This window comes from Aureimonas jatrophae (assembly GCF_900104035.1).
Taxonomy (GTDB): domain Bacteria; phylum Pseudomonadota; class Alphaproteobacteria; order Rhizobiales; family Rhizobiaceae; genus Aureimonas; species Aureimonas jatrophae.
In genome coordinates this window covers 1-49,555 of sequence record NZ_FNIT01000018.1, presented here as the reverse complement: position 1 = coordinate 49,555, position 49,555 = coordinate 1, and the positions used below count along the sequence as shown (strand labels likewise).

45 protein-coding genes are annotated in these 49,555 nt (G+C 69.8%); 26 read left to right on the top strand and 19 right to left on the bottom strand.

The window, feature by feature from the left end; translation table 11 throughout:
- The 8 genes from BLQ76_RS21060 to BLQ76_RS21025 all read left to right on the top strand — a co-directional run.
- On the top strand, nucleotides 1-359 hold a 359-nt coding region (locus BLQ76_RS21060), incomplete at its 5' end, for a sugar transferase (RefSeq protein WP_139184091.1).
- Between the two features lie 151 nt (nucleotides 360-510).
- On the top strand, nucleotides 511-1,047 hold the full coding sequence (locus BLQ76_RS21055) for a gamma carbonic anhydrase family protein (RefSeq protein WP_090677200.1): 537 nt from the start codon (nucleotides 511-513) through the stop codon (nucleotides 1,045-1,047).
- 69 nt (nucleotides 1,048-1,116) lie between these two features.
- Nucleotides 1,117-2,145: an SIS domain-containing protein gene (locus BLQ76_RS21050; protein ID WP_090677198.1), complete on the top strand. Its 1,029-nt coding sequence runs from the start codon at nucleotides 1,117-1,119 to the stop codon at nucleotides 2,143-2,145.
- Nucleotides 2,146-2,239: 94 nt separating this feature from the next.
- Nucleotides 2,240-3,433 (top strand): fumarylacetoacetate hydrolase family protein, encoded by a 1,194-nt coding sequence (locus BLQ76_RS21045; RefSeq protein ID WP_090677197.1) that lies wholly within the window; start codon nucleotides 2,240-2,242, stop codon nucleotides 3,431-3,433.
- A 338-nt stretch (nucleotides 3,434-3,771) separates the two neighbouring features.
- Complete coding sequence (locus BLQ76_RS21040; RefSeq protein ID WP_090677206.1) at nucleotides 3,772-4,242, top strand: hypothetical protein; 471 nt, start codon at nucleotides 3,772-3,774, stop codon at nucleotides 4,240-4,242.
- Nucleotides 4,233-4,637 (top strand): hypothetical protein, encoded by a 405-nt coding sequence (locus tag BLQ76_RS21035; protein ID WP_210285907.1) that lies wholly within the window; start codon nucleotides 4,233-4,235, stop codon nucleotides 4,635-4,637. Before BLQ76_RS21040 ends, BLQ76_RS21035 begins: the two co-directional genes overlap by 10 nt.
- Entirely contained in the window at nucleotides 4,604-5,143 is a 540-nt protein-coding gene (locus tag BLQ76_RS21030) for a hypothetical protein (protein ID WP_244519766.1), read from the top strand. The genes BLQ76_RS21035 and BLQ76_RS21030 overlap by 34 nt, the downstream gene beginning before the upstream one ends.
- A 19-nt stretch (nucleotides 5,144-5,162) precedes the next feature.
- Complete coding sequence (locus BLQ76_RS21025; RefSeq protein ID WP_139184090.1) at nucleotides 5,163-5,648, top strand: hypothetical protein; 486 nt, start codon at nucleotides 5,163-5,165, stop codon at nucleotides 5,646-5,648.
- A gap of 23 nt (nucleotides 5,649-5,671) precedes the next feature.
- Here BLQ76_RS21025 and BLQ76_RS21020 read toward each other — a convergent pair whose 3' ends face one another.
- The 8 genes from BLQ76_RS21020 to BLQ76_RS20985 are packed head-to-tail and all read right to left on the bottom strand — an operon-like array spanning nucleotide 5,672 to nucleotide 16,193.
- Nucleotides 5,672-7,465 carry a gamma-glutamyltransferase family protein gene (locus BLQ76_RS21020; protein WP_090677193.1) on the bottom strand — a complete coding sequence of 598 codons (1,794 nt, stop codon included), beginning with the start codon at nucleotides 7,463-7,465 and terminating at the stop codon, nucleotides 5,672-5,674.
- A 54-nt stretch (nucleotides 7,466-7,519) separates the two neighbouring features.
- Entirely contained in the window at nucleotides 7,520-8,368 is an 849-nt protein-coding gene (locus BLQ76_RS21015) for an ABC transporter permease (protein ID WP_244519767.1), read from the bottom strand.
- A 32-nt stretch (nucleotides 8,369-8,400) separates the two neighbouring features.
- Nucleotides 8,401-9,348 (bottom strand): ABC transporter permease, encoded by a 948-nt coding sequence (locus BLQ76_RS21010; RefSeq protein ID WP_090677190.1) that lies wholly within the window; start codon nucleotides 9,346-9,348, stop codon nucleotides 8,401-8,403.
- Nucleotides 9,349-9,377: 29 nt separating this feature from the next.
- On the bottom strand, nucleotides 9,378-10,889 hold the full coding sequence (locus BLQ76_RS21005; protein ID WP_090677188.1) for an ABC transporter substrate-binding protein: 1,512 nt from the start codon (nucleotides 10,887-10,889) through the stop codon (nucleotides 9,378-9,380).
- Nucleotides 10,890-10,948: 59 nt separating this feature from the next.
- Nucleotides 10,949-12,460 carry an ABC transporter substrate-binding protein gene (locus BLQ76_RS21000; RefSeq protein WP_090677186.1) on the bottom strand — a complete coding sequence of 504 codons (1,512 nt, stop codon included), beginning with the start codon at nucleotides 12,458-12,460 and terminating at the stop codon, nucleotides 10,949-10,951.
- A 34-nt stretch (nucleotides 12,461-12,494) separates the two neighbouring features.
- Nucleotides 12,495-13,991 (bottom strand): ABC transporter substrate-binding protein, encoded by a 1,497-nt coding sequence (locus BLQ76_RS20995; RefSeq protein WP_090677184.1) that lies wholly within the window; start codon nucleotides 13,989-13,991, stop codon nucleotides 12,495-12,497.
- Nucleotides 13,992-14,028: 37 nt separating this feature from the next.
- The gene (locus BLQ76_RS20990) at nucleotides 14,029-15,141 is read right to left on the bottom strand and encodes an ABC transporter ATP-binding protein (RefSeq protein ID WP_090677182.1); all 1,113 of its coding nucleotides are present in this window, start codon (nucleotides 15,139-15,141) and stop codon (nucleotides 14,029-14,031) included.
- A complete protein-coding gene (locus BLQ76_RS20985) occupies nucleotides 15,138-16,193 on the bottom strand; it encodes an ABC transporter ATP-binding protein (RefSeq protein WP_090677181.1) in 1,056 nt (351 codons plus the stop codon). The genes BLQ76_RS20990 and BLQ76_RS20985 overlap by 4 nt, the downstream gene beginning before the upstream one ends.
- A 344-nt stretch (nucleotides 16,194-16,537) precedes the next feature.
- On the opposite strand from BLQ76_RS20985, the gene BLQ76_RS20980 reads away from it, so the two are divergent.
- Entirely contained in the window at nucleotides 16,538-17,329 is a 792-nt protein-coding gene (locus BLQ76_RS20980; RefSeq protein WP_139184089.1) for a FadR/GntR family transcriptional regulator, read from the top strand.
- 8 nt (nucleotides 17,330-17,337) lie between these two features.
- Here the strand turns inward: BLQ76_RS20980 and BLQ76_RS20975 are convergent, their stop codons facing one another.
- Nucleotides 17,338-17,736: a response regulator gene (locus tag BLQ76_RS20975; protein WP_170842712.1), complete on the bottom strand. Its 399-nt coding sequence runs from the start codon at nucleotides 17,734-17,736 to the stop codon at nucleotides 17,338-17,340.
- A gap of 194 nt (nucleotides 17,737-17,930) precedes the next feature.
- On the opposite strand from BLQ76_RS20975, the gene BLQ76_RS20970 reads away from it, so the two are divergent.
- From BLQ76_RS20970 to BLQ76_RS20960, 3 genes are all read left to right on the top strand, one after another.
- Nucleotides 17,931-20,600, top strand: a complete 2,670-nt coding sequence (locus BLQ76_RS20970; protein WP_090677175.1) for a response regulator — start codon at nucleotides 17,931-17,933, stop codon at nucleotides 20,598-20,600.
- Nucleotides 20,601-20,812: 212 nt separating this feature from the next.
- The gene (locus BLQ76_RS20965; RefSeq protein ID WP_090677172.1) at nucleotides 20,813-21,109 is read left to right on the top strand and encodes a hypothetical protein; all 297 of its coding nucleotides are present in this window, start codon (nucleotides 20,813-20,815) and stop codon (nucleotides 21,107-21,109) included.
- A 240-nt stretch (nucleotides 21,110-21,349) separates the two neighbouring features.
- On the top strand, nucleotides 21,350-21,967 hold the full coding sequence (locus tag BLQ76_RS20960) for a hypothetical protein (protein WP_244519765.1): 618 nt from the start codon (nucleotides 21,350-21,352) through the stop codon (nucleotides 21,965-21,967).
- A gap of 666 nt (nucleotides 21,968-22,633) precedes the next feature.
- Here the strand turns inward: BLQ76_RS20960 and BLQ76_RS20950 are convergent.
- Nucleotides 22,634-23,431 carry a hypothetical protein gene (locus BLQ76_RS20950; RefSeq protein ID WP_139184088.1) on the bottom strand — a complete coding sequence of 266 codons (798 nt, stop codon included), beginning with the start codon at nucleotides 23,429-23,431 and terminating at the stop codon, nucleotides 22,634-22,636.
- Nucleotides 23,432-23,617: 186 nt separating this feature from the next.
- Here BLQ76_RS20950 and argB point away from each other — a divergent pair, with 186 nt between their 5' ends.
- The 3 genes from argB to BLQ76_RS20935 all read left to right on the top strand — a co-directional run bounded on the left by argB (nucleotide 23,618) and on the right by BLQ76_RS20935 (nucleotide 26,679).
- The gene (gene argB / locus BLQ76_RS20945) at nucleotides 23,618-24,502 is read left to right on the top strand and encodes an acetylglutamate kinase (protein WP_090677166.1); all 885 of its coding nucleotides are present in this window, start codon (nucleotides 23,618-23,620) and stop codon (nucleotides 24,500-24,502) included.
- 128 nt (nucleotides 24,503-24,630) lie between these two features.
- The gene (locus BLQ76_RS20940; protein ID WP_170842711.1) at nucleotides 24,631-25,845 is read left to right on the top strand and encodes an OprO/OprP family phosphate-selective porin; all 1,215 of its coding nucleotides are present in this window, start codon (nucleotides 24,631-24,633) and stop codon (nucleotides 25,843-25,845) included.
- A gap of 90 nt (nucleotides 25,846-25,935) precedes the next feature.
- Nucleotides 25,936-26,679 carry a pyrimidine 5'-nucleotidase gene (locus BLQ76_RS20935; protein WP_090677164.1) on the top strand — a complete coding sequence of 248 codons (744 nt, stop codon included), beginning with the start codon at nucleotides 25,936-25,938 and terminating at the stop codon, nucleotides 26,677-26,679.
- 21 nt (nucleotides 26,680-26,700) lie between these two features.
- Here BLQ76_RS20935 and BLQ76_RS20930 read toward each other — a convergent pair whose 3' ends face one another.
- A complete protein-coding gene (locus BLQ76_RS20930) occupies nucleotides 26,701-27,000 on the bottom strand; it encodes a hypothetical protein (protein ID WP_090677163.1) in 300 nt (99 codons plus the stop codon).
- A gap of 75 nt (nucleotides 27,001-27,075) precedes the next feature.
- Nucleotides 27,076-27,963, bottom strand: a complete 888-nt coding sequence (locus BLQ76_RS20925) for an LOG family protein (RefSeq protein WP_090677162.1) — start codon at nucleotides 27,961-27,963, stop codon at nucleotides 27,076-27,078.
- Between the two features lie 81 nt (nucleotides 27,964-28,044).
- Between BLQ76_RS20925 and dapD the strand changes: the two genes are divergently transcribed.
- Nucleotides 28,045-28,893, top strand: coding sequence for a 2,3,4,5-tetrahydropyridine-2,6-dicarboxylate N-succinyltransferase (gene dapD / locus BLQ76_RS20920; protein WP_210285906.1), 849 nt, complete (start codon nucleotides 28,045-28,047; stop codon nucleotides 28,891-28,893).
- Between the two features lie 180 nt (nucleotides 28,894-29,073).
- Here dapD and BLQ76_RS20915 read toward each other — a convergent pair whose 3' ends face one another.
- The gene (locus BLQ76_RS20915) at nucleotides 29,074-30,372 is read right to left on the bottom strand and encodes a lytic transglycosylase domain-containing protein (protein WP_170842710.1); all 1,299 of its coding nucleotides are present in this window, start codon (nucleotides 30,370-30,372) and stop codon (nucleotides 29,074-29,076) included.
- A 268-nt stretch (nucleotides 30,373-30,640) separates the two neighbouring features.
- Here BLQ76_RS20915 and dapE point away from each other — a divergent pair, with 268 nt between their 5' ends.
- Together dapE and BLQ76_RS20905 are read left to right on the top strand one after the other, a co-directional pair.
- Nucleotides 30,641-31,828 (top strand): succinyl-diaminopimelate desuccinylase, encoded by a 1,188-nt coding sequence (dapE, locus tag BLQ76_RS20910; RefSeq protein ID WP_090677159.1) that lies wholly within the window; start codon nucleotides 30,641-30,643, stop codon nucleotides 31,826-31,828.
- Nucleotides 31,800-32,417, top strand: coding sequence for a hypothetical protein (locus BLQ76_RS20905; RefSeq protein WP_244519764.1), 618 nt, complete (start codon nucleotides 31,800-31,802; stop codon nucleotides 32,415-32,417). Before dapE ends, BLQ76_RS20905 begins: the two co-directional genes overlap by 29 nt.
- A gap of 38 nt (nucleotides 32,418-32,455) precedes the next feature.
- Here the strand turns inward: BLQ76_RS20905 and BLQ76_RS20900 are convergent, their stop codons facing one another.
- A complete protein-coding gene (locus BLQ76_RS20900) occupies nucleotides 32,456-33,184 on the bottom strand; it encodes a helix-turn-helix transcriptional regulator (protein WP_090677158.1) in 729 nt (242 codons plus the stop codon).
- 84 nt (nucleotides 33,185-33,268) lie between these two features.
- On the opposite strand from BLQ76_RS20900, the gene BLQ76_RS20895 reads away from it, so the two are divergent.
- Nucleotides 33,269-33,694: a VOC family protein gene (locus BLQ76_RS20895; protein ID WP_090677157.1), complete on the top strand. Its 426-nt coding sequence runs from the start codon at nucleotides 33,269-33,271 to the stop codon at nucleotides 33,692-33,694.
- Nucleotides 33,695-33,774: 80 nt separating this feature from the next.
- Here BLQ76_RS20895 and truA read toward each other — a convergent pair whose 3' ends face one another.
- Genes truA through def form a run of 3 tightly spaced genes read right to left on the bottom strand, consistent with a single transcriptional unit; the run spans nucleotide 33,775 to nucleotide 36,047 of the window.
- Entirely contained in the window at nucleotides 33,775-34,521 is a 747-nt protein-coding gene (gene truA, locus BLQ76_RS20890; protein WP_090677156.1) for a tRNA pseudouridine(38-40) synthase TruA, read from the bottom strand.
- 5 nt (nucleotides 34,522-34,526) lie between these two features.
- Nucleotides 34,527-35,474 carry a methionyl-tRNA formyltransferase gene (gene fmt / locus BLQ76_RS20885; protein ID WP_090677155.1) on the bottom strand — a complete coding sequence of 316 codons (948 nt, stop codon included), beginning with the start codon at nucleotides 35,472-35,474 and terminating at the stop codon, nucleotides 34,527-34,529.
- Between the two features lie 57 nt (nucleotides 35,475-35,531).
- Nucleotides 35,532-36,047: a peptide deformylase gene (gene def / locus BLQ76_RS20880; RefSeq protein WP_090677154.1), complete on the bottom strand. Its 516-nt coding sequence runs from the start codon at nucleotides 36,045-36,047 to the stop codon at nucleotides 35,532-35,534.
- Nucleotides 36,048-36,147: 100 nt separating this feature from the next.
- Here def and BLQ76_RS20875 point away from each other — a divergent pair, with 100 nt between their 5' ends.
- Nucleotides 36,148-37,236, top strand: a complete 1,089-nt coding sequence (locus tag BLQ76_RS20875; RefSeq protein WP_090677153.1) for a DNA recombination protein RmuC — start codon at nucleotides 36,148-36,150, stop codon at nucleotides 37,234-37,236.
- A 180-nt stretch (nucleotides 37,237-37,416) separates the two neighbouring features.
- Nucleotides 37,417-38,889, top strand: a complete 1,473-nt coding sequence (locus BLQ76_RS20870; protein ID WP_244519763.1) for a serine protease — start codon at nucleotides 37,417-37,419, stop codon at nucleotides 38,887-38,889.
- Between the two features lie 84 nt (nucleotides 38,890-38,973).
- Here BLQ76_RS20870 and BLQ76_RS20865 read toward each other — a convergent pair whose 3' ends face one another.
- Complete coding sequence (locus tag BLQ76_RS20865) at nucleotides 38,974-39,333, bottom strand: hypothetical protein (protein ID WP_090677152.1); 360 nt, start codon at nucleotides 39,331-39,333, stop codon at nucleotides 38,974-38,976.
- A 267-nt stretch (nucleotides 39,334-39,600) separates the two neighbouring features.
- On the opposite strand from BLQ76_RS20865, the gene BLQ76_RS20860 reads away from it, so the two are divergent.
- A complete protein-coding gene (locus tag BLQ76_RS20860) occupies nucleotides 39,601-41,634 on the top strand; it encodes a PhoX family protein (protein ID WP_090677151.1) in 2,034 nt (677 codons plus the stop codon).
- Nucleotides 41,635-41,886: 252 nt separating this feature from the next.
- On the opposite strand, the gene BLQ76_RS20855 is transcribed toward BLQ76_RS20860, so the two are convergent.
- Nucleotides 41,887-43,125 carry a lytic murein transglycosylase gene (locus BLQ76_RS20855; protein ID WP_090677150.1) on the bottom strand — a complete coding sequence of 413 codons (1,239 nt, stop codon included), beginning with the start codon at nucleotides 43,123-43,125 and terminating at the stop codon, nucleotides 41,887-41,889.
- Between the two features lie 193 nt (nucleotides 43,126-43,318).
- Between BLQ76_RS20855 and BLQ76_RS20850 the strand changes: the two genes are divergently transcribed.
- The 4 genes from BLQ76_RS20850 to BLQ76_RS20835 all read left to right on the top strand — a co-directional run bounded on the left by BLQ76_RS20850 (nucleotide 43,319) and on the right by BLQ76_RS20835 (nucleotide 49,081).
- On the top strand, nucleotides 43,319-44,494 hold the full coding sequence (locus BLQ76_RS20850) for a PAS domain-containing sensor histidine kinase (RefSeq protein ID WP_244519762.1): 1,176 nt from the start codon (nucleotides 43,319-43,321) through the stop codon (nucleotides 44,492-44,494).
- 133 nt (nucleotides 44,495-44,627) lie between these two features.
- The gene (locus tag BLQ76_RS20845) at nucleotides 44,628-45,377 is read left to right on the top strand and encodes an ABC transporter ATP-binding protein (RefSeq protein ID WP_244519761.1); all 750 of its coding nucleotides are present in this window, start codon (nucleotides 44,628-44,630) and stop codon (nucleotides 45,375-45,377) included.
- Entirely contained in the window at nucleotides 45,367-47,892 is a 2,526-nt protein-coding gene (locus BLQ76_RS20840) for an ABC transporter permease (protein WP_090677148.1), read from the top strand. Before BLQ76_RS20845 ends, BLQ76_RS20840 begins: the two co-directional genes overlap by 11 nt.
- Nucleotides 47,893-47,968: 76 nt before the next feature.
- Nucleotides 47,969-49,081, top strand: coding sequence for a lipocalin-like domain-containing protein (locus tag BLQ76_RS20835; RefSeq protein ID WP_244519760.1), 1,113 nt, complete (start codon nucleotides 47,969-47,971; stop codon nucleotides 49,079-49,081).
- The last annotated feature ends 474 nt before the right edge of the window (nucleotides 49,082-49,555 follow it).

Genomic DNA, 49,555 nt, shown 5'->3' with positions numbered 1-49,555 from the left:
AGGCCAACCACAAGCTGCGCAACGACCCGCGCGTCACGCGCCTTGGACGTTTCCTGCGCGAAACCAGCCTCGACGAGCTGCCCCAGCTCTTCAACGTCCTGCGCGGCGAGATGAGCCTGGTCGGCCCGCGGCCCATCGTCGACGAGGAAGCGCACCGCTACGCCCACCGCTTCTCGACCTACAAGCGCGCCCGGCCGGGCCTCACCGGCATGTGGCAGGTCAACGGTCGCTCCGACACCAGCTACGCCACGCGCGTCAAGTACGACAGCTACTACGTGCGCAACGCCTCCACCCTCCTCGACCTGCGCATCATGGCTAAAACCGTCAAGGTCGTCGTCGCACGCGACGGAAGCTGCTGATAGGGGCAAGCCTTAGGCTTGTTGGGACGGCCCGTCTGTTCGGCGGGCCGTTTTCGTGTTCGGGGGCCGTAGCTCCTTGCCTTGCGGTCCCGCTTCAGCCTCCATGGCCAGATCGAGGTGCCGCCCGGCGCGGTTCGAGGAGGCCTGCCGCATGCCCCGCTACGCTCTGGATGGCGTCCAGCCCGCCCTGGCGGCCGACGATCCGGCCTTTATCGCCCCCGGCGCCCATGTCATCGGCGCAGTCGAGCTCGGCGCGGGATCGAGCGTCTGGTTCGGAGCCGTGATCCGGGGCGACAACGAGCCGGTCCGCATCGGCGCTGGAACCAACGTGCAGGACGGCGCGGTGCTGCATTCCGATCCCGGCTCGCCGCTCGCGATCGGCGAGAACTGCACGATCGGGCACCGCGCCGTCGTGCACGGATGCACGGTGGGCGACAACACGCTGATCGGCATGGGCGCGGTGGTGCTGAACGGGGCCCGGATCGGCCGCAACTCATTGGTCGGGGCCGGCGCGCTCGTCACCGAGAACAAGGTCTTCCCCGACAACTCGCTGATCGTCGGCTCGCCCGCCAAGGCCGTGCGCACCCTGGACGAGGCGGCCGTCGAGGGTCTCAGGCGCTCGGCGGAAACCTATCGGCGCCATGCCCGGCGCTTTCGCGTCGGGCTCGAGCCGCTGGCCAAGGGCTGAGCCCCTTCGCATCCGTCTCGCCGGCTGCTAGGCGAGTCATGAGCCATCCTTGCAACCGGATCCGCCCGCATGACCGCCGAACCCACCTTGATGAGCCTGGAACTGCGCCAGACGCCGGCCGTGGTCGCCGAGATGCTCCAGCGCGAGGCCGGGGCCCTGGCTGCGCTCGGCCGCTCCCTGCGCGAGCGCGGCCCGGCCTTCGTGGTCACCTCGGCGCGCGGCTCGTCCGACAACGCGGTCGGCTTCTTCAAGTATCTGGTGGAGATCCTGGTCGGCCTGCCGGTCGCCTCCATGGGGCCCTCGGTCGCCTCGATCTACGAGGCGAACCTGCGCGTGCGCGGGGCGCTCGTCCTGTCGGTCTCCCAGTCGGGCGGCAGCCCGGACATCGTGGCGCTTCAGCGTGCGGCGCGCGACGGCGGTGCGCTGGCGGTCGCCGTCGTCAACGATGCCGCCTCGCCGCTGGCGCGCGAGGCCGACACGGTCCTGCCGATCGGAGCGGGCGAGGAGCGCAGCGTCGCCGCGACCAAGACCTGCCTCGCCTCCGCCGTGATGCTGGCGGCGCTTGCCGCCGAATGGGCCGACGACGAGGGCCTGCGCCAGGGTCTGAAGCGGCTGCCCGACGCCTTCTCGCGGGCGCTCGAGACGAACTGGGACGCGGCGCTGGACCTCCTGGTTCCGGCGCGCTCCTGCTACCTCGTGGGTCGCGGTCCCGCCTTTCCGGTGGCGGTCGAGGCGGCGCTGAAGCTCAAGGAAACCGCGGTGCTTCATGCCGAGGCCTTCTCGGCGGCCGAGGTCATGCATGGACCGTTGCAGCTCCTGACGCCGGACTTTCCGGTGATCGCCTTCCGACCGCGCGATGCCGCCTTCGGTGCGACGGGCCAGGCGGTGGAGCGCCTGCGCCAGGCCGGCGGCCGCGTGCTGGTGGCCGAGGGCGGCGAGGGGCGCGACACGCTGCCGGTCGCCAGCAGCGCCCACCCCCTTCTCGATCCGCTCGTCATGCTGCTCAGCTTCTACGATCTGGCCGAGCGCGTTTCGCGTGCGCGCGGACACGACCCCGATCGGCCGGCGCATCTGGCCAAGGTGACGCGAACCGTCTGACGCGGCTTTCGCGCTGCAGCACAGGAAGCGCTTGCGACACGGCGCGATCCGGGAAAGGGATGCTCCGTCATCTCGCCTGATCGATGGAGCCGCCATGTCCCCCTCTCTATCCGCCGCGTGGAACGAGGGCGGCCCGCTGCCCGAGGATGCGAGCGAGGCGCGCCTCGTCGGCCGGGTCTTCGATCCGGCGCTCGGCGGCCCGGTGCTGGTGGAACTGCGTGGCGACCGCCTGGTGGATGTGTCGAGCCGCGAGGCACCGACGCTCAGCGCCCTTCTGGAGCTTGCGGATCCGATCTCCCATCTCGACCGGCAGGGCGGCGAGCGTTCCTACGCGCTGGCCGACGTCCTGGCCGCGGGCGAGACCGCCGGCGCGGCGCGCGACGAGGCCCCGACCCTCCTCGCCCCGTGCGACCTCCAGGCCGTGAAGGCCTGCGGCGTCACCTTCGCCCGCTCCATGGTGGAACGCGTCATCGAGGAGCGCGCCAAGGGCGACTTCGCGCGAGCGGCCGCGATCCGCGAGGAGATCGGCCAGGCGATCGGCGCGACGCTGCAGGATATCGAGGCCGGCTCGCCGGCAGCCGCCGAGGCCAAGCGCATCCTGCAGGAGCGGGGCTACTGGTCGCAGTATCTCGAGGTCGGCATCGGGCCGGATGCCGAGGTCTTCACCAAGGCGCCCGTCCTGTCCTCGGTCGGATACGGCGCCGAGATCGGCATCCTGCCCTCGTCGGAGTGGAACAATCCGGAGCCCGAAGTGGTGCTGGCCGTCAACTCGCGCGGCGAGATCCGCGGCGCCACGCTCGGCAACGACGTCAATCTGCGCGACGTCGAGGGCCGCTCGGCCCTTCTCCTCGGCAAGGCGAAGGACAACAACGCGTCCTCCGCGATCGGCCCCTTCGTGCGCCTCTTCGACGCTCGGTTCACGCTGGACGACGTGCGGCAGGCCGAGCTGACGCTGACAGTCGAGGGCACCGATGGCTACCGGCTCGACGGCCGGTCCTCGATGCACGAGATCAGCCGCGATCCGGCCGAGCTCGCGCGCCAGGCCTCGGGCGAGCATCATCAGTATCCCGACGGCTTCATGCTCTATCTCGGCACGTTGTTTGCGCCCACCGAGGACCGCGACGTGAAGGACAAGGGCTTCACCCACAAGCTCGGCGACGTCGTCAGCGTGCGCTCGCCGCGCCTCGGCGGCCTGCGCAACACCGTGACCCACACGAACCGCGCCGCCCCTTGGCGCTTCGGCATCGGCGCCTTGATGCGGAACCTGGCGGCGCGCGGCCTTCTCTGAGGCAAGCGGCGACCACGGTCGGGCGGCCGAGCGTCGGGCCGCCCGACCGCTCTGTTGAAACGCCGCGTCGAGCGCGAACGCGCGCGACGGATGCCGGCTTGCCGTCGCCGGCATCCCGTTCCGCACAACCGACGGTCTCGACCCTTCGACCGGCTGACGCCGCAGGTTGGCGCGCCAGACCGAGCACGACGGCCGGATCCCATTGATCGGAAAACCGTCTTTCGGGACCGACTAGGTAGAAGTACGATATCCTCCACCCTTCATCCTCCAGTTTTGCACACGCCCTGCGCGTGACACTTGTCTCGTAGACACACTTCACGAGCGAACAGATGTCACGCATGAGACAGGCCTTCTGGCTGACCACGGCCCTTGCCGGCGGATCGTTCCCGGCCAGCGCCCAGGCGGTCACCAACACGGTGACCTTCAACGGCACGGTCACGACGAACTGCACCATCGCCGTCGTCAACGGCACCGGCGTGATGACCACCAACGGCACGCTCAGCAATCTCAGTTCCAAGAACGCCGGCGGCTCTCCCGCCAAGGTCACCGTCACCACGACAGGCGGCGTGCGCGTCAGCCTCGACGCCGTCAGCGCGGCCACCGCCCCGGTCGCCGACACGGGACCGACGACCTGGACGCCGGTCTATTCCCTGAGCGGCGCCCAGAGCGTTGCCGAGACCGGGTCGTCGACGCTGATGACCGGCTCGGGCACGAGCAACATGGATATCAACCTGACCGGCACGAAACCTAGCACGGATTCGTTCCGGGGCGGCAACTACTCGGCGACGGTGACGGTGCGATGCGAGTGAAGCCCGCCGCCGTCCCCCTGATCATCGCGCTCGCGGTGGCGCTGGGAACGGGCGCGTCTCGCGCGCAGTCCCTGACCCCGATGCGCGGCGAGGTCCGCAGCGTCAGCGACGCCTTCGCGGTCCGGGTCTTTCCCTCCAATCCCTACGACCGTCCGATCCGCGTCGAGGTCCATGTCTACGATCAGGACTTCGCGCCGGTCCCCGGAGCCCGCGTCTCGGCCAGTCCGCTGATGCTCGCGCCGGAGGGCTCGCGTCCCGTGATCGTCACGATCCCGTTTGCGGGAGAAGCCGTTCGCAAGGTGCGCGTCTGCGCCGAAAGCATTCCGTTTCCCAACTCGCAAACCCAGGTGAGGGCTCAGATATGCGGCAAGTTCCTCGGCAAGCGCTTGTCCTGACGGGGGCCGGGCTGGCGGCGCTCGCGCTTGCGGCCGCCCTTCCCACGCCGTTGCGGGCGGAAGACCGGTACTACCTCAGTCAGAGTCAGAGCGGCTTCAACCTGCCGGGCGTCTCGCTGCCGCAGGGCCAGGACGAGGTGCGCGCGGCCGACGGGACGACCTGCCGCTCGGCGGTGGGCGGATCGGGCGCCTATCTCGATGTCGGCGCCATCAACGGCAGCGGCAACGGCAACAGCTACGACAACGGCAACATCGCGACCTATGGCCGTGTGGTGATCCCGCTGAGCCAAGGCGGCAAGCGCCTCAACTGCACGGAACTCTATGATCTGGAGATCGCGCGCCTGCGCGCCGAGCTGAAGCTCCTGCAGATGGGACTGACCTCCGGCCCTGGCGACGTCGCAGCCTCGACGAACGGTCGTGCGCCCGCCGACGATCCGAACAGCAAGGAAGCCAACTGGGCGAACACGGGTTGGAGCGATGGCACGTCCAAGCCCAAGCGCAAGTAGCCGCTGGCTGGGGGGCGCGTTGAAGCGTCTGGCATGCGCGGCGATGCTGACGGCCGCCATGGTCGGTCCCGCAATCGCCCTAGTAGATGCCACGATCGGCACGTGCACGATCGTCGTGGTCTCGCCGGGAACCCTCACGGCCTCCACGGACCTCAGGTCGCTGTCCTCGACCAACGCCGGCGGCCAAGCGGCCCGCGTCAGCGTCACCACGCTTCTGAACGGCGGCGTGCCGCAAGCGACCTGCAGCCTCGCCGTTCAGGTCAACTGCTTCCGCGTGACGTTCGTTCCGCCGACGAGTTTCGCGTTCGCCCCCGCGGGCGCCGATGCGAGCGTCCAGTTCGCCGGGCGCATACAGCCCCAGGGCGGCACGGCGCTTCTCGACCTCCTGTCGGCCGTGGTCCTGATGGGAACGCAGACCATCGACCTCAGCCTCAGCGCCACCAAGACGGCGGGCGTCTTCACGGCCGGAACCTACCAGGCCCAGCCGACGATCCGCTGCGAGTAGGCGACGCGAGACGAAGCGATGCGTCAGCGGGCGATGGCGTAGGCCTGCATCAGGCGGGGCGTCGCGGCGGCATGGAGCAGGCCGTCGGCATCGCGCGCAGCCGCCACGAGGCGCCCGACCGTCCAGGCCGGGGCGCGCTCGACGTCATGGCCGCGCCGAGCCAGGTCGGCCAGCACCTCCTCGCCGAAGCTCTCCTCGATCGTGAGGTTCCCCGGCCGGCGCTCGCGTGGGTAGAACGAGCTCGGGAAGTGCCCGGTATGCGACATCGGGTGGTCGATCGCCTCCTGCAGGTTCAGGCCGTGATGGGCGTGACGCAGGAAGAGAAGGAGCTGCCACTGCTCCTGCTGGTCGCCGCCCGGCGAGCCGAACACCATGTACGGCTTTCCGTCCTTCTCGGCGAGCGTCGGGGTGAGCGTCGTGCGCGGGCGCTTGCCGGGCGCGAGCGAGGTCGGCAGCCCCTCCTCCAGCCAGAACATCTGGGCGCGAGAATTCAGCTGGAAGCCGAGCTCCGGGATCACCGGCGAGGACTGGAACCAGCCGCCGGACGGCATCGCCGCCATCATGTTGCCGTGCCGGTCGACCGCGTCGATATGCACGGTGTCGCCGCGCCGGGCCGAGCGCATCTCGGCGGTGGTCGGCTCGTTGGCGGCGGATGCCGCGCCGATACGCGAAAGGCGATCCAGCGCCGCCATCTGGCGCGCCACCTGCGCCTCGAAGCCCGGCACCGTGCCGGGGCGCAGCTCGCGCGAGGCCTCCGCGCCGATCAAACGGCGCCGCTCGGCATTGTAGCCCTCCGACAGGAGGTGCTCGACCGGCACGTCCACGAAGCGCGGGTCGCCGTAGTAGACCTCGCGGTCGGCGAAGGCGAGCTTCATCGCCTCGGTGAGCGTGTGGACGAAGTCGGCCGAGGCAGGGCCCATCGCGCCGAGGTCGAAGCCCTTCAGCAGCGCCAGCGTCTGGAGGAAGACCGGCCCCTGCCCCCAGGGCCCGATCTTGTGGACGCGAAAGTCGCCGTAGTCGTAGGCGAGGCTCGGCTCGTAGTCGGCGCGCCAGTTCGCCATGTCGTCGGCGGTGATCACGCCGCGATGGCGCCTGCCGCTCTGGTCCATGGCTTCCGTGTTTCGGGCGAAGCGCTCGACGCTTTCTGCCACGAAGCCGCGATAGAACGTGTCGCGCGCGCGCTCGATCTGCGCCTGGCGGTCGGCGCCTGCGCTCTCGGCCTCGCGCAGGACACGCTCCCAGGTGTCGGCGAGCGGTGTGTTGCGAAAAAGCTTGCGCGCCTGCGGCACCGCGCCGTTCGGAAGATACAGCGCGGCCGAGGTCGGCCATTCCCGTTGAAAGAACTCGGCGAGCCCGCCGATCGTGTCGGACACGCGCGGCAGGAGCGGATGGCCGTGGCGCGCATAGTGGATCGCGGGCTCGAGCACGGTGCGCAGCTGGAGCTCGCCATGGTCGCGCAGGAGCAGCATCCAGGCGTCGAACGAGCCGGGAATGACGGTGGCGAGCAACCCGTTGCCGGGGATGAGCTCCAGGCCCTCGCGCTTGTAATGCTCGATCGTCGCGCCCGCCGGCGCAGGCGCCTGGCCGCAGATCACCTCGGTGCGGCCGGTCCGGGCCGAATGGAAGACGATCGGCACGTCGCCGCCGGGCCCGACGAGATGCGGCTCCACGACCTGCAGCACGAAGGCCGAGGCCGCGCCCGCGTCGAAGGCGTTGCCGCCGAGCTCCATCATGCGCATGCCGGCGGCCGACGCCAGCCAGTGCGTGGTGGCGACGGCGCCGAACGTGCCGAGAAGCTCGGGGCGGGTGGTGAACATGGATGGCACTCCCAATGCGTTTTTCGACGGCCGCGCCGTGTGGCGCGGGCCGCGTCAGTGTTCGCGCGGATCCAGCGCGTCGCGCAGGCCGTCGCCGAGCAGGTTGAAGCCGAGCACGACCAGGAAGATCGCGGCCCCCGGAAAGACCGACATCCAGGGCGCCTGGCTCATGAAGTTCTTGGCCGTGTTCAGCATCGAGCCCCAGGACGGGTTGGGCGGCTGCTGGCCGAGGCCGAGGAAGGAGAGCGAGGCTTCCGCGATGATCGCCGCGGCGATCGTCAACGTCGCCTGGACGATGATCGGCGGCAGCGTGTTGGGGAAGATGTAGCGGGCAAGGATCCAGCGGTGGGGCAGGCCGATGGCCCGCGCCCCTTCCACGTAGTCCTCGGCCGAGACGGTGAGGGTCTGGGCGCGCGCCAGGCGGATGAAGACCGGCACGGCCGACAGGCCGATCGCGATCATCGCGTTCTGAAGCGAGGGGCCGAGAAAGGCGGCGAGCGCGATCGCGAGGATCAGGAAGGGGATGGCGAGCAGCGCCTCGGTGACGCGCGAGATCGCCGCGTCGATCCAGCCGCCGAAGTAGCCCGCGAGCAACCCGAAGGGCACGCCGACCACCACCGCGATCGCGACCGACACGACGCCCGCCATGAGCGAGGCGCGCGCGCCATAGGCGAGGCGCGTGAAGACGTCGCGACCGAGCTCGTCCGTGCCGAGCCAGTTCAGCGCGGAGGGCGCCTTGCGGATCGCGCGGAAGCTGGTCGCGGCCGGATCGAACGAGGTGACGAGCGGGGCGAAGATCGCCAAGAGCGCGAAGAAGAGGACGATCACGCCGCCGACGATCGCGGCGCGGTTGCGCAGGAACTTGCGGAGCGCGCGGCTGGGCGCGCGCCGGGGCGTGCCCACGACGGCTCCGGGGTTGGCTTGAACGACGGTGCTCACGAGGCATGCCTCAGGCGCGGGTTGATCAGGACGTAGAGGACGTCGGCGAGAAGGTTCATCGCGATGAAGCCGATCGCGGTGCACAGCACCACGCCCTGCACCACGGCGTAGTCGCGGGTGAAGACCGCATCCACCATCAGCTTGCCGAAGCCAGGAATCGTGAAGATCTGCTCGGTCAGGACCGCGCCCGCGATCAGCTCGCCGAAGAGCAGCGTGAGCAGCGTGACGATCGGAACCAGCGCGTTGCGCAGCGCGTGCTTGAGCACCACGACCTTCGGCAAAAGGCCCTTGGCGCGGGCCGTGCGCACGTAGTCGGCGCGCAGGACGCCCAGCATGGCCGAGCGGGTGTGGCGCATCAGCGAGCCGGCGAGCCCCGTGCCGAGCACGAAGGCGGGCATCAGCATGGTGCGCAGCGACTGCCAGAGATCCTCCGTGGGCGGCACGTAGCCTGATGCCGGCAGCCATTGCAGCTGCACCGAGACGAGGAAGATCAGAAGGATGCCGAGCCAGAAGTTCGGGATCGACAGGCCCGACAGGGCGAAGACGTTGGCGGCGTAGTCCATCCAGGTGCCCTTGCGCACCGCCGCCAGGATGCCCGCCGGAATGCCGATCAGGACCGCGAAGACCATGGCCATGGCGGCGAGCTGCAACGTGACGGGCAGCTTCTGGAGGACGAGCGTGGCGACCGGCACGTCGGTGCGCAGCGAGACTCCGAAGTCGCCCTGCAGCACCTGCCCGACCCAGGCGAAGTACTGGACGTAGATGGGATCGTCGAGCCGGTACTGCTCGCGCAGGAAGGCCAGAACGGCCGGATCGCGCTCCTCGCCCGCCAGCGTCAGGACCGGATCGCCCGGCAGGATCTTCTGCAGCGCGAAGACGAGCAGCGAGACGATCACCAGCGTCGGGATCGCGACCAGCGCGCGGCGGGCGATGATGGAGAGCATGGGCGTTGCCTCTCAGCCTTGCGTTCGCCTCAGTTCGCCAGCGCCACGTCGCGCAGGCGGATGATCCCGTCGGGATAGGGCACGAAGCCCGTCAGGCGGGCGGAATGGGCGAAGGGGTAGGACTGGTAGTAGGTGTAGACGATCGGCAGCTCGTCCTGAAGGATCGCCTGCGCCTGGTCGTAGAGTGCGAGGCGGGCGGCCGGGTCGGTCGCGCGACGCGCCTCGTTCAGGAGCCGGTCGACCTCCTTGTTGCAGTAGCGCATGTCGTTGAGGCCGCCCTCGCAGGATACGTACTGGTGGATGTTGCCGTCGGGATCGACGCGGCCCGACCAGCCCACCTGCGAGACCTGGAAGTTGCCGGCCGGCATCTCCTGTTGCATGGCGGCGAACTCGATCGGCCGGAGCGTCACGTCGAAGCCCGCCTCCGCCGCCATGGCCTGGATCAGCTCGCCGACCTGCTGACCGGTGCTGGAGCTGGCGACCAGCATCTCGAAGGCGACGCGCTCCTGCCCGGCCTCGGCCAGAAGCGCCTTGGCGCGCTCGACGTCGCGCGCCGGCGCGGGGAAGCGCGGGCTATGGTAGGGGCTGGAGGGCGGAAAGGGCTGTCCCGCCGGCGCCCAGATGCCGCCGCCGACCACCTCGTTGATGACGTCGCGATCGAGCGCGAGGTTGAGCGCCTGGCGGATGCGCTTGTCCTCGCCCAACGGCGTCTTCGCCCGCTCGCCGTTGGCGACGTTGACAGTGAGGCTCTGGTAGCCGAGCCCCGCTCCCACGGCGAGCTTCAGCGTGCCGCTCGCCTCCACCGCCGGTGCGTCCGAGGGCGCCATGCGCTCGATCAGGTCGAGATCGCCCGACTGGAGGTTGGCAAGGCGCACCGTCGTGTCGGGGATCGGCAGGAAGACGACCTGGTCGAACCGGTAGCGCGCGGCGTCGTAGTGGTCCGGAAACTTCGCGAGGACGATGCGGTCGTTCTGCGTGCGACTTTCGAAACGGTAGGGACCCGAGCACACGGGCTCGCGGCTCAAGGTGTCGTTCTCGCCGAAGGCGGCGGGCGAAAGCATCATGCCGGCGCGGTCGGAAAGCTGGGCGAGGATCGTGGCGTTGGGCTCCGACAGCGTCAGTCGCACCGTGAACTCGTCCACGACGTCGACGCTCGAGACGGACGAGATCTCGCTCTTGCGCAGGGAGTCGGGCAGCGTGCGGGCGCGATCGAGGTTCGCCTTCACGGCGGCCGCGTCGACGCGCGTCCCGTCGTGGAACTTGGCGTCGCGTCGCAGCTCCAGCGTGAGCTGGGTCGAGTCGGCGTTCCAGCTCCACGTCGTCGCCAGCGCGGGCGTGAACTCGAGCGTCGGCGTGATGTCGACCAGCTTGTCGCACAACGAGCCGAACACGATGCGGCCGACAAAGGAGCGCGACCGGTGCGGGTCGAGGACGTCGGGGTCCTCGTTCAAACCGATGCGGAGCACGCCTTGCGCATGGCTCGGCACGGCGATGCCGCACAGGAGAAGCGCGCCGAGAACGAGAAGGCCGGTGGATCGCATGGGGCTGGAATTCCCTTGGAGGAGCCGGGCGGCGCGAGCGCCGCCCGGGACTGGAGGCATCAGGGCTTGAGCGTCACGCCCCGGAGGCGGATCATGCCGTCGGGATGGGCGGTGAAGCCCTCGATCGAGGCGCGCAGCGCAAAAGCGCGCGGCTGGTAGTAGATGTCCATCGAGGGCATCTCGTCCTGCGTGATGGCCTGCACCTGGTCGTAGAGCGCCTTGCGAGCGGTCTGGTCGGTGACCGTGCGCGCCTCGTTGAGGAGGCGGTCCACCTCGGGGTTGCAGTACTTGCCGTCGTTCAGCGAGCCCTTGCAGGTCACGAACTGGTGGATGTTGCCGTCCGGGTCGATGCGGCCCGACCAGCCGATCTGCGCCATCTGGAAGTTGCCGCTCTGCATCTCCTGCTGCATGGCGGCGAACTCGGTCGGGCGGAGCGTCACGTCGAAGCCGGCCTCGGCCGCCATGGCCTGGACCAGCTCGGCGATCTGCTGCGAGGTGGTGGAGTTGCCGAAGGCCATCTCCACCGACACGCGCTCGTGGCCGGCCTCCTTCAGGAGCGCCTTGGCCTTTTCGACGTCGCGCTGCACGACCGGAATGGCCTGGTTGTAGTAGGGGCTCGCCGGCGGGAAGGGCTGCTGGGCGGGCTCGAACGTGCCGAAGCCCACGACCTCGTTGATGACGTTGCGGTCGATGCTCAGCTGGAACGCCTGGCGGATGCGCTTGTCGGAGCCGAAGGGCTCCTTGGCCCGCTCACCGTTGGCGACGTTGAAGCGGAACTCCACGAAGCCCGTGCCCGCCGCCTGGAGGAACCGGAGGTTCGAGTCGCCCTCGACCGCCGCGATGTCGTTGGGCGCGAGGCGCTCCAGCATGTCGATGTCGCCCGACTGGAGGTTGGCGAGGCGCACCGTCGTGTCGGGGATGGGCAGGAAGACGAGTTCGTCGAAGTGGTAGTTCGCCGCGTCGTAGTGCGCCGGGTTCTTCCGAAGGACGATGCGGTCGTTCTGCGTGCGGCTGACAAAGGAATAAGGACCCGAGCAGACCGGCTTGTCGGCAAAGGTCTCGAAGGCCGAGGGGGCCAGGATCATGCCCGCACGGTCCGAAAGCTGGGCGAGCAGCGTCGCGTCCGGCTTCGACAGGTTCATTACCACGGTCTGCGCGTCGGGGGCCTCGACGGAGGCCACCGAGGTCAGCTCGCTCTTGCGCAGGCTGTCGGGCAGCGACTTGGCACGCTCGATATTGGCCTTCACGCTCGCCGCGTCGACCTTGGTGCCGTCCTGGAAGGTGGCGTCGGGCCGCAGCTTGAAGGTGAGCTTGGTGCCCGCCTCGTCGAAGCTCCACTCGGTGGCGAGCTGCGGCACGATCGTGAGGTCGGGCGCCACGTCCACCAGCTTGTCGCAGAGCGAGGTGAAAATCATGCGCCCGACGAAGGTACGGGCCCGGTGCGGGTCGAGGACGTCCGGGTCCTCCTGGAGGCCGATGCGCAGCGTCCCGTCCGCCAGAGCGGGAGCGGAGACGCCCACGAGCAGCGCGGTGCTCCCGAGAAGCAGCGTGGCGAGAAGGGTTCTGCGCATCGGGCGGTCTCCGTTGGGGATGAAGGTGTTGAACTCAGTTCGCGAGGCGGACGCCGCGCAGACGGATCATGCCGTCGGGGTAGCCGACGAAGCCTTGAAGCGCCTTCTTGTGGGCGAAGGGATAGGGCAGGAAGTAGAGGTAGGAGACCGGCTTGTCGGCCTCGAGCAGCGCGTTGGCTTGGCGGTAGAGTTCGACGCGCTTGGCCTGATCGCCCGTGGAGCGCGCCTCGTTCAGGAGCTTGTCCACGGCCTCGTTGCAGTAGTGCCCGTCGTTCAGGCCCGCGCCGCAGGTGACGTGCTGGTGGATGTTGCCGTCCGGGTCGACGCGGCCCGACCAGCCGGACTGGCCGGCCTGGAAGTCGCCGCTCTTCAGCGTCGACTGGAGGGCTGCGAACTCGGTCGGCTGCAGCGTGATGTCGAAGCCGACCTCCGCGCCCATCGCCTGGATCAGCTCGTAGACCTGCTGCGAGGTCGTGTTGTTGCCGTAGGTGATGGTCAGCGGCACGCGCTCGACGCCGGCCTCCTTCAGGAGCGCCTTGGCGCCCTCCACGTCGGCCGTGGTGACCGCATCCTTCGGCGCGGCGAACGAGGCGGGCGGGAAGGGCTGGGTCGCCGGCGTGAACGAGCCGAGGCCCACCACGTCGTTGATCACCGAGCGATCGATCATCTTGTCGAAGGCGCGGCGCAGGCGCGCGTCGCTGGCGAGCGGGTTCGCCGCGCCCGCCCCGTTCGCGAGGTTGAAGGCGATCGCCTGGTAGCCGAGGCCCGTGACCGGCACTACCGTCAGGTCCGAATTGCCCTCGGCCGCCGCCATATCGGTCGGCGCGATGCGCTCGATGATGTCGAGATCGCCCGACTGGAGGTTGGCGAAGCGGACCGTCGTGTCGGGGATCGGGCGGTAGACGACGGTCTTGGTCGGATAGTTCGCAGCATCCCAGTAGCCGTCGTACTTCTCCAGCGTGATGCGGTCGTTCTGGACGCGATCCACGAACCGGTAGGGACCCGAGCAGACGGGCTGGGTGCCCATCGTGTCGAAGGCGGCGGGCGACATGATCATGCCGGCGCGGTCGGACAGCTGCGACAGGAGGGCGGCGTCGGGCCGCGATAGGTTGAGTTGAATCGTATCGGCGTCCACCACGTCGACGCTCGCGATCGAGGCGATCTCGCTCTTGCGCAGCGAGTCCGGCAGCTCGCGCGCCCGGTCGAGATTGGCCTTCACCGCCGCCGCGTCGATCTTGCTGCCGTCGTGGAAGGTGGCGTCGGTGCGCAGGTCCATGGTGACGCGCAACCCGTCGGCGCTGGTCTCCCAGCGCGTGGCGAGCTGGGGCACGATCGACAAGTCGGGCGTGATGTCGACGAGCTTGTCGCACAGCGCGGTGAAGACGATGCGTCCGACGAAGGTGCGCGCGCGATGCGGATCGAGAAGGTCGGGGTCGTCCTGCAGGCCGATGTTGAGCGTCTGCGCGAAGGCGCCGCCTGCGGGAAGAAGAACGGCGGTCGCGAGCAGCGCGGCCTTCAGGGTACGGGTCATGGGGCTAAGGGTCCTCGGGATGCTGGGGGTCCGGTTCTCATGCCGGGATTTCGGCGGCGGGCTTTTGGGCCTGCCACTGGCGGTAGAGCGCAAGGCGCCGGTCGAGCCGCTCGTTGGCGGGCGGCAGCGGCAAGGAGGCGGACGTGCCGGCCGCCTGGATCTCGCGCCAGAAGTGGCAGGCGACGCGTCGGCCCGACGCGTCCGCCGTCTCCAGCGCGGGTCGCTCCGCCGAGCAGCGGGGCTTGGCATGCGGGCAGCGCGTGTGGAACTTGCAGCCGGACGGTGGCTGGACGGGGTTCGGAACGTCGCCCTCCAGGAGATGGCGCTCGCGCTTGAGAAGCGGCGAGGGCTGCGGAATCGCCTCCATCAGGGCCATCGTATAGGGATGGAGCGGCTGGTCGAAGAGCGGCTCGGTCGGCGCCTCCTCCACGATCTCGCCGAGATACATGACCGCGACGCGATCGCTCATGTGGCGGATCACGGCCAGATCGTGCGCGACCACGACGAGCGTCAGCCCGAGGCGCTCCTTCAGCTCTTCCAGAAGGTTCACGATCTGCGCCTGGATCGAGACGTCGAGCGCCGAGACCGGCTCGTCGCCCAGCAGCAGCGTCGGCTCGCAGGCGAGCGCGCGGGCGATGCCGATGCGCTGGCGCTGGCCGCCGGAGAACTCGTGCGGGAAGCGGTCCATCATGGCGGGGCGAAGGCCGACCGTGCGGAAGAGCTCCGCCACGCGCTCGCGCCGCTCGCTCGCCGGGCGCAGCCCGTGCAGCCAGATCGGCTCGCCCACCACCTCGCCCGCGCTCATGCGCGGGTTGATTGAGGCGAACGGGTCCTGAAACACGATCTGCAGCTCGCGCCGCAGCTTCAGGGCGTCCGCGCCCTTGGCGCCGGAGATCGAACGACCCTCGAAGCGCACCTCGCCGGAGGTCGGCGAGATCAGGTCGAGCAGGACGCGGCCGAGCGTCGACTTCCCGCAGCCGGACTCGCCCACCACCGCGAAGACCTCGCCGCGCTGGACCTTGAGCGACACGTCGTTCAGCGCGTGGACCGCCGGACGGCGCGCGAGGAAGCCGCCGCCGCCGAAACGCTTCACGAGGTTGCGGCCCTCGAGGATCGGCTCGGCCACGGGCGCGGACGCGACGGCGCTCATGCGGCGGCCCTCCGGGTATCGCTGGCGGGCAGCTTCTCCTCGAGCGGGGCATACCAGCAGGCCGCGCTGTGATGTGCGGCGACCTCGCGCAGCGGCGGATCCTCGGCGCGGCAGTTGTCCTGCGCGAAGGGGCAGCGCGGCGCGAAGCGGCAGCCGTCCGGCATGTCGTCGGCGGGCGGCACGGTGCCGGGAATCGTGGACAGCGAGCCCTGGCGGGCGCCGAGCGAGGGCATCGCGCCCATCAGGCCGATCGTATAGGGGTGCTGCGGGTCGGTGAAGATCGCCTCGACCGGGCCCGCCTCGACCACGCGCCCCGCATACATGACGGCGACATGCGTCGCGACCTCCGCCACGACGCCGAGGTCGTGCGTGATCAGGATCATCGCCGTGCCGGTCTCGCGCTGGAGCTGGGCGATCAGCGCCAGGACCTGCGCCTGGATGGTGACGTCGAGCGCCGTGGTCGGCTCGTCGGCGATCAGGAGGCGCGGCTGGTTGACCAGCGCCATCGCGATCATGACGCGCTGGCGCATGCCGCCGGAGAGCTGGTGCGGGTAGCTGTCGAGGCGCTTTTCGGGCGCGGGAATGCGCACGCGCTTCAGGATGTCGAGCGCGATGGCCCGGGCCTGAGCCTTCGAGACCTGGCGGTGGCGCATCACGCCTTCCGCGATCTGCTGGCCCACCGTGAAGGCGGGGTTCAGCGAGGTCATCGGTTCCTGGAAGATCATGCCCATGGCCGAGCCGCGCAAGTCGGCGCGCTCGCGCTCGGTGAGCTGGAAGAGGTCGCGTCCCTCGAAGATCGCCTCGCCGCCGGTGATGCGCGCCGGCGGCGTCGGCAGAAGACCCATGAGAGCGAGCGCCGTCACGCTCTTGCCGCAGCCGGACTCCCCCACCACGCAGAGCGTCTCGCCCCGCCCGACGGTCAGCGAAACGCCGGCGACAAGATCGGCGCCGCCGTGCCCGAAGCGCAGCCGCAGGTCGCGCAGGCGCAGAACCGGCTCGGCCGTCGCACTCGGCCCCGGGTCGGCGGTCTCGTGGTTCGCAAGCATCGTCATGCGCCGAATGAACCGGAAAGCGAACCAAGGCGCAATCCTCACCCGACAAGGTTTGCGCACAAATTTTGGGCGGACGCTGCCTATGCCTCGCTCGTCACGAGCGCCTGTCGGGCAAGCCGGCCGGATGCGTCCGTCGCCCAGGACACGCGCAATCCCCTTCAGCTGGCCCTTTTGGATCTTTGCTATTGCATGGAAGCGACGGGAACGCGCGCCTCACAGGCGGTCGACGATACCGACCCAACCATCGGTCGCCCATCGCAGGACGATTGTTTGGGGCGATACATTCGGCTAGCCTTTTCCAAACCAATGCGAACCAAGGCGCATTGGTGTGGACGGAGCGCGGCATGCAGGATCACGCAAAAGCCGTTGGCCCTCACGGATCGGACACGGGTCCGCACCCTGAGAGCGAGGACGAGGTCGTGGGCGGTGAGCGTTCCCGCATCGAGCACGATCTGCGCCGGCGCATCGCGGCGGACAGCTTTCCGGGCGGGCGGCTCCCGCCGGAACGCCTTCTGGCGGAGGAGCTCGGCGTCGGTCGGCGGGCCCTGCGCGAGGCCCTGGGCGTTCTCGAGGGCGAGGGTCGCATCTGGCGACGCCAGGGGCTCGGCACCTTTGCGGGCGCCCCGCCCGCGCCGATCGAACCGCCGATACCGCGGGCGGACGAGCTCGGCCGCCTCGCCAGTCCGGTCGCCGTGATGGAGGCGCGGCTGGCGGTCGAGCCGGTCGCCGCGCGCCTGGCCGCCATGCGCGCCACCCAGGCCCAGCTCGACCAGCTCCAGCGCGCCGCCCAGCGAACCTTCTCGGCCCGCTCGGCGCAGGACTACGAGGATCTCGACAGCCATCTCCACCGCACGATCGCCGAGGTCGCGGGCAACGTGCTTCTCCTGTCGATGCTCGATCTTCTGTCACGCGTGCGCCGCGAGGCGCGCTGGGGACAGATGCGCGCGGCAAGCTTCTCGCCCAGCCGCCTGGAGCGGCTCGGGGCCGAGCACACCGCGATCCTCGAGGCGATCACCGACCGCGACCCGGCCCGCGCCGAGACCGAGATGCGCCGACACCTGCGCGCCGTCGCCGTGCGCCTCGTCGGCATGGATCCGCTGCCGCTCCTGCCCCCGCCCGAGGGCGGCGAGAGCTGAGGCGCGCCTCAGGCGGCCAGCGACCGGCGGCCCGCCGCGGCCAGCACCGTGCGCAAACCCTCCACGACATGAAAGGGCCGGCACGGCTTGCGGCAGACTGGCGCGCGCGGAAAGCGCGAGCGCAGCGCGCTGCGCTCGCCCAGCCCCGTATGAAACAGGAAGGGAACGCCCGCCGCCTGCAGCGTGTCGGCGAGCGGCAGCGCGTCGCGGTCCTCGTCAAGGCCGATGTCGATCACGGCCGCCTGGAAGCGCTGGCGCTCCACCGCCTGCCGTCCCTCTTCGAAGGTGCGCGCGAGCGTCACCGCGATGCCGCGTTCCTCCAGGGCTTCAAGCGTGTCGCCCGCGATCAGCGGGTCGTCCTCGACCAGGAGAACGGCAAGGCCGGATAGGTGGGGGGACTCGATCATGGCGGACATGGCTCCTTCGCACCTGCGAAAAGCTTGGCCGGCTCAGCGGTTCCCGCGCCGCAACGTCTCACCTCGGCCCACCCCGGCCCGACACGGAACGGCGCCGGACTTGCGCGCGCCGCATTTTGCGGTCAGTGGGAAAGACTGCGCCGTGTTCCGCGCCCCGTGTCCGCTGCCGAGGATCGCACGCTCCGATGACCGTCCCCAGTCCGTCCCCTTCGGAACCCAGCCAGACCCGCCGGCTGCTGGAGTCCTTCGACTGGTCCGCGACGCCGCTGGGGCCGCGCGAAAGCTGGTCTCCGGTTCTGAGAACCGTGGCCGACGCCGTGGTGGATGCGCCCCTGCCCCAGGTCCTGATGTGGGGTCCCGCCCATGTCATGATCTACAACGACGGCTACATCGACATCGCCGGCGCCAAGCACCCGCAGGCCTTCGGCGGCCTCGTGCCGGAAATCTGGCCCGAGATCTGGGACTGGAACCGCGAGCGCCTGGCCGAAGGGCTGGCGGGCCGTCGCCATGCGTTCCGCGACCAGGAGATGGTGCTTCATCGCAACGGCTCCCCGGAAACGGTGACCTTCGATCTCTTCTACACGCCGGTGCGCGAGGGAGACGGCTTCGGCGGCGTCCTGTGCAAAGTGGTGGAGAACACGGGCCGAGCGGCGGCCGAGCGCGCGCTCCACGTCTCCAACGAGCGCTTCCGGGCCGCGGTGGAGGCCATCCACGGTACGCTCTGGACCAACTCGGCGGATGGCCGCATGGAAGGTCCCCAGCCCGGCTGGGAGGCGCTGACCGGTCAGAACGAGGCCGAATATCGCGGCTTCGGTTGGGCCAAGGCGGTTCATCCCGAGGACGCCGACGCCACCGTGGTGGCCTGGAACGAGGCCGTCGCCGAGCGGGGCACGTTCATCCACGAGCACCGGGTGCGCACGCGCTCGGGCGAGTGGCGCACCTTTGCGATCCGCGGCGTCCCGATCCTCGACCGGGACGGCACGCTGCGCGAATGGGTCGGCATCCACACCGACGTCACCGAGGAACGGCTGAGCGCCGAGCGTCTGGCCGAGCACGCCGCGATGCTGGAGCGCCAGGTGCGCCACCGCCAGCGCGCCGAGGACCAGCTGCGCCAGCTCAACGAGACGCTGGAATCGCGCATCGCGGCCGAGATCCACGAGCGTCGCCAGGCCGAGATCGCGCTCGCCCGCTCGCAGAAGCTCGAGACCGTCGGCAAGCTGACGGGGGGCGTGGCGCACGACTTCAACAACCTCCTGCAGGTCGTCTCGGGCAACCTGCAGCTTCTCCTGCGCGACGTGGCGGGAATGGAGCGCGCCGAGCGACGCGTCGAGAACGCCATGGCCGGCGTCCAGCGCGGCGCCAAGCTCGCCGCCCAGCTCCTCGCCTTCGGCCGCCGGCAGGCGCTGGAGCCCAAGGTCGTCAACGTCACGCGCTTCGTGCAGGGCATGGACGACATGCTGCGCCGCGCGATCGGCGAGGGCGTCGAGGTCGAGACCGTGGTGGGCGGGGGCCTGTGGAACACGTTCATCGATCCGACCCAGATCGAGAACGCGCTCCTGAATCTCGCGATCAACGCGCGCGACGCGATGGACGGCCAGGGCAAGCTGACGATCGAGCTCGGCAACAGCCATCTCGACGACGCCTACGTGCGTCACCATCCCGACGTCGAGCCCGGCCAGTACGTGATGCTCGCGGTCTCGGACACCGGCACCGGCATGAGCCCGGAGGTGATGGAGAAGGTGTTCGAGCCCTTCTTCTCGACCAAGGCGGAGGGCAAGGGCTCGGGTCTCGGCTTGTCCATGGTCTACGGCTTCGTGAAGCAGTCCGGCGGCCACGTGAAAATCTATTCGGAGGTCGGCCACGGCACCACGATCAAGCTCTACCTGCCGCGCGCCCTCCAGGCCGAGGACATGGCGGTGGAGGTCGATGCCGGACCCGTCGCGGGCGGCACAGAGACGATCCTCGTGGTGGAGGACGACGAGGCGGTGCGCGCGACCGTGGTCGAGATGCTGACCGACCTCGGCTACCGCGTCCTCAAGGCGGTGGACGCGCAGTCGGCGCTCAACGTCGTGGAAAGCGGCATCCCGATCGATGTCCTGTTCACCGACGTCGTCATGCCCGGCACGATGAAGAGCCCGGAGATGGCGCGCAAAGCCGTCGAGCGCCTGCCCGACCTCGCGGTGCTCTTCACCTCGGGCTACACCGAGAACTCGATCGTCCACGGCGGGCGGCTGGACGCGGGCGTGCGCCTCCTGTCCAAGCCCTACACGCGTGAGGCGCTGGCGCGGAAGATCCGCCACACCATCGCCAACCAGCAGCAGATCAACCAGGCCCGCCGCGCCGGTGCGGGAATGCCCGCCCGCCCGGCCACGACACCGGTCCCCGCCCCCGCGCCGAAGGCGCCCGCCCTGTCGCGCGCGCCTCTTCCGGCCGTCGAGGCCCCGCGCCTCGCCCAGGCAACGGTTCTCCTTGTCGAGGACGACGCCCTGATCCGCCTGAACACCGCGGACATGCTGAAGGACCTCGGCCACGTCGTGGTGGAGGCGGGTCGGGCCGAGGACGCGCTGACCGCGATCCAGACCGTGCCCTTCGACGTGCTCGTGACCGACGTCAACCTGCCGGGCATGTCGGGTCCCGCCCTCGCGCGCGAGGCGCTGGAGGTGAAGCCGGGCGTCGGCATCGTCTTCGCCACCGGCGACCGGCACGTGGACGGCTTCGACATGGCCGCCTCGCACGTCGCGCTCCTGCCCAAGCCCTACGGGCCGGACGAGCTGGAAGCGGCGATCGCCGGCGTCCTCGCCGCCCTTCCGCAAAAGCCGCTGCCCGCCGCAAAGGACACGGCCGCCAAGGTCTGAGGCGGGCCTCCTGCCGGCCGAAAGCCTTCGCTTCGGCTGGATGAAGACCCGTCGAAGCCGCTCCGCTCGGTTGCACCGGAAGCCGGCATACGGACACGACACGTCGAACCGTCGCGATCGCGACAGGAAGCGGGACCGGCATGGCAGCTGACGAAAGGAGAACGCGGCCGGTCACCCGTTTCTCTGCGCTGCGGTATCGATCGATCTGCTGTGTGCTGTCGCTTGTCGCCGCCGCGCTGCTCTTCGGAGCAGCCACGATTGGGAAGCCCTTCGCCCTTGCCCTGATCGGACCCGGCAGCCTGCTCGGTCTGGGCGCGATGATGGTGATCGGGAGATTGGGCCTGCTTCCATGGCTCGAGGACCTGTCGGGTTTGGAGGGGCCCTCGATCTATGGGCTCGTCAGCATGCTGATGGGTGTCGTATTCTGGTGGGGGCTCATCCTGTTTGCGATGTTGCGGCGTCGGCGTCGGCTGCTGCTGACGCCAGCCGCGTCGGCGGGACAAGCGTGACGGGCGACGACACCAGGCCACCCTGGCTGACGCCGTTCTGCGAAGCGGACGCAGCCAGCCTTGCAACCGATCCCTGGGGTCGACGGTGACGTGAAACGCCTGGCCACCATCCTCCTCCGGTTTACCCCGATGACGTCTCACATCATTGGGGCGTGCCGGGTCGGGGTGCCGGCGAGGGCGGTCCTCCTCGCCGTCGCGATCTCGACGGTTGCCCATTCCTCCAAAAGCGACGAAGCGCCCATGAACCCTGACTGGTCGGTTGAGGCACATGTCGGGGTCGGGCGACTGCGGTTCGGCCTGACGCCGGAGGCCGTATCCGCGACGGCAAGCGTCTACGGCTCGCCCACGCCCATGATCAAGGGATCGGACGCGGCCAGCGACGTGGCGGCCCTCATGGCCGACATGCCCGAACTCGGCCTATCCCTGTCGGTGGACGAGCTTGCGGCGCTGCAACAGTCCACTGCTGAACAAGCGAACCTGGATCGACAGAACCTTGAGAAGGATCGAACGGCCGTTCTTCTCGAATATCGCGATGGACGGCTGGACGGCGTCACGGTCGAGGCCCGCCATGCCGAGACGGCGTTCGAAGGCCGGCGCGTCTTCGCGATGGATCCGATCGAGGTCCTGCGCCTCTTCGAGCGAGCCAACGGCGAACCAGGACGGTATCGCCACAACGAGGCGGCCTTTGATCGCCTCGCGGTTTCGCTTTTCGCCTTCAGTCATGCCCGCGCCGACGGCCACGTGCGGCCCGCAACGAAAGGCGATCGCGACTTCCGCGCCCGATCCCTGACCTTGCGACGTCAGCCCTACAAACCGGCTGGCGAGCTGGATCAGTTCGTCACCGCGTCCTTCGAATAGCCATCGTTCGCCGTTTGCCGGCGTTCCCGCAGGTCGGCACCGAGGCCGTCCGCTTGCCGACCGTATCAGGCTCCTCCGCTGGCGCGGGTCGAGCAGGCCATCTCCATCGCCCAAATCCGCCTGCCTTCCGGATCGCCGGGCGAATAGGGCGCCGGAACGCGGCGCCGTTCAAGCCGGATCGGCCACGGTCGAAAGAGCGTGGTTGAATTCGAACTCGTCGTCCTGCCCTAGGGTCGCAAAGCTCGGCATCACCCTCTTGGTGAGCGGAAGGTGCGGATCACACGCGATGCCGACGTCGAACGCCGGTGCGCCGGCGTCCGAAGGGAAAGGCTGCGCGAGGGCGACCGTGCCCCCTCCCTGCCGGCCGCGACCGGAAATGCCGAAGCCGGCGAGACCAGGCGACGGACGCGAACCCTTGGGTCGCGCGGTCACCTGTCCGGCGAAGCCCTGTCACGGGTGCCCGGGAAACGGCGACCGTGGTTGGCGTCCGGCGACCCGTCACCGGGAACCGGGCGGGTTGCACTCGTCCGTCTGGATGGTCCGCCTTCCTTGCCTGGAGACTCTTGGGTCCGCCAGCCGCGAACCGTTCGTCCGCGCTGCGGCGCCGGACCGTTTCCGGCGATCGCGGGTCGCTCCTGGCATCGGTCTCATGGTGAAGGCCCCTTGTCAGAACCGCCGCCACACCGCCAGCAGCAAGCCGCGTTCGGCGAGGCGGTCGCGGGCGGCAAGGGTCGCGAAACCGCCGAACTGCACCGACACGGCCGGGGTCACGTCGCGCACCGCGCTCAGCTGCAGCTTGTGGTCGCTGCCGGCCGGCACGCCGTCCTCGCCCATGATGCCGAAGGCCGAGAAGACCTGCGCGAGAAGAAGCGTGCGCGGGACGGGCCGCACACCCAGCGTCAGGTCGAGCCGCAGCTCGTCGGGCCGTGAGGCACGGAAGCGATAGGCGAGTTCGCCCGCGGCAAACGCGTCCCGTCCGCGCAGCTGGAAGCCGTAGCCCGCCAGACCGCGCGCCTCCGCCTCGAAGCGAAAGCCGCCGGTGGCCTCCGGCCCCTCGACCGCCCGCGCCTCGGCACCGCGCAGATTGCCCTCCGCCGAGAGAACCAGCGAGCCGCGCTGCAAAAGGCGTGCGCGCACGCCCACCTCGGTGAAGCCGAGGCCGGTGTCGTCCGCCGAGGGACGGTCCTCGAAGCGCAGCGCCCGTGCCTCGGTGCGCCCGCGCAACGTGAAGCGGTCCGTGATGCCGTACTCGGCGAGCACTTGGATCTCGGCCTTGCGGAAGCGAGGAGTCGCCCCCAACGCGCCCGCTCCGTCGAAGCGCTGGTCGGCCTGCGAGCCGAACAGCGTCGCGATCGCGATGCCTCGGCCCTCGGGCAGCGTCCAGGGACCGGCCAGGGCCGGCCCGGCAGCGGCCCAAACGCAGACAACCGCCGCGACCGCGTGCGCCCAACCTCGTGATCCCATGGGTTCGCCCCCGCCCGGCGCCTGCGATTCGTTGTACAACCCATGATAGAAGATATCCCGATCGATACGCCAGCCACGCGGGGCGTCATCAACAGATCCTTCACCATGAGCGTCCTGCTCTCGCCTGCGGGGCGCGGACTTGTTAGAGGACGCGCCGAAACCCATCGGCCGACCCCGGGAGCGTTCATGACCACCACGAGCGAGATGCAGGCGAGTCTCCTGGCCGAGGCCCTGCCCTTCATGCAGGCCTACGAGCACAAGACCGTGGTGGTGAAGTACGGCGGCCACGCCATGGGCGATCCCTCGCTCGGCCAGGCCTTCGCGCGTGACATCGCGCTGCTGAAGCAGTCGGGCATCAACCCGATCGTGGTGCATGGCGGCGGCCCGCAGATCGGCGCCATGCTCAAGCAGATGGGCATCGAGTCCCGCTTCGAGGGCGGCCTGCGCGTCACCGACGAGGCGACCGTCCGGATCGTCGAGATGGTTCTCGCCGGCTCCATCAACAAGGAGATCGTCGCGCTGATCAACGCGGAAGGCGAGTGGGCGATCGGCCTGTGCGGCAAGGACGGCAACATGGTCTTCGCCCGCAAGGCGGAGAAGCGCGTGCGCGACCCCGACAGCAACATCGAGCGCGTGCTCGATCTTGGCTTCGTGGGCGAGCCGGCCGAGGTCGACCGCACGCTTCTCGACCTTCTCGCCCGCTCCGAGATGATCCCGGTGATCGCCCCGGTCGCGCCGGGACGCGACGGCCACACCTACAACATCAACGCCGACACGTTCGCCGGGGCGATCGCCGGCGCGCTGGAGGCCTCGCGCCTCCTGTTCCTCACCGACGTGCCGGGCGTCCTCGACCGCAATGGCGAGCTGATCAAGGAGCTTTCGGTCACCCAGGCCCGCGCGCTGATCGCCGACGGCACGATCTCGGGCGGCATGATCCCGAAGGTCGAGACCTGCATCGAGGCGATCGAGCGCGGGGTGGCGGGCGTCGTGATCCTGAACGGCAAGACGCGCCACGCGGTGCTGCTCGAGCTTCTGACCGAGCACGGCGCGGGAACGCTGATCGTTCCCTGAGGCATCAACACTGCGCGAAACCGACGAGCCGTCGCACGGCTGTGCCCCGGCGGCACTAGCCTGGGGATCGGTCTTGGCCGATGTCGGCTGGGCCGATTCGTCACGACCAGGCTTTCGAGGTTTTCGCCATGCGCATGACGACGTTTCTGGCGGCCACGCTGCTGGCCGCCTCGCCCACGTTGGCGCAAGGGTTGCCCGAGGATCCGAGCGAGCCGCAGACCGAGGGCGCCGGCGCGCCCGATCCGCTGCGCTACGGCGACGACCAGCGCTTCGTTTCCGTGGAGCCCTTTCTGCAGGTGGACGGCGGCTACGCCGACTCGCGCCCGCGCTCGGTGCTGGGCGATGAGGACGAGCGGGAATGGTCGGGCGTCGTGCGCCGCGCGCGCATCTACACCGACTTCGGCTACGACGACGTCGGCGGCCGCGTCACGATCGATTTTGCGAACCTCGCCAGCGAGGCGATCACCTACGCCTATCTGAACTACGCCGTCTCCGACCGGCTGACGATCCAGGGTGGCCAGCAGACGCTTCTCTTCTCGCTGGAGGACCTGATCGGCTCGCGCGGCTCGGTCTTTGCCGAGGACGGGCTGAACAGCGCCCTCGTGCCGGCCAAGAGCGTCGGCCTCGCCGCGCTGTATGGCACGGATCGTCTCTCGCTCTCGGGCGGCGTCTTTGGCGGGAGCCTCAACGAGCGCGCCTTCGACGACGGCTCGACCCTGACGGCGCGCGGCACGTTCGCGCCCTATCACAAGGACGGCGACGCGCTTCATCTCGGCCTCGGCCTCCTTCAGCGCCGCGATCCGCGCCTGCCCTTGTCCTTCTCGGGCGACGCGGGCCTCTCTCTGGCCGACGTGTCGCTGGTATCGACCGGCGACTACGAGGACGTTTCACGCTACCGCGCGGCCAATCTCGAGGTCGGCGGCACGTTCGGCCGCTTCTTCTTCCAGGGCGAGCTGACGCTGGCCGAGGTGCGCGACCGCGACCGCGGTTCGGCGAACCTCCAGGGAGGCTATCTCTATGCGGGCCTCTTCCTGACCGACGACCACCGCGGCTACGAGGCCGAGACCGGCCTCTTCGAGCAGATCAAGCCGGCGCGCGGTCTCGACGAGGGCGGCCCGGGCGCCGTGCAGATCGGCGCGCGCCTCGGCTTCCTCGATCTCGACGACGCGCTTCTGGAGGACGAGGAGGCGGGCTCGCAGGTCCAGGCCACGGCGGTCGCGAACTGGTTCGTGACCGAGCGCTTCCGCGTCTCGGCCGACTACACCTACACGCATGTGCGCTCGGGCGAGTTGGCCGGAGCCGACACGCATGCGGGCCTTGCGCGCTTCTGGTTCATCTACTGAACGCCCGGTTTCATTGACGAGGGGCGACCACGCTCCACATGCGAGCCTCCGCCGCCGCACCGGTCCGGGGTTCGACGGAAGGCTTCGAGAATGAGCGACACCACAGCCGAGATCGGCCGCACCCGCGACGTGACGCCGGCGGACTTCGCCCATGTTCGCGACTGGGTGTTCGACCTCGACAACACGCTCTACCCGCGCCGCACCGACCTGTTCGCCCAGATCGACAAGCGCATGACGTCCTATGTGTCGGAGCTGCTCCAGGTCTCGGCCGAGGAAGCCAAGGTGGTGCAGAAGGAACTCTACCGCGAATACGGCACGACGCTGCGCGGTCTCATGGAGCGCCACCGGATCGACCCGGACGGCTTCCTCTCCTTCGTCCACGACATCGACTACTCGTTTCTGGCGCCCGATCCGGCGCTGGGCGCCGAGATCGAGCGCCTGCCGGGGCGCAAGTTCATCTTCACCAACGGCGACCGGGGACATGCCGAGCGGACGGCCCGCGCGCTCGGCATCCTCGAGCATTTCGAGGACGTGTTCGACATCGTGGCGGCAGGCCTCGTGCCCAAGCCGGCGGCCGAGACCTACGACAAGTTCATGGGCCTCCATCGCATCGACACGGAGCGCGCCGCGATGTTCGAGGACCTCGCACGCAACCTCGAGGTGCCCAAGGCACGCGGCATGCGCACCGTGCTCGTCGTGCCGGAAAACTTCGAAACCACGATCGGCGACGTGTGGGAGCACGAGGGCCGCGACGGCGAGCACATCGACTTCGTCACCGACGACCTGACGCGCTTCCTGCGCCGTCTGCGGGGCGAGGCGCGGGACGCCGCCTGACGCGGCGCCCCGGTCCGGCGATCAGTCGCCGAGCAGCGAGCGGCCGGGATGGGCCAGCGACACGCCGCCGGTCGCGGCATCGGTCACCTGGTCGGCCTCCGCCGCGCCGACCCGGCGCTGGTTCCGTGCGAACACCGCGTCCTGCTGCGTGTTGACGCGCGTGACCTCGTCGGCCTTGGCCGCCTCGCGGGCGGCCCGACTCTCGGGATCGGTGTCGCTGGCTCCGCGCGCCGCATGCGTCTCGTCGGGCGCGAGGCGCTCGCGCACGTCCATCGCCTGTTGCTGGCGCATCATCTCGGAATCGGTGTCGAGATCGCCCATGGCGTCCTCCTGTTCTGAACTCGGGAGGCCAACGGGAGCGCCGCCGTCACGGTTCCCCCCGGTCCGCCGCGCCGCTCAGAACCCGTAGGCGGCCCGGATCACCGCCCACCCCTCCTCCGCCGTGTCGGCGAAATGGAAGAGGTCGAGGTCGTCGGGGGCGATCGTGCCCTCCTCCGCCAGGAAGCCGAAGTCCACGGCGCGGCGCCAGAACTCGGTTCCGAACAGCACCACGGGAATGCGCGCCATGCGTCCCGTCTGGATCAGGGTCAGCGCCTCGAACAGCTCGTCCATCGTGCCGAAGCCGCCGGGAAAGATCGCCATCGCCTTGGCGCGCAGCAGGAAGTGCATCTTGCGCAGGGCGAAGTAGTGGAAGTTGAAGCACAGCTCGGGCGTGACGAAGCGGTTGGGCGCCTGCTCGTGCGGCAGCGTGATGTTGAGGGCGATCGACACCGCCCCGACATCCGCCGCGCCGCGATTGCCCGCTTCCATGACGCCCGGCCCGCCGCCCGTCACGATCACGAACTCCTTGCCCCCCGACGAGTTGGCCGAGTGCTGCGAGGCGAGCTGCGCGAAGCGCCGCGCTTCCTCGTAGAAGCGGCTGTTGGCCGAAAGCCGCGCCGCCTGGGCCGCGTTGCGCGCAGCCCAGGGCGCCTCCCCCGGCGCGGGAATGCGCGCGCCGCCGAACAGGACGACGGTCGACAGGATGCCCGCCTCGCGCAAGGCCATCTCCGGCTTCATCAGCTCCAGCTGCAGGCGCACGCCACGCATGGCGTCCGAGTTCATGAAGTCGTGGTCGTCGTAGGCGAGGCGGTAGGTCGGCGAGCGGGTCTGGGGCGTGTCAGGCTTGACGGCTTGCTGCGCGCGGTCGTGGCCGGACGAGGGAAAGGGCTTGAACGTGCCCACCGGCTCGCCGTCCGGCTTCACGGGAACGTCGGCTTGCGTCTTCGCGCTGTCGTCGGTCATCGGTCCTGCCTTTCGATTGACCCCCTGCCGGGGGTCCCCTAGAGCGTCGGGCATCCATACGCCACCGGGGAAGAAATCGCGATGCTGGACGCCGCCAAGCTGGAAACCACGATCGAGAGCGCCTTCGAGGGGCGCGACGGCATCGACGCCTCGACACGGGGCGAGGTCCGCGAGGCCGTGGACGCCGCGCTGGACAGCCTCGACCGCGGCGAGCTCAAGGTCGCGACGCGCGGCGACGACGGCAGCTGGACCGTTCACCAGTGGCTGAAGAAGGCCGTGCTCCTGTCGTTCCGCCTGAACGACATGGAGATCATCGAGGGGGGACCCGGCCGGGCGACCTGGTGGGACAAGGTCCCATCGAAGTTCGACGGCTGGGGCGAGAACCGCTTTCGCGAGGCGGGCTTTCGCGCCGTGCCCGGCGCCATCGTGCGCCGTTCCGCCCATATCGGGCGCGGCGCGATCCTGATGCCCTCCTTCGTGAACCTCGGGGCCAGCGTCGGCGAGGGCACGATGGTGGACACCTGGGCCACCGTCGGCTCCTGCGCCCAGATCGGCCGCAACGTCCACCTGTCGGGGGGCGTCGGCATCGGCGGCGTCCTGGAGCCGTTGCAGGCGGGCCCGACCATCATCGAGGACAACTGCTTCGTCGGGGCGCGCTCCGAGGTGGTCGAGGGCTGCATCGTGCGCGAGGGCTCGGTGCTCGGCATGGGCGTCTTCATCGGCCAGTCCACCAAGATCGTCGACCGCGAGACCGGCGCCATCACCTATGGCGAGGTGCCGCCCTATTCCGTGGTCGTCGCCGGCTCGCTGCCGAGCAAGCCGATGGGCAACGGCGAGGCGGGCCCCGCGCTCTACTGCGCGGTGATCGTCAAGCGCGTCGACGAGCGCACGCGCTCCAAGACCTCGATCAACGAGCTCCTGCGCAGCTAGCGCGCTCCCGGCCGGCGCCGGCGCGGCCCCAGCGTCGCACACGGCGCCGGGCCAGGGAGCCCTTGGGGACCGTCCCGTGGACCGCCGTTCGGCGGACCGGGACCGGACCGTTCGGGACGTTCCTACAGAAAAGGCCGGGCGATGCGCCCGGCCTTTTCTGTTGCAGCCATGGATTGCGGATCAGTTGAAGCCGAGGCCGCCGGCCGATGCAGCGCCGGTCGAGGGGCCGGAGGCGTCGAACGACCCGCCGAAGCGGCTGGCGTCGGGCTCGGCCACGGGCGCGGTGCGCACCACGCGTCCGCCCGTGCTGCCGCCCTTGGCGGCGCGTTCCAGAAGCGGCACGGGGCGGTTTTCCGCAAGCTTCACGATCGGCGTCGCAGGCGCCGCAGCGGTCTCGGCCGGGCGCGGCGCGCTGTCGGGCTGGGCGACGCGGGCGATGGTGCCCGGCGTCGCCGCCGGCATGGCGGGGGCGGCGGTCGGGGCGACGAGCGCGGCGGCCGAGACGCCGGGAAGCTGGGAGGGCGTCGCCGCGGCGGTGGCGATGCTGCGGGCGATCAGGCCCTTGCGCGGCGTCGGCTCGACGGCCGCCACCAGGATGCGGTCGGAGCCCATGGCCGGCGTCTTGCGGGCGCGGATCGAGGCCATGTGGCGCTTGACGTTGGAGCAGTACACGCTGGCGGACTTGCTCATCACCGTGGTGCGATGGCCGCCCTTGTACTTCATGGCGGTCCGGCAGACGTCGCCGTTGCCCTGCTCCCAGGCACCCTTCAGGTATCGCATGCCGTAGCGAAGGTTGGTCTCGGGATCGAGAAGGTCCTCGGCCGAACCCGAGAAGCCGAGCCCGCGCGCGGTGGCGGGCTTGATCTGCGACAGGCCGTAGACGCCCGAGCCCTTGGCGCGCGGATTGTAGTGGCTCTCGACGCGCACCACCGCATAGGCGAGCTCGCGCGGAATGTCGTTCTCGTCAGCCGCCGCCTCGATCATGCGGTCGATCTTCGGGTCGCCGGTGATCGTGTCCGACACGGCCTGCGCGACGTTCTGGACCGTGGCGACCGAGACGCTGGCGACGCGGGCGGCGCCGGAGCCGACCTTGGCGGCACCCGCCACCACGGTGTCCTTGGCGGCGATCGCGGTGAGCGCGGCGGCGTCCTTGGCGGCCGAAGCCGTGTCGAGCGCGCGGCCGGCGATGGAGCGGGCGGCGGGCGCACGGGCGACGCGCTCGCCCCGTTCGGCGGGCTGGGTCGCGGCCGCGACCTGGACCGGCGCGGCCGACGGGCGGCTTTGCGGCACGATCACCCGGGTCGGTCCGCCGTCGGCGCTGGCGATCTCGACGGGCTTGGAGGCTTCGGCCACCTGCGTGGCGGCCGGCGTCTGGCCGGGTGTCGCGGTGGGGGTGAGATCGGCGGTGCCGGTCAGGGTGTCCTTGTGGGACACGCATCCCGACAGGATCAGCGGTGCGAGGACGGCGAAGGTCGCCACGTGCTTGAAATGTCCGGCGCGCAAACGAGCGAACCGGGCTTCCTCAGCCCGCTGATAGGTCATGCATGGCCCCCATGGCAGTTTCCCCTGCGGCTCGACCTCGCCCCCGAACCCGGCCAAAACGTGGCGAAGCTGGGGCGAAGGTTACGAACCGTTCACGAACGTAGCGCAGCGTGGCGCGAAAGCACCAGTCTTGATTTTTCCATGCATAGGCCAAGGGTGGCCCCGCTGGGTGACGCGATCCACACGGAACGTTAAGGGATGGCCCATGACCGAGCCTGTTCTGGACCCTGCCCGCAACCTCGAGACGCTTCTGCGCTGCCCGTCGGTCACGCCCGCTGAGGGCGGCGCGCTGGAGGCGCTGCAGCGGATGCTGGAGCCGCTCGGCTTCGAGGTCCAGCGTCCCGTGTTCCATGAAGGCGGCGAGGCCAGCGTCGAGAACCTTCTCGCCACGCGCGGGGCGGCAGGGCCTCACCTCTGCTTTGCCGGCCATACCGACGTCGTGCCGCCGGGACCCGAGGAAAGCTGGCGCCACCCGCCCTTTTCCGCCGCGGTCGAGAACGGCGAGATGTGGGGGCGCGGCGCGGTCGACATGAAGGGCGGCATCGCCTGCTTCGTGGCGGCGCTCGCGCGCCTCGTCGCCCGTGGCGCGCTTCCCGAAGCGGGCCGCGTGTCGTTTCTCGTGACCGGCGACGAGGAAGGGCCCGCCGTCAACGGCACGGTGAAGCTTCTGCGCCATGCCGAGGCACAAGGACTGCGCTTCGATGCCTGCCTCGTCGGCGAGCCCACCAATCCGGACGCGCTCGGCGACATGATCAAGATCGGGCGGCGCGGCTCGCTCTCGGGCGAGCTGACGCTTCTGGGCCGTCAGGGCCACGTCGCCTATCCCGACCGGGCGGACAATCCGCTCCACCGCCTCGGGCCGGTGCTGCAGGCGCTGCTGCATCCGCTTCTCGACGGCGGCACGAGCCGGTTCCAGCCCTCGAACCTGGAGGTCACCTCGGTGGACACGGGCAACCCGAGCACCAACGTCGTGCCCGCCAGCGCCACGGTGCGGTTCAACGTGCGGTTCAACGACTGCTGGACGGGCGACACGCTGCGCGCCGAACTCCAGCGCCGCATCGAGGCGGGGCTCGCAGCCTGCCCGCGCGGGCCCGGCGCATACGCGCTCCGCTGGCGCGAGCCGGTCTCCGACTGCTTCGTGACGGCGCCGGGCGCTTTGACGCAGACGCTCGGCGAAGCGGTCGAGGCGATCACCGGCCGCGTCCCGGAACTCTCGACGTCGGGCGGCACGTCCGACGCGCGCTTCATCAAGAACCATTGCGCGGTGGTGGAGTTCGGGCTTGTCGGGCGCACCATGCATATGGCTGATGAGCGGGTCGCCCTGTCGGACCTCGAGACGTTGACGCGCATCTATGAGACCTTCATTGCCCGCTGGTTCGCCGCCCACGCCTGATTTCCTGCCCTCGCTGGGGGAGATCCTGCGCTACTTCTCGGGCGCGGCGCGCCTGATGGGGGGCCAATCAGACGGCCTGCACCGGCTCGACCTGTCGGCCGACGGCTTCTGGCGGTCCTTCGCCGCGCTTCTCGTCGCCCTGCCGCCCTCGATCCTGTCGTGGATCGAGTTCGAGCGCATCGAGCGGGCCGGCGGCGAGGCGGGCACCGCGCTCGACTATCTCGCCCACGCCACGGCCGACGCGACCGCCTGGCTGGTGCCTATCCTGATCATGATGTCGGTCGCGCGCCATATCGGCTTCACGCGCAAGATCGTGCCCTTCGTGGTGGCGCTGAACTGGGGCGGCGCCCTGATGGCCTGGATCTTCTCGCCCTTCTTTCTCCTGGTGCTCGTGATAGGCTCGAGCGACGGGACGCAGGCGCTCGGTCTCGTGGTCGCCGCGCTGTCCATCGTCCTGACGGTGCGCCTCGTCAGCCACTCGACCCAGTCCGACCTGCCGCTGTCGATCGCGATCGTCACGATGATGGTGATCGTGGCGCTGATGAGCTACGCGGCGGTTTCCGACCTGTTCGGCATCCGCATCGCGTAGCAGGGCGCCGCGGCAGTGCCCGGCGACGGGCGAGCCGCCTACCCCTTGCCTTCCGCGCCCTGGCGGGGCTCCGCCGCGGACGCGGCCCGCGCCTTCAGTTCCGCCAGATAGCGGCGCAGAAGCGGGGCGCGTCGGGGCCGGAAGCTCGACTCGGCCAGGGAGACGGTCCGGAGACGGTCGGCGCGAAACATGCGGAAATCCTCGCGCAGGCAGCACCACGCCAGCACGGTCTGCGTCCGGTCGGTGTAGACGACGGCGAGCGGCAGGATGCTGCGCGTGCTGACGGCGCCGTTCTGGTCGACGTAGCCGATCTCAAGCGCCTCCTCCCGCCAGCAGGCGCCGCGCACGGTCTCCATGTGCGGCGTCGCCCCGTAGCGCGGCGTCGGCCGGAAGACCTGCGAGATCGCGTGCAGGAGATACTGCTCGCGGTCGTCGGGCAGCGTGGCGGCGACCTTGGCCAGGACCGATGCCGCCGCCTCGGCCAGAACCGGGTCCCCCAAGCTGGCGACCTCTGCCATCCCGAGCGCGATCGCCTCGATCTCGGGGCGCTCGAACGTCTGGGGCGGCAGCGCGTAGTCCTCGATCAGCCGGTAGCCGTAGCCCCGCTCGCCCTCGATCCGTGCCCCGGCCGCGCGAAGCGCGTCGATGTCGCGGTAGAGCGATCGCTGCGAGACCTCGGTCGCTTCCGCCAGCCGCGCCGCGGTGATCGGGGCGGACATGGTGCGCATGGCATGGAGAAGACGGAACAACCGATCCGACCGCGCCATGCCATCGCCCCTTCGCCAACTGCCGCAAACTGTCAGTTGGGTCGGTCTAACGTGTTTCCTGTCAGACACGAAGAGGCAACCGCCATGACCATCCAGACCGTCACCCACCTGAACTTCCGCGCGCAGGCCCGTGCGGCGCTCGCCTTCTACCAGTCCGTGTTCGGCGGGCGGCTGACGCTCGTCACCTTCGCCGACGCGGGGGCCGTCACCGATGCGGCCGAGGCCGACCAGGTGATCTGGGGCGAGGTCTCCTCCGAGGACGGCTTCCACGTCATGGCGATGGACGTGCCGGCCGCGCGGGACTGGAACCCCGGAACGATCCCCGTCTTCGTGTCGGTGCGCGGCACCGACGCCGATCAGATCACTCGCTACTGGAACGGGCTCGGGGAGGGCGGGACGATCATCCAGCCGCTGGGTCCGGCCGGCTTCTCGCCGCTCTACGGCATGGTGCGCGACCGCTTCGGCGTCACCTGGGTGCTGGACGTGCAGGTCGCGCGCGCGCCGGGCTGAAAGTCAGCGCCCGGCACGGCGAAGGGAGCGGGTCCCGCGCCGCCGCCGCGGCCCGTTGCCTCGATCGGTTGTTTCGCTGCCTAACCCTCGTAATCCACCTGCGTGAGGTAGAGGCCGTCCGGCGGGGCGACGGGGCCGCAGCGCGTGCGGTCGGCAGAAGCGAGGACGGCTTCCACGTCGTCCGCGCTCCAGCGTCCCTCGCCGACCAGCTTCAGCGTACCGGCAAAGGACCGGATCTGGTTGTGGAGAAAGCTCTGGGCCGAGGCGTGGATATGGATCTCGGCACCCTCGCGGCGGACATCGAGCCGTTCCAGCGTTCGGATCGAGCTCTTCGCCTGGCAGTTCACGGACCGGAAGGCGTTGAAGTCGTGCGTGCCGAGCAGCCGCTGCGCCGCGCCGTGCATCGCCTCGACGTCGAGAGGCCGCCAGACCCACCAGACATGGCCCTTGAGGACCGTCGGCGGCGGCCGGCGGTCGAGGATGCGGTAGAGGTAGTGCCGCTTCCTCGCCGAGAAGCGAGCGTCGAACGTGTCCGGCACCTCGTCGGCGGCGAGCACGGAAACGCCGCCCGCCTCGCGCAGCGCGGCGTTCAGGGCGTCGCGCACCGTATCGGCCCGCCACGCGCGTGTGAGGTCCACATGCGCCACCTGTCCGAGCGCATGAACGCCGGCATCCGTGCGCCCCGCCCCGAACACGGTCACCTCCTCGCGCGCGAACTCCGAGATCGTGCGCTCCAGCACCTCCTGCACCGACAGACCGTTCTTCTGCCGCTGCCAGCCGACGTAGGGAGTGCCGTCGTATTCGATGGTGAGCTTGTATCGGGGCACGAGGGCTAGAGCCCGAGCCGCGTGCCGGCCGGCACCGGCGCGCCGCGCAGCATGTCGGAGGCGGGACCGGCCTTGGCGCCGGCGCGCTGCACCTCGAGAAGGCGCACGGCCCGACCGTCGCCGGCCGCGACCAGAAGCGCGTCGTCGAGCGCGGCGCCCGGCTCGCCTCTCCCCTCCCCGGCCTCCGCGCGCAGGAGCCGCAGACGCTCGCCGCGCAAGAGCGTCCACGCGCCGGGCGCGGGCGAGAAGGCGTTGATGCGGCGCGCGATCGCATCGGCCGGCTGACGCCAGTCGATCTCGGCCTCGCGCTTGTCGATCTTGGCGGCGTAGAGCGTCTCGCGACCCGTCCGCGCGGCGATCGCGTCCTGCGTCTCGAAGCGGAGCGCTCCCTGCTCCAGCTGCCGCATCGCTTCCGCCATCAGGTCGGCGCAGGCGGCCGACAGGCGGGCCGACAGGTCGCCCGCTGTGTCGCGCGGGCCGATCGGCTCCTCGTGCGTCAGCGCCACGGGTCCCGTGTCGAGCCCCGCCTCCATGCCCATCACCATCAGGCCGGTCACAGCGTCGCCCGCCTCGATCGCGCGCTGGATGGGCGCGGCACCTCGCCAGCGCGGCAGAAGCGAGCCGTGGCCGTTCAGCGCCCCGAAGCGCGGCGCGTCGAGCACGGCCTGCGGCAGGAGAAGCCCGTAGGCCACCACCACCGCGACATCGGCGCCGATCGCGCGGAACGCCTCGCGCTCCGCCTCGCCCTTCAACGAGACCGGCGTGCGAACCTCGAGCCCGAGGCGCTCGGCCTCGACGGCCACGGGCGCGGAAACGAGCTGCAGGCCGCGCCGGCCGGCGGGCCGGGGCGGCTGCGCGTAGACCGCCGCGATCGCGTGGCCCTCGGTGTGAAGGCGCGTCAGCGTCGGCACGGCGAAGACGGGCGTGCCCATGAAGACGATGCGGAGGGTCATGCGGCGACGGTCCGTCTGTGCGTGTCCGGAGCGGGCTGCAAAAGCGCCCGGCCGGCCTCAGGCCGACTTGCGCGCGGCCTTGGTGAAGCGCTTGATCACCATGTCGCGCTTGAGCTTCGAGATGTGGTCGATGAACAGGACGCCGTTCAGGTGGTCGATCTCGTGCTGCAGGCAGGTGGCGAGCAGCCCGTCGACCTCCTCTTCGTGGCTCTGGCCGTCCAGGCCCAGCCAGCGCACCGTGACGCGCGCGGGCCGCTCCACCTCGGCATAGTAGTCCGGGATCGACAGGCATCCTTCCTCGTAGGACGAGCGCTCGTCCGAGCCGGCGAGGATCTCCGGGTTCAGGAACACCTGCGGCGCCTTTTCCGGATCGTCCTCCTTGGAGAGGTCGATGGTCACGATGCGCAGCGGCTCGCCCACCTGGATTCCGGCGAGCCCGATGCCGGGCGCGTCGTACATCGTCTCCAGCATGTCGTCGGCGAGACGACGCACGGCATCGTCCACCCGCAGCACGGGATCGGAAACGCGGCGCAGGATGGGATCGGGCAGGATCACAAGGGGCTTGACGGTCATGGGCGTCAGGTAATCGCAAGCCCGGGAGCGGTCAACCGAGACGCCCGCGTTCCCGGTTTGATCTGGCTTCGGTCGCAGCGAGACGATAGGGTCCCGGTTCATGGACTTCGCCTCGCTCGCCCCGCTTCTCGACCGGCCGCTCTTCGCGCTCGGCTCGCATCTCGTGAGCGCTGGCGAGCTCCTGCTTCTTCTGCTGGCGTTCGCGCTCTCGTGGCGGCTCCTCCGGCGGCGGCATCCCGGCGGGTACGAGGGCGAGGGTCTGGACGCGGTGCTGCGCGCGCAGGCCGAGCTGTCGGGCCGCGTCCAGTCCATGGGCGAGCTTCTCGCCCAGCGCCAGGGCGAGGTCGGCCGCACGCTGCATCGCCAGCTCGCCGACCAGGCGGAGCGCTCCGGCGAGACGCTGGCCCGCCTGCAGGAGCGCCTCGCCCTGATCGACCGGGCGCAGGGCGACATCCGCAGCCTCGCCGGCGAGATGGTGCGGCTGCAGGACATCCTCGCCGACAAGCAGGCGCGCGGCGCCTTCGGCCAGGCGCGCATGGAGGCGATCGTGCGCGACGCGCTGCCGCCGGGCGGCTACGCCTTTCAGGCGACGCTTTCCAACGGCAAGCGGCCGGACTGCGTGATCCCCATGCCGAACGGCGCGCCCGCGCTCGTGGTGGACGCGAAGTTTCCGCTGGAAAGCTGGACCGCGTTTCGCGAGGCGCCGGACGAGGGCACGCGCCAGTCCGCCGCCTCGCGGCTTCGCCGCGACATGGACGTTCATGTGCGGGCGATCTCCGAGAAGTACCTCCTGCCCGGAGAGACGCAGGACACGGCCTTCCTGTTCGTGCCGTCGGAGTCGATCTTCGCGGATCTCGGCGAGCACTTCCCCGATGTCCTCCAGCGCGCCCGGCGCGCGCGCGTCGTGGTGGTCTCGCCGACCCTCTTGATGCTCTCGATCGAGGTGGTGCGCGCGCTTCTGAAGGACGGGCGCATGCGCGAGGAGGCCGGCCGCATCCAGCGCGAGGTCATGCTTCTGGCCGAGGACATGGCGCGGCTTCAAGCGCGCGCGGAAGCGCTGCGCACGCACTTCGGGCAGGCGGGGCGCGACGTCGACCAGATCCTGGTGTCCACCGCCAAGCTGATGCGCCGCGCGGGGCGAATCAGCGAGATCGAGATGCAGTCCGACGACGAGGCGGACGCGCGGTAGCCGCGTTTCGGTCGCTCTCGCAGGCCGCGACGAAACGTATTTGAAAGGTTTTCCACACGCCCGAGCAATGATAGAGAAAAACTCAAGGCCTAAAGCTTGACAAAACATTAATCCGCCGGGATCGAAAACGCCTCTCTTGCGTTTATCCCCCGGACTGATTTGGGGCTTGGGGATAACACGATGCGCGCATCCATCACCGCGATGTTGACCGGCCTTGTCCTGTGCGCGTCGCCTTTGGCCCTGCCCGCCCACGCCTCGCCCGCGAGCGAGCTGGCGGCCGCCTACAACCAGAACACCGACATCGCCTTCCGAAAGGGCCTGCAGACGCGCCTGGCGTGGAGCGGCGACTACCAGGGCACGTTCGACGGCGAGGTCGGACCGCAGACCCTGCGGGCCGTGCGCGACTTCCAGGCGCGCCACGGCATGGTGGCCGACGGCGTGATGGACGAGCGCTTCCTGCGCGCGCTGATCACCGCGAGCGACAAGACGCGCGACGCGGTCGGCTTCACCTTCGCCGACGACACCGCCACCGGCGCGCGCGTGGCCCTGCCCGGCGCGCTGGTCGAGCCGGCCGGCGACACCGAGATCGGCCGCATGTGGCGCTCGGCCGACAGCCGCATCGAGATCGAGACCGTCCGCTTCAACGACGGCCACACGCTGGACCGCGTCTTCGACGTCCTGTCCGCCAACGGACCCGACCGCCGCGTCGCGACCGCCGAGCGCAAGGGCGACGGCTTCACGATCCGCGGCATCGAGGAAGGTCGCGACTTCCTGATCCGCTTCCAGGGTCGCGGAACCGACCTGCGCGGCTTCTCGGTCGCCTGGAGCGATCAGGACGCGCTCGTGCGCCCCTATGCGCAGGTCGCGGCCGAGAGCTTCCAGCCCTTCGCCCGCGAGCCCGCGGCCGAACTCGGCCCAATGGCGAAGCTCTTCGAGTCGGGCCGCGCCGCCGGCGTCGCCTTCGGCGAGGAGGCGGCGACCGCCCCCACCAAGCCCTCGGCGCCGGGCGGCGGAACCTCGGGTCCGGGCTTCGACTCCTCGGGCACCGGCTTCGTGGTGTCGAACGACGGCTGGCTCCTGACCAACGCCCATGTCGCCAAGAGCTGCAAGACCGTTCTGGTCGGCGATCTCGGCGCGGCCTCGCAGGTCGTGGTCGACGAGGATCACGACCTCGCGCTGGTGAAGATGGACAAGCCGCTCGGCAAGCCGCTCGCGATCGTCGGCGGCAAGCCGCGCCTCGGCGAGGACGTCCTGGCGCTCGGCTTCCCTCTGCGCTCGATCCTGGCCGACAGCCTGAACGTGACGCGCGGCAACGTGTCCTCGCTCATGGGCCTGATGAACGACGCCAACTACCTGCAGATCTCGGCACCGGTGCAGCCCGGCAACTCCGGCGGCCCGTTGGTTGATCTCGCGGGCCGCGTGGTCGGCGTCGTCACCGCCAAGCTCAATGCGGTGGCGGTTGCCGATCTCACCGGCGACATCCCGCAGTCCATCAACTTCGCGATCCGCCCCGACGCGGCCACCCGCTTCCTCGAGACGCACAACGTCCGCTACGAGACGGCGGATGCCTCGGCGGCGCTGGAGAGCGTTCCGGATGCGACCGCGAAGGTGCAGGAGTCGGTCTATCCGGTTCTATGCCTCGGTTCGAAGTAAGCCGGCTCATCACCAAAGCTTGATACGAAAAATCGAAGGGGCGCTTCCCGGCGGAAGCGCCCCTTCTCGCTGTCGGTAGACCTGTCAGTTCGCGGTGGCGCGCTCGAAGGTCGAGGACACGGTGACGCGCTCGCCCGCAACGCTGGCGCCCGCCGCCGGCAGACGCAGCGTGCGGCCCCCGTGCTCCACCACAAGTACTCCGCCGTCGCTCGTGTCGCTGGCCATCTCGGCCTCACGGATCGGACCGATCTCGCGCCCGTCGGCGCTCATCGCCACGCGGCCGACGAAGCTTTGCGGATCGGTCGCGCCGACGCCCGAGTCCACCTCCTCGCCGGAGTTGAGGGCCGGAACGGCGGGCTGCGTGGCCGTGCCCGGGGCGGGCTGCGACAGAACGGGAGAGGCCAGCGACGCGGCAAGCGCGACGGCGATCAGAAGAGGCTTCATCAGGGGACCTTTCGGCGGGATCGACAGGATCAAGGGCGACGGTCCCGGGAGGATGGCCGAGCCGTCTGCCGACGAGGTGACGTCGCATCCCCGCCCGCCGTTCCCGTGTCATGGAAACTTCATCCAAACCCTTGGTTTAGGCGCAACGCACGGCGGCCAGCCGACCGGCAGGACGTCGCCATCCGCGACCTCTGTCATCGAACTGTGACGTTCGCCCCCTAGGGCGGTTCTGGAACGTTTCCAGAAACGCGATCCCAGGATTTTGTGATGACCGACCACGCAGCCCGTCAGGCCGCCTTTCCCACCAGCCGCCTCGAGGAAGCCGACGGCGAGGGTCTGAACCCGACCGCCAACACGACCATGGGCGAGATCATCGCGCGCCGCTTCTCGCGCCGCGACATCCTGCGCGGCTCGTTGGCCGCGGCCGCGATCGCCGCGACGGTCAGCCCGGCGGCGCTTCTGGTCGCCGACGAGGCCCGGGCCCAGGGCTCGGCCGGCAATGGTTCGCGCTTCACGTTCCCGGAGGTCGAGGCCGGCATCGACGAGCGTCACCACGTGGCCGAAGGCTATGACGCGGACGTTCTGCTGCGCTGGGGCGACCCGCTGTTTGCCGACAGCCCCGTCTTCGATCCGACCCGGCAGACGCCCGAGGCGCAGCGTCGCCAGTTCGGCTACAACAACGATTACGTCGGCTTCATTCCGCTGGACGGCTCCTCCGAGCACGGCCTCTTGGTGGTGAACCACGAGTACACCAACGAGCACCTGATGTTCCCGGGCATCGTCCAGGTGGTCGAGGAGGCGGACGCGAAGGATCCCGCCAAGAAGGTCGCCAAGCTCAAGATCGCGGATGCCGACCAGAACCGCGTCGACGTCGAGATGGCGGCCCATGGCGGCACGATCGTCGAGATCCGCAAGACAGACGGCAAGTGGCAGGTCGTGCGCGACGGCGCCATGAACCGGCGCATCACGGCCGATACCGAGATGATGCTGACCGGCCCCGCCGCCGGATCGAACCGCCTCAAGACGTCGGCCGACGCGAGCGGCACCAGGGTCCTCGGCACGATCAACAACTGCGCCGGCGGCGTCACGCCTTGGGGCACCTACATCATGGCCGAGGAGAACATCCACGGCTACTTCACCGGTAAGCTGCCGGAGAACCATCCCGAGGCCGCCAACTTCAAGCGCCTCGGCATTCCCGAGGGCACCTACAGCTGGGGCCGGTTCCACGATCGCTTCGACGTCGCCAAGGAGCCCAACGAGGCCAATCGCTTCGGCTGGATCGTCGAGGTCGACGCGATGGACCCGACCTCGGTGCCCCGTAAGCGCACCGCGCTCGGTCGCTTCAAGCACGAGGGCGCCGACAACGTCGTCAACAAGGACGGACGCGTCGTCTTCTATCTCGGCGACGACGAGCGCTTCGACTACGTCTACAAGTTCGTGACGAAGGGCCGCTACAATCCCGACGACCGCGCCGCCAACATGAACCTTCTCGACGAGGGCACGCTGTACGTCGCCCGGTTCGCGGACGATGGTGTCATGACCTGGATGCCGATGGTGTTCGGCGAGGGTCCGCTCACCGCCGAGAACGGCTTCCAGAACCAGGGCGACGTCCTGATCGAGACGCGCCGCGCCGCCGACCTTCTGGGCGCGACGCCGATGGACCGGCCCGAGGACATCGGCCCGAACGCCGAGAACGGCCGCGTCTACGTGATGCTGACCAACAACACGCGCCGCAAGGACACCCAGGTCGACGGCGCCAACCCGCGCGCCAACAACGCCTTCGGGCACATCATCGAGATCGCGGAAGAGGGCGGGGACTTCGCCGCCACGACGGGTCGCTGGGAGGTTCTCCTGAAGTGCGGCGATCCCGCCGTCGCCGAGGTCGGTGCGACCTTCTCGACCGAGACCACGCGGAACGGCTGGTTCGGCATGCCGGACAACTGCCACGTCGACACCGACGGCCGTCTCTGGGTCTCCACCGACGGCAACTCGCCAAAGGCCACCGGACGCACCGACGGTCTCTGGGCGGTGGACACCGACGGTCCGGCGCGCGGCACCTCGAAGCTGTTCTTCCGCGTGCCGGTCGGCGGCGAGATGTGCGGCCCGCTTCTTCTGCCGGACATGCAGACGGCCTTCGTCGCCGTGCAGCATCCGGCCGACGGCGGCGAGGATTGGGACGGCTTCGGCCGCCTCTCCTACTACGAGGACCTTTCCACCCGCTGGCCCGACTTCCAGCCGGACATGCCGACACGCCCCTCGGTCGTCGCCATCACCAAGCAGGGCGGCGGCCGCATCGCCTGAACGCGTGCGCTCGGGGGCCGAGGCGAAGCTACCGCCCCGGTCCCCGTCCGGGAATGACGTCCCGGACCCTTCCTTTTATGGAACTGTCTTTTCCATGCCAAAAGGAGGCCGCTGGCCCCCGTTGGTAGGAAACACTCTTCAAGGAAAGGGGGGTAGGGAAACCATTCCCGTCCTTGAGACGGGCGAGACCCGTGGCTCGCCCGGGCCCCGTCGAGGGCGGATTCCCGTCTGGGGAGACCCTGAACGCGCGCGCTACCCGGCGATGCGCACGGTCTCGCGCGTCGGCCAGCAGGTGGCGGGCCGGCCGGCCGCCTCCTCGGCGGCGCCGAGCGAGCGGCGGGTCTTGAAGCCGGCGAGACCGTCGGTTCCCCCGACATCCATGCCCTTGGCCTCGAGACGCTGCTGAAGGCGGGAGACCTCGCCCCGGGTCAGGCCCTTGGGCGCGGACCACGGCGTCTGGAAGGCGCCCTCCGCGCCCGCGATGCGGTCGGCGAGGTGGCCGATGAAGAGGGCGTAGAGGTCGGAGTTGTTGTAGCTCTTGATCGTATAGAAGTTGGGTGTCGCCACGAAGGCGGGGCCGAAGCGGCCGGCCGGCATGAGAAGCGTGCCGGGCTGCCGCGCCTCGGCGGCGGGAAACGGCTTGCCGGAGATGCGCGTGATGCCGGCACCGGCCAGGTCGGCGACGGGGCGCATGCGATCGGGGCCCTCGATCGTGCAGGAGACCGTGGCGGGCACGCGCGCCTCGAAGCCCCAAGGGCGGCCCGCGACCCAGCCGGCATCCTGAAGGTAGACCGCGATCGACAGGAGCGTATCGGGCACCGAGTTCCAGATGTCGCGGCGGCCGTCGCCGTCGCCGTCGCGGGCGAGTTCGCGGAACTTGGTGGGCATGAACTGCGGCTGTCCGAGCGCGCCGGCCCAAGACGAACGCATGTCGGCGACCTCTCGGTCGCCGTCCTGGACGATGCGCAGAGCGGCGATCAGTTCCTCGCGGAACATGGCCTTGCGACGGGCGAGATAGGCCTTGGTGCCGAGAACCTCGAAGGCGTTGTGCGGGATCTTCGCGGTGCCGTAGCCGGACTCCCGGCCCCAGATCGCGACGACGATCGGGCCCGGCACACCGGTCTGGCGCTCGATGCGGCGCAGGAGGTCGGCATGGGTGCGCAGGAGCGCCCGGCCTCGCGTCACGGTGCCGGCCATGCGCTTCTCGTCGAAGTAGCCGGCGGGACTCGAGAACTCGGCCTGCCGGTTCACCTCCTCGACCGGCGCCGTTTCACCGGGCAGGACGAGGTCCGGCAGGTCGAGGTTCGGATGGACGGCGCCGAGCGCCCGGTCGAACACGGCGCGCGACACGCCGTTGGCCCGGGCCTCCGGCCAGATCTCGCGCTCCAGGAACTGCCGGAAGCCGCGCTCGATCTCGGGCGGCGCGGCCTGCACGCTGCCGGCCATGAGAAGCAGAACGGCCGTCGCCGCACCCTGGATCGCTCGGCGCATAACGCCTCCGTTTCACGTGAAACACTCTCGGCTTCGGTTACAGCCCGGGACTTGTGTCGGCCTCGTGGCGTTGCCTATTCGCCTCACGCGACCTTGTCCTGCACCAGGGAGCGCCGGCGACCGTTGACAGGGCCGGCCACTGCTCGCCAAGAAGAACGAACCCGATACGTTTGGACGGTCTGAGACACTCCGCTTGATCCCGCTTCGTCCCGAATCCGATCCCGAGACGTTCGAGGACTACCTGCGCAAGCAGGGTTGGATCGGTGCGGCGATCCTCGGCAAGACCTGGGCCGAGACCTCGCTCGGACCGATCGCCGGCTGGCCGCAGGCGTTGAAGGCGACGATCCGGCTGGCCCTGGGGTCGCGCCAGCACATGGTCTTCTTCTGGGGACCCGATCTCCTTCAGTTCTTCAACGAGGCCTATTCGCCGACCATCGTCGGCATGCCGCCGGACCCGATCGGTGCGCCCTTCGAGGTGTACTGGGCCGAGGTTCTGGAGGGCGTTCGCCCCTTTGCGGAACAGGCGTTGTCGGGCCATGGAACCTGGTACGAGGACCTTCCTCTCCGTTTGACGCGCGGCGGGGTGACCAAGGACACCTACTGGACCTTTTCCTATTCCCCGCTCTACGACGACGCGGGCCGCATCAGCGGCTTCATGAACGTCGTCAACGAGACCACGAGGACGGTCGAGGCCCGCAACGCGCTGGCGGGCGCCAACGCACTGGTCGCCAGCGAATACGAGAAGACGCGGCAAGCGTTGACGAGCCAGCGCGAGGCCGAGAAGCGACAGCGTCTCCTGCAGCGCGAACTGGCCCATCGCATGAAGAACACGCTGGCCATGGTGCAGGCCGTGGTCACCCAGAGCCTGCGCCACGCGCCGAGCCTGGACGAGGCGGCGGAGGTCGTGTCGGCCCGCATCCAGGCGCTGGGTCGCGCGCAGGAGATGCTGACCGAGGCGAACTGGGAAGCCTCCGACATCCGCGAGGTTCTGGAGACGGCGCTCGAGCCCCACAAGGACGGCGACGATCGCTTTCGGTTCCAGGGGCCCGCGGTCGGCTTGTCCAGCCAGCAGGCGATGGGCCTGGCGCTCGCGGTCCACGAACTGGCCACCAACGCCGCGAAATACGGCGCGCTGGCGCAGGAGACGGGTCGCATCGAGGTGTCCTGGACCGCGCAGGACGACCGGTCCTTTCTGTTCAGCTGGAGCGAGAGCGGCGGTCCGCCCGTCGCGGCCCCCGACCGCAAGGGGTTCGGCAGTCGTCTGGTGGAGCGCGTCGTGCCCGGCTACTTCGTCGGGCGCGGCGAGTTGCGCTACCGGCCCGATGGCTTGGCCTACAGGCTGAACGGGTCGCTCGACCCCGAAGCCTGACCGCCGGCCCCATGGGCGGCACGACGCCGCGTCTCGGCTCGCTTGGCTTGACTCGAACAGATTCGGCTCGACATGCGCCTGACCCGCCGCCGATCCGCGGTGCGGGGCAGCGATGTCATGCCGAGAGCCGCCCGTGTCCGATCTTCTTGCGCCCGTGCGCGCCCAAACCCGTCCGGACGATCGACCCGGCGAGTCCCTTCAGGTGTCGGGCCTGGCGAAATCGGTGCCGGGCGGACGCCAGCTGTTTGATGGGCTCTCGCTTTCGGTCGCGGGCGGCGAGATCGTCGCCATTCTCGGCGAGTCCGGCGTCGGCAAGTCGACGCTTCTCAACATCCTGGCCGGTCTCGACGAGCCGGACCAAGGCGAGGTGCGGGTCGGCGGCGAGCGGATCGGGCCGCTCGACGAGGCGGGTCGAACGCGGTTGCGGCGCGAGCGGATCGGCTTCGTGTTTCAGGCCTTCCATATCCTTCCCTATCTGACGCTCGGCCAGAATGTCGGCCTGCCGCTCGCCCTGGTGCGCAGCGACGCGCGCGCGATCGGCGAGCGGGCACGGGCGATGCTGGAAGCGGTCGGCCTGGGTGGCCGAGCGGAGGATTACGCGCGCGATCTCTCCGGCGGCGAGCTGCAGCGCGTCGCGATCGCACGGGCGCTGATCCACGAGCCGGCGTTGATCCTGGCCGACGAGCCCACCGGCAATCTCGATCCCGACACGGCGGCCCGGGTCCTCGATCTTCTGGCCGCCGCGGTGCGGCGGACCGGGGCGGCGGCCGTGATCGTCACGCATTCGCGCGCCACCGCTCGCATCGCGGATCGCGTGCTGACGCTGACCGCCTCGGGCCTGCGCGACGATACAGCGAAGGAGGTCTTGGCGGATGGCCGCTGAGGCGGGACTGGCGAGCGCTCGCCTCGCGCTCGGGTGGCTGGTGCGCGGCGAAACGCGGGCCCATCCCACGCGCTTCCTGCTGACGGCGCTCGCGATCGCGGTGGGCGTCGCGCTGGGCTTTGCGGTTCATCTCGTCAACGCCTCGGCGCTGCAGGCCTTTGACGGTGCGGTGCGTGGCGTCAACGGGGCGGCGGACCTTGCGGTCCGCGCTTCGAGCCCGCTCGGGTTCGACGAGGCTCTGTACCCGGTCATCGCGCAAACCGAGGGCGTCGCGGGCGCCAGTCCCGTGGTCAGCCTCGACGCCACGATCGGTGCCACGCGCGTGACGCTTTTGGGTCTGGATGCCTTCCGTGCGATGGCCGTGACGCCCAGCCTCGTTGGCGTCGCCGACGATATCGACACGCGCTCCGAGAGCCCGTTCGCCCCGGATGCCCTGTATCTGTCGCGGGCGGTCCTGTCGGACCTCGGCACGGGGGTTGGCGAGCGCGTCACCGTCGATGCCAACGGACGCCAGGTGGAAATGCGCGTGCGGGGCGTGCTGCCGGGCGTTGCGGAGGGCCAGCGCATCGGCACGCTCGACATCGCGGCTGCGCAATGGCTCTTCGACCGCCTCGGCCGTCTCGATCGCATCGACCTGCGGCTCGGCAACGATCCGAACGGCACGCGCGACCGCATCGCTGCGCAACTGCCCGGTGACGCGTCGCTCGGCGGCGCCGACGAGGAGGCGGCCCAGGGCAATGCCCTGTCGCGCGCCTACCGCGTCAACCTCGACATGCTGGCGCTCGTGGCGCTCGTGACCGGCGGCTTCCTGGTCTTTTCGGCTCAATCCCTGTCGGTGGCGCGTCGCCTGCGCGTGTTCGCGCTGATCCGAACCCTTGGCCTGCCGCGCGGGGGCGTGATCGCGGCAGTGGCCGCGGAGGGTCTCGTGATCGGCCTTGTGGGCTCCCTGGTGGGTCTGCTGGGGGGATGGGGTCTGGCGGTTGCGCTTCTGCGCTGGTTCGGCGGCGATCTGGGCGCCGGCTACTTTCGCGACGGCGCGGCGGGCGTCGCCTTCCAGCCGGCCGCGGCGCTGGTGTTCCTGCTGCTGGGTCTGGCCGCCGCCCTTCTCGGCAGCATCCTGCCCGCGCGGGCCGCCAGCCGCGCGGCGCCCGCGGCCGCCCTCAAGAACACGGGCGACGCGCTGGATCCGCGCCGCTCGCCGCCGCTGGCACCCGCGCTCTGGCTTCTCGGAGGCGGCACGGCGCTGGCCTTTCTTCCGGCCGTCAACGGCCTGCCGATCTTCGGATTTGCGGCGATGGCGCTGATCCTGGCGGGCGGGGTCGCCGGGGTACCCTGGCTTCTGCGTCGCCTTCTGGCCCCTCTGCTGCGGCGACCGCCGCGCGCGGCGCCTGCGCTCCTCGCCCTGCGCCATGTTCATGGCGCCCCGGGCGAGGCGGCGACCGCGCTGTGCGGCATCGTGGCGAGCACGGCCTTGATGATCGCGATGGCGACCATGGTGACGAGCTTTCGCGTGGCGGTGGACGACTGGCTCGGCGACGTTCTGCGTGCCGATCTGTATCTGCGCGTGGAGTCGGGCGCGGGCTTCGATTCCGCCCTTCAGGCGCGCCTGCGCGCTGTTCCGGGCGTTGCGGCGATCGACTTCAGCCGTCAGCTTCCGCTGTCCATCCGTCCGGGACAGCCGCCCGTCGTCCTGATCGCGCGGCCGGTCGCCAGCGAGCCCGCCACCTCCCTCGCCCTGATCAGCGAAGCGCCTGCAACCGGCGACGCGACTCCGATCTGGGTTTCGGAGCCCGCCAGCCGAATCTACGATTGGAAACTCGGGCAGCGCATCACGTTGCCGATCGGCGGAGCGACGGCGTTCACGGTCGCCGGCGTCTGGCGCGACTATGCCCGCCAGCAGGGCGCGATCGCCGTGCGGATCGAGGACTACGAGCGCCTGTCGGGTGACGGGCGGCGGGACGAGGCGGCGGTGACACTCCAGGTCGGCGCCGACGTGGGCCGAACCGGCGACGCGCTGCGCGGTGCGCTGGGACCCGAACTCGCCCGCTCCGTCTCGATCGCCGAGCCGGCCACGCTGCGCCGCTTCGCGCTGGATCTCTTTGATCGCTCCTTTGCGGTCACCTATCTCTTGGAAGCGGTCGCGATCCTCGTCGGTTTGGCGGGCGTCGCCGCGACGGTCTCGTCGCAGACCGTGGCCCGCATCCGCGAGTTCGGCATGCTGCGCCATATCGGCGTCGCGCCACGCCAGATCGTGGCGATGCTGGGCTTGGAGGGCGCGCTGCTCGGGCTCGTCGGGGCGCTGGCGGGCGTTCTCCTCGGTCTCGGTCTGTCGCAGGTGCTGATTCATGTGGTGAACCCGCAGTCCTTCAACTGGACGATGACGACGCGCGTGCCCATCGGCACGATCGTTGCGGTGGTCGCGGCGCTTGCACTGGCGGCGACCGTGACCGCGATGGTGGCGGCACGACGGGCCACCGCCCGCGACGCGGTGCTGGCCGTGCGCGAGGATTGGTGATGGGTAGACGCGCAAGCCATCCTCGGGCCGGCGGCCTCGCTCCTTTGTTGTCCCTCGTGCCGGCAGGGATCGTTCGATGAGATATCCTGCGCTTTCGCGGCGACGTCTCCTGACATGGATGGGCGGTGGTGCGCTGGGTCTGGTCGCTGCAGCGCCTGTCCGGTCCCGTGCGGCGACGCCCTATCCGGTGGTGCGGCCCGGTGTCCCCCTGGTGTTCCCCGAGGACCACGGAGCGCATCCCGCCTTCCGAACGGAATGGTGGTACGTCACCGGCTCTTTGACGCTTCCGGACGGCGACGAGGTGGGATTTCAGGTCACCTTCTTCCGCACCCGTCCTCCCGGCGGCGAAGGGGACAATCCCAGTCGCTTCGCACCAGACCAGATCTTGTTCGCGCATGCGGGCTTGTCGGACCCCAAGGTCGGCCGCATCCAGACGACGGAGCGGGCGGGGCGCGAGGGTTTCGGGCTGGCTTTTGCGGCAACCGGCGACGCAAACGTCGCGATCAGCGATTGGTTCTTTCGAAGAACAGCCGAGGGCCGCTTCGAGACGCGGGTGGGCGACGAGGCATTCGAGTTCGAGTTGCTTCTCGAGCCGACCACGCCTCCCCTGCTGCAAGGCGAGAACGGATACAGCCGCAAGGGGCCGGCCAGCGAGAACGCCAGCTACTACTACTCGCTCCCGCAACTGCGCGTCTCGGGGCGCGTGAGGGAACGGGCGCGCGGAGACGTGGCGGTGACCGTCACAGGACGCGCCTGGCTCGATCGCGAATGGTCCTCCGACTACATAGCGGGGGGAGCCGTCGGTTGGGACTGGACCGGCTTGAACTTCGACGATGGGTCGGCCCTCACCGCGTTCCGCTTGCGAGCTGCGGACGGCGGGACCTCCTATGCGGGCGGCTCGTTCCGCGATCCGTCGGGTGCGGTCGAGATCCTGGCGCCTGCGGCGGTCTCGTTTACGACGCGATCCACCTGGCGCTCGCCCCGATCGGGTGGCGTCTATCCGATTGATCCGATCGTCGAGATCCAGTTACGCGAGCGTCGCCTTCGGCTTGAGCTCGTCCCGGTGATGGCGGACCAGGAGGTCGACAGTACGCTGGGCTTGCCGATCTACTGGGAAGGGCTCGTGCGCGCATCGGGCTGCGCGGGCTATCTCGAGCTGGTCGGCTATGGAAGCCAGGCGCGGTTCTAGGCGGACGGCGCAGTCGACAACCGAGGCATTCGGTCGTGCGAGCGACGCGTCTGCGCTCGTTTCGAGCGCGGTGCTTTGCGGCTGGTGTGAGTTCCGCGATCGCCGTCGCGGCCGTCGTTTTGGGTAGTGGGGTGAGCGCCGTCTTGTGACGGGTTTACGTTTGTCGCTGGTGACGGGTTTGGGACTGGGAGCGATTGGTTCGACGGTGGGTTCGCGGACGCTGGGGGAGGTGATTGTGGCGGGTTTGCTATCGGGCAATGCGGCGTTTGTGTTGGAGGGTGCGGTGTTGATCGGGCTTTTGGCGCTGGTGGTATCGGGTGCGATGGAGGGAGTAGGGAGATGGGTGGGCGCGGGGCGACGATAGGGGGTATTGCGCGCTGTGTTGCGCGCCGATCGGTTGCCGGCGCACAGCAAAGCGCCCGCCCGAGTTTCCCCGGGCGGGCGCTTTGGTGATGAGGTGAGAGAGGATGCGAT

Bases quoted from the DNA above. Each gene is read 5' to 3' on its own strand.
- BLQ76_RS21020 (WP_090677193.1), bottom strand. From the start codon at position 7,465: ATGTTCACCACCCGCCCCGAGCTTCTCGGCACGTTCGGCGCCGTCGCC.
- BLQ76_RS20985 (WP_090677181.1), bottom strand. From the start codon at position 16,193: ATGACGATGCTTGCGAACCACGAGACCGCCGACCCGGGGCCGAGTGCG.
- BLQ76_RS20900 (WP_090677158.1), bottom strand. From the start codon at position 33,184: ATGGCGCGGTCGGATCGGTTGTTCCGTCTTCTCCATGCCATGCGCACC.
- BLQ76_RS20990 (WP_090677182.1), bottom strand. From the start codon at position 15,141: ATGAGCGCCGTCGCGTCCGCGCCCGTGGCCGAGCCGATCCTCGAGGGC.
- BLQ76_RS20970 (WP_090677175.1), top strand. From the start codon at position 17,931: ATGACCGTCCCCAGTCCGTCCCCTTCGGAACCCAGCCAGACCCGCCGG.
- BLQ76_RS20975 (WP_170842712.1), bottom strand. From the start codon at position 17,736: ATGATCGAGTCCCCCCACCTATCCGGCCTTGCCGTTCTCCTGGTCGAG.
- BLQ76_RS21050 (WP_090677198.1), top strand. From the start codon at position 1,117: ATGACCGCCGAACCCACCTTGATGAGCCTGGAACTGCGCCAGACGCCG.
- BLQ76_RS21055 (WP_090677200.1), top strand. From the start codon at position 511: ATGCCCCGCTACGCTCTGGATGGCGTCCAGCCCGCCCTGGCGGCCGAC.
- def (WP_090677154.1), bottom strand. From the start codon at position 36,047: ATGACCGTCAAGCCCCTTGTGATCCTGCCCGATCCCATCCTGCGCCGC.
- BLQ76_RS20835 (WP_244519760.1), top strand. From the start codon at position 47,969: ATGAGATATCCTGCGCTTTCGCGGCGACGTCTCCTGACATGGATGGGC.
- fmt (WP_090677155.1), bottom strand. From the start codon at position 35,474: ATGACCCTCCGCATCGTCTTCATGGGCACGCCCGTCTTCGCCGTGCCG.
- BLQ76_RS21030 (WP_244519766.1), top strand. From the start codon at position 4,604: ATGCGGCAAGTTCCTCGGCAAGCGCTTGTCCTGACGGGGGCCGGGCTG.
- BLQ76_RS20950 (WP_139184088.1), bottom strand. From the start codon at position 23,431: ATGGGATCACGAGGTTGGGCGCACGCGGTCGCGGCGGTTGTCTGCGTT.
- BLQ76_RS20940 (WP_170842711.1), top strand. From the start codon at position 24,631: ATGCGCATGACGACGTTTCTGGCGGCCACGCTGCTGGCCGCCTCGCCC.
- dapE (WP_090677159.1), top strand. From the start codon at position 30,641: ATGACCGAGCCTGTTCTGGACCCTGCCCGCAACCTCGAGACGCTTCTG.
- BLQ76_RS20930 (WP_090677163.1), bottom strand. From the start codon at position 27,000: ATGGGCGATCTCGACACCGATTCCGAGATGATGCGCCAGCAACAGGCG.
- BLQ76_RS20870 (WP_244519763.1), top strand. From the start codon at position 37,417: ATGCGCGCATCCATCACCGCGATGTTGACCGGCCTTGTCCTGTGCGCG.
- BLQ76_RS20865 (WP_090677152.1), bottom strand. From the start codon at position 39,333: ATGAAGCCTCTTCTGATCGCCGTCGCGCTTGCCGCGTCGCTGGCCTCT.
- BLQ76_RS20935 (WP_090677164.1), top strand. From the start codon at position 25,936: ATGAGCGACACCACAGCCGAGATCGGCCGCACCCGCGACGTGACGCCG.
- BLQ76_RS21040 (WP_090677206.1), top strand. From the start codon at position 3,772: ATGAGACAGGCCTTCTGGCTGACCACGGCCCTTGCCGGCGGATCGTTC.
- BLQ76_RS20840 (WP_090677148.1), top strand. From the start codon at position 45,367: ATGGCCGCTGAGGCGGGACTGGCGAGCGCTCGCCTCGCGCTCGGGTGG.
- BLQ76_RS20960 (WP_244519765.1), top strand. From the start codon at position 21,350: ATGAACCCTGACTGGTCGGTTGAGGCACATGTCGGGGTCGGGCGACTG.
- BLQ76_RS21005 (WP_090677188.1), bottom strand. From the start codon at position 10,889: ATGCGATCCACCGGCCTTCTCGTTCTCGGCGCGCTTCTCCTGTGCGGC.
- BLQ76_RS20995 (WP_090677184.1), bottom strand. From the start codon at position 13,991: ATGACCCGTACCCTGAAGGCCGCGCTGCTCGCGACCGCCGTTCTTCTT.
- BLQ76_RS21010 (WP_090677190.1), bottom strand. From the start codon at position 9,348: ATGCTCTCCATCATCGCCCGCCGCGCGCTGGTCGCGATCCCGACGCTG.
- BLQ76_RS20980 (WP_139184089.1), top strand. From the start codon at position 16,538: ATGCAGGATCACGCAAAAGCCGTTGGCCCTCACGGATCGGACACGGGT.
- BLQ76_RS20855 (WP_090677150.1), bottom strand. From the start codon at position 43,125: ATGCGCCGAGCGATCCAGGGTGCGGCGACGGCCGTTCTGCTTCTCATG.
- BLQ76_RS20875 (WP_090677153.1), top strand. From the start codon at position 36,148: ATGGACTTCGCCTCGCTCGCCCCGCTTCTCGACCGGCCGCTCTTCGCG.
- BLQ76_RS21000 (WP_090677186.1), bottom strand. From the start codon at position 12,460: ATGCGCAGAACCCTTCTCGCCACGCTGCTTCTCGGGAGCACCGCGCTG.
- BLQ76_RS20925 (WP_090677162.1), bottom strand. From the start codon at position 27,963: ATGACCGACGACAGCGCGAAGACGCAAGCCGACGTTCCCGTGAAGCCG.
- BLQ76_RS20895 (WP_090677157.1), top strand. From the start codon at position 33,269: ATGACCATCCAGACCGTCACCCACCTGAACTTCCGCGCGCAGGCCCGT.
- argB (WP_090677166.1), top strand. From the start codon at position 23,618: ATGACCACCACGAGCGAGATGCAGGCGAGTCTCCTGGCCGAGGCCCTG.
- BLQ76_RS21035 (WP_210285907.1), top strand. From the start codon at position 4,233: ATGCGAGTGAAGCCCGCCGCCGTCCCCCTGATCATCGCGCTCGCGGTG.
- dapD (WP_210285906.1), top strand. From the start codon at position 28,045: ATGCTGGACGCCGCCAAGCTGGAAACCACGATCGAGAGCGCCTTCGAG.
- BLQ76_RS21045 (WP_090677197.1), top strand. From the start codon at position 2,240: ATGTCCCCCTCTCTATCCGCCGCGTGGAACGAGGGCGGCCCGCTGCCC.
- BLQ76_RS20860 (WP_090677151.1), top strand. From the start codon at position 39,601: ATGACCGACCACGCAGCCCGTCAGGCCGCCTTTCCCACCAGCCGCCTC.